The 56759-nt window shown below is 61.2% G+C and carries 55 protein-coding genes and 1 pseudogene (1 of these 56 only partly in view); 22 read left to right on the forward strand and 34 right to left on the reverse strand.

The features are described 5' to 3' along the window. Positions 1 to 63: 63 nt before the first annotated feature. Positions 64 to 648, forward strand: coding sequence for a TetR/AcrR family transcriptional regulator (locus tag C7T36_RS24880; protein WP_045068429.1), 585 nt, complete (start codon positions 64 to 66; stop codon positions 646 to 648). A gap of 11 nt (positions 649 to 659) precedes the next feature. Here C7T36_RS24880 and C7T36_RS24885 read toward each other — a convergent pair whose 3' ends face one another. Beyond that, on the reverse strand, positions 660 to 1229 hold the full coding sequence (locus C7T36_RS24885) for a TetR/AcrR family transcriptional regulator (RefSeq protein ID WP_045068431.1): 570 nt from the start codon (positions 1227 to 1229) through the stop codon (positions 660 to 662). A gap of 87 nt (positions 1230 to 1316) precedes the next feature. Here C7T36_RS24885 and zapE point away from each other — a divergent pair, with 87 nt between their 5' ends. Then, entirely contained in the window at positions 1317 to 2264 is a 948-nt protein-coding gene (gene zapE / locus C7T36_RS24890; protein WP_045068434.1) for a cell division protein ZapE, read from the forward strand. On the opposite strand, the gene C7T36_RS24895 is transcribed toward zapE, so the two are convergent. From C7T36_RS24895 to kstD, 5 genes are all read right to left on the reverse strand, one after another. Continuing rightward, the gene (locus C7T36_RS24895) at positions 2242 to 3066 is read right to left on the reverse strand and encodes a PE-PPE domain-containing protein (RefSeq protein WP_233364017.1); all 825 of its coding nucleotides are present in this window, start codon (positions 3064 to 3066) and stop codon (positions 2242 to 2244) included. The two genes, zapE and C7T36_RS24895, sit on opposite strands and share 23 nt — an antisense overlap. A gap of 174 nt (positions 3067 to 3240) precedes the next feature. Continuing rightward, positions 3241 to 4416 (reverse strand): serine hydrolase, encoded by a 1176-nt coding sequence (locus tag C7T36_RS24900; protein ID WP_045068437.1) that lies wholly within the window; start codon positions 4414 to 4416, stop codon positions 3241 to 3243. Positions 4417 to 4585: 169 nt separating this feature from the next. Next, positions 4586 to 6343 (reverse strand): cholesterol oxidase substrate-binding domain-containing protein, encoded by a 1758-nt coding sequence (locus C7T36_RS24905; protein WP_045068439.1) that lies wholly within the window; start codon positions 6341 to 6343, stop codon positions 4586 to 4588. A 54-nt stretch (positions 6344 to 6397) separates the two neighbouring features. Continuing rightward, positions 6398 to 7255 carry a MaoC/PaaZ C-terminal domain-containing protein gene (locus tag C7T36_RS24910; RefSeq protein WP_045068442.1) on the reverse strand — a complete coding sequence of 286 codons (858 nt, stop codon included), beginning with the start codon at positions 7253 to 7255 and terminating at the stop codon, positions 6398 to 6400. Further along, positions 7245 to 9005 carry a 3-oxosteroid 1-dehydrogenase gene (gene kstD, locus C7T36_RS24915; protein ID WP_181317512.1) on the reverse strand — a complete coding sequence of 587 codons (1761 nt, stop codon included), beginning with the start codon at positions 9003 to 9005 and terminating at the stop codon, positions 7245 to 7247. The genes C7T36_RS24910 and kstD overlap by 11 nt, the downstream gene beginning before the upstream one ends. 115 nt (positions 9006 to 9120) lie before the next feature. Here kstD and C7T36_RS24920 point away from each other — a divergent pair, with 115 nt between their 5' ends. From C7T36_RS24920 to C7T36_RS24940, 5 genes are read left to right on the forward strand one after another with little or no spacing between them, the layout of a single operon-like run. Further along, on the forward strand, positions 9121 to 10752 hold the full coding sequence (locus tag C7T36_RS24920) for an FAD-binding protein (RefSeq protein ID WP_045068446.1): 1632 nt from the start codon (positions 9121 to 9123) through the stop codon (positions 10750 to 10752). A 2-nt stretch (positions 10753 to 10754) separates the two neighbouring features. Further along, on the forward strand, positions 10755 to 11657 hold the full coding sequence (locus tag C7T36_RS24925; RefSeq protein ID WP_045068448.1) for an acetaldehyde dehydrogenase (acetylating): 903 nt from the start codon (positions 10755 to 10757) through the stop codon (positions 11655 to 11657). Further along, complete coding sequence (gene dmpG / locus C7T36_RS24930) at positions 11654 to 12697, forward strand: 4-hydroxy-2-oxovalerate aldolase (RefSeq protein WP_033232497.1); 1044 nt, start codon at positions 11654 to 11656, stop codon at positions 12695 to 12697. The genes C7T36_RS24925 and dmpG overlap by 4 nt, the downstream gene beginning before the upstream one ends. A 9-nt stretch (positions 12698 to 12706) precedes the next feature. Continuing rightward, a complete protein-coding gene (locus tag C7T36_RS24935) occupies positions 12707 to 13459 on the forward strand; it encodes an SDR family NAD(P)-dependent oxidoreductase (protein ID WP_033232495.1) in 753 nt (250 codons plus the stop codon). Next, entirely contained in the window at positions 13456 to 13944 is a 489-nt protein-coding gene (locus tag C7T36_RS24940) for a VOC family protein (protein ID WP_045068453.1), read from the forward strand. Before C7T36_RS24935 ends, C7T36_RS24940 begins: the two co-directional genes overlap by 4 nt. Here C7T36_RS24940 and C7T36_RS24945 read toward each other — a convergent pair. From C7T36_RS24945 to C7T36_RS24960, 4 genes are all read right to left on the reverse strand, one after another. Beyond that, positions 13934 to 15535 (reverse strand): FAD-dependent monooxygenase, encoded by a 1602-nt coding sequence (locus tag C7T36_RS24945; protein WP_045068456.1) that lies wholly within the window; start codon positions 15533 to 15535, stop codon positions 13934 to 13936. The genes C7T36_RS24940 and C7T36_RS24945 overlap by 11 nt on opposite strands. A 119-nt stretch (positions 15536 to 15654) precedes the next feature. Next, complete coding sequence (locus tag C7T36_RS24950) at positions 15655 to 16449, reverse strand: SDR family oxidoreductase (RefSeq protein WP_045068458.1); 795 nt, start codon at positions 16447 to 16449, stop codon at positions 15655 to 15657. Positions 16450 to 16476: 27 nt separating this feature from the next. Then, a complete protein-coding gene (locus C7T36_RS24955) occupies positions 16477 to 17307 on the reverse strand; it encodes a mycofactocin-coupled SDR family oxidoreductase (RefSeq protein WP_045068460.1) in 831 nt (276 codons plus the stop codon). Positions 17308 to 17318: 11 nt separating this feature from the next. Beyond that, positions 17319 to 17750 (reverse strand): nuclear transport factor 2 family protein, encoded by a 432-nt coding sequence (locus tag C7T36_RS24960; protein WP_033232488.1) that lies wholly within the window; start codon positions 17748 to 17750, stop codon positions 17319 to 17321. A 352-nt stretch (positions 17751 to 18102) separates the two neighbouring features. Between C7T36_RS24960 and C7T36_RS24965 the strand changes: the two genes are divergently transcribed. Genes C7T36_RS24965 through C7T36_RS24975 form a run of 3 tightly spaced genes read left to right on the forward strand, consistent with a single transcriptional unit; the run spans position 18103 to position 20009 of the window. Next, on the forward strand, positions 18103 to 18870 hold the full coding sequence (locus tag C7T36_RS24965; protein WP_033232487.1) for an SDR family NAD(P)-dependent oxidoreductase: 768 nt from the start codon (positions 18103 to 18105) through the stop codon (positions 18868 to 18870). 12 nt (positions 18871 to 18882) lie between these two features. Next, positions 18883 to 19644 (forward strand): SDR family oxidoreductase, encoded by a 762-nt coding sequence (locus tag C7T36_RS24970; protein ID WP_045068463.1) that lies wholly within the window; start codon positions 18883 to 18885, stop codon positions 19642 to 19644. A gap of 41 nt (positions 19645 to 19685) precedes the next feature. Next, positions 19686 to 20009, forward strand: coding sequence for a hypothetical protein (locus tag C7T36_RS24975; RefSeq protein WP_045068465.1), 324 nt, complete (start codon positions 19686 to 19688; stop codon positions 20007 to 20009). 71 nt (positions 20010 to 20080) lie between these two features. Here the strand turns inward: C7T36_RS24975 and C7T36_RS24980 are convergent, their stop codons facing one another. The 11 genes and pseudogenes from C7T36_RS24980 to C7T36_RS25030 all read right to left on the reverse strand — a co-directional run. Then, a complete protein-coding gene (locus C7T36_RS24980) occupies positions 20081 to 20863 on the reverse strand; it encodes an enoyl-CoA hydratase/isomerase family protein (RefSeq protein ID WP_045069635.1) in 783 nt (260 codons plus the stop codon). A gap of 103 nt (positions 20864 to 20966) precedes the next feature. Then, positions 20967 to 21941, reverse strand: coding sequence for an NADPH:quinone oxidoreductase family protein (locus tag C7T36_RS24985; RefSeq protein WP_045068468.1), 975 nt, complete (start codon positions 21939 to 21941; stop codon positions 20967 to 20969). 6 nt (positions 21942 to 21947) lie between these two features. Then, the gene (locus tag C7T36_RS24990; RefSeq protein ID WP_045068469.1) at positions 21948 to 22718 is read right to left on the reverse strand and encodes an enoyl-CoA hydratase-related protein; all 771 of its coding nucleotides are present in this window, start codon (positions 22716 to 22718) and stop codon (positions 21948 to 21950) included. Continuing rightward, entirely contained in the window at positions 22715 to 23731 is a 1017-nt protein-coding gene (locus C7T36_RS24995) for a phosphotransferase family protein (protein ID WP_239654760.1), read from the reverse strand. The genes C7T36_RS24990 and C7T36_RS24995 overlap by 4 nt, the downstream gene beginning before the upstream one ends. Then, the gene (locus tag C7T36_RS25000; protein ID WP_045068471.1) at positions 23728 to 25029 is read right to left on the reverse strand and encodes an acyl-CoA dehydrogenase family protein; all 1302 of its coding nucleotides are present in this window, start codon (positions 25027 to 25029) and stop codon (positions 23728 to 23730) included. Before C7T36_RS25000 ends, C7T36_RS24995 begins: the two co-directional genes overlap by 4 nt. A 216-nt stretch (positions 25030 to 25245) precedes the next feature. Beyond that, a complete protein-coding gene (locus C7T36_RS25005; protein ID WP_033232474.1) occupies positions 25246 to 26517 on the reverse strand; it encodes an amidohydrolase family protein in 1272 nt (423 codons plus the stop codon). A gap of 125 nt (positions 26518 to 26642) precedes the next feature. Next, positions 26643 to 27404 carry an SDR family NAD(P)-dependent oxidoreductase gene (locus C7T36_RS25010; protein WP_033232472.1) on the reverse strand — a complete coding sequence of 254 codons (762 nt, stop codon included), beginning with the start codon at positions 27402 to 27404 and terminating at the stop codon, positions 26643 to 26645. Between the two features lie 20 nt (positions 27405 to 27424). Beyond that, the gene (locus C7T36_RS25015; protein WP_084702899.1) at positions 27425 to 28981 is read right to left on the reverse strand and encodes an acyl-CoA synthetase; all 1557 of its coding nucleotides are present in this window, start codon (positions 28979 to 28981) and stop codon (positions 27425 to 27427) included. Between the two features lie 13 nt (positions 28982 to 28994). After that, a complete protein-coding gene (locus C7T36_RS25020; protein ID WP_045068474.1) occupies positions 28995 to 30698 on the reverse strand; it encodes an OB-fold domain-containing protein in 1704 nt (567 codons plus the stop codon). Between the two features lie 14 nt (positions 30699 to 30712). Further along, positions 30713 to 32059 (reverse strand): cytochrome P450, encoded by a 1347-nt coding sequence (locus C7T36_RS25025; RefSeq protein ID WP_033232470.1) that lies wholly within the window; start codon positions 32057 to 32059, stop codon positions 30713 to 30715. Between the two features lie 59 nt (positions 32060 to 32118). Beyond that, positions 32119 to 32304, reverse strand: a pseudogene (locus C7T36_RS25030) (ferredoxin); the annotation flags it as partial. 447 nt (positions 32305 to 32751) lie between these two features. Here C7T36_RS25030 and C7T36_RS25035 point away from each other — a divergent pair. After that, entirely contained in the window at positions 32752 to 34242 is a 1491-nt protein-coding gene (locus C7T36_RS25035; RefSeq protein WP_045068480.1) for an aldehyde dehydrogenase family protein, read from the forward strand. Then, positions 34239 to 35444 (forward strand): CaiB/BaiF CoA-transferase family protein, encoded by a 1206-nt coding sequence (locus tag C7T36_RS25040; RefSeq protein WP_045068482.1) that lies wholly within the window; start codon positions 34239 to 34241, stop codon positions 35442 to 35444. Before C7T36_RS25035 ends, C7T36_RS25040 begins: the two co-directional genes overlap by 4 nt. Before the next feature lie 83 nt (positions 35445 to 35527). Here the strand turns inward: C7T36_RS25040 and C7T36_RS25045 are convergent, their stop codons facing one another. Together C7T36_RS25045 and C7T36_RS25050 are read right to left on the reverse strand one after the other, a co-directional pair. Continuing rightward, positions 35528 to 35887 carry a hypothetical protein gene (locus C7T36_RS25045; protein WP_033232465.1) on the reverse strand — a complete coding sequence of 120 codons (360 nt, stop codon included), beginning with the start codon at positions 35885 to 35887 and terminating at the stop codon, positions 35528 to 35530. Positions 35888 to 35889: 2 nt separating this feature from the next. Continuing rightward, on the reverse strand, positions 35890 to 37041 hold the full coding sequence (locus tag C7T36_RS25050; RefSeq protein ID WP_033232463.1) for a Rieske 2Fe-2S domain-containing protein: 1152 nt from the start codon (positions 37039 to 37041) through the stop codon (positions 35890 to 35892). 195 nt (positions 37042 to 37236) lie between these two features. Here C7T36_RS25050 and hsaA point away from each other — a divergent pair, with 195 nt between their 5' ends. From hsaA to hsaB, 4 genes are read left to right on the forward strand one after another with little or no spacing between them, the layout of a single operon-like run. After that, positions 37237 to 38412, forward strand: coding sequence for a 3-hydroxy-9,10-secoandrosta-1,3,5(10)-triene-9,17-dione monooxygenase oxygenase subunit (gene hsaA / locus C7T36_RS25055; protein ID WP_045069644.1), 1176 nt, complete (start codon positions 37237 to 37239; stop codon positions 38410 to 38412). An 11-nt stretch (positions 38413 to 38423) separates the two neighbouring features. Then, a complete protein-coding gene (gene hsaD / locus C7T36_RS25060; RefSeq protein ID WP_033232461.1) occupies positions 38424 to 39302 on the forward strand; it encodes a 4,5:9,10-diseco-3-hydroxy-5,9,17-trioxoandrosta-1(10),2-diene-4-oate hydrolase in 879 nt (292 codons plus the stop codon). Next, positions 39302 to 40204 (forward strand): iron-dependent extradiol dioxygenase HsaC, encoded by a 903-nt coding sequence (gene hsaC, locus C7T36_RS25065; RefSeq protein ID WP_045068484.1) that lies wholly within the window; start codon positions 39302 to 39304, stop codon positions 40202 to 40204. The genes hsaD and hsaC overlap by 1 nt, the downstream gene beginning before the upstream one ends. Beyond that, the gene (hsaB, locus tag C7T36_RS25070; protein WP_033232457.1) at positions 40201 to 40761 is read left to right on the forward strand and encodes a 3-hydroxy-9,10-secoandrosta-1,3,5(10)-triene-9,17-dione monooxygenase reductase subunit; all 561 of its coding nucleotides are present in this window, start codon (positions 40201 to 40203) and stop codon (positions 40759 to 40761) included. Before hsaC ends, hsaB begins: the two co-directional genes overlap by 4 nt. Before the next feature lie 69 nt (positions 40762 to 40830). Here hsaB and C7T36_RS30670 read toward each other — a convergent pair whose 3' ends face one another. Both C7T36_RS30670 and C7T36_RS25080 read right to left on the reverse strand, forming a co-directional pair. After that, positions 40831 to 41637, reverse strand: a complete 807-nt coding sequence (locus C7T36_RS30670; RefSeq protein WP_045068486.1) for an Abi-alpha family protein — start codon at positions 41635 to 41637, stop codon at positions 40831 to 40833. Between the two features lie 2 nt (positions 41638 to 41639). Further along, a complete protein-coding gene (locus C7T36_RS25080; RefSeq protein ID WP_033232453.1) occupies positions 41640 to 42914 on the reverse strand; it encodes a hypothetical protein in 1275 nt (424 codons plus the stop codon). A gap of 332 nt (positions 42915 to 43246) precedes the next feature. Between C7T36_RS25080 and thrS the strand changes: the two genes are divergently transcribed. Further along, positions 43247 to 44482 (forward strand): threonine--tRNA ligase, encoded by a 1236-nt coding sequence (thrS, locus tag C7T36_RS25085; RefSeq protein ID WP_045068489.1) that lies wholly within the window; start codon positions 43247 to 43249, stop codon positions 44480 to 44482. On the opposite strand, the gene C7T36_RS25090 is transcribed toward thrS, so the two are convergent. Further along, the gene (locus tag C7T36_RS25090; protein WP_003945852.1) at positions 44479 to 44925 is read right to left on the reverse strand and encodes a MarR family winged helix-turn-helix transcriptional regulator; all 447 of its coding nucleotides are present in this window, start codon (positions 44923 to 44925) and stop codon (positions 44479 to 44481) included. The two genes, thrS and C7T36_RS25090, sit on opposite strands and share 4 nt — an antisense overlap. A 143-nt stretch (positions 44926 to 45068) precedes the next feature. On the opposite strand from C7T36_RS25090, the gene C7T36_RS25095 reads away from it, so the two are divergent. Further along, positions 45069 to 46250, forward strand: a complete 1182-nt coding sequence (locus C7T36_RS25095) for an MFS transporter (protein ID WP_045068492.1) — start codon at positions 45069 to 45071, stop codon at positions 46248 to 46250. Positions 46251 to 46373: 123 nt separating this feature from the next. Here C7T36_RS25095 and C7T36_RS30405 read toward each other — a convergent pair whose 3' ends face one another. The 3 genes from C7T36_RS30405 to C7T36_RS25110 form a co-directional block, all read right to left on the reverse strand. After that, positions 46374 to 47420, reverse strand: coding sequence for a transglycosylase family protein (locus C7T36_RS30405; protein ID WP_045068494.1), 1047 nt, complete (start codon positions 47418 to 47420; stop codon positions 46374 to 46376). A 1017-nt stretch (positions 47421 to 48437) separates the two neighbouring features. Beyond that, positions 48438 to 49166, reverse strand: a complete 729-nt coding sequence (locus tag C7T36_RS25105; protein WP_045068498.1) for an acetoacetate decarboxylase family protein — start codon at positions 49164 to 49166, stop codon at positions 48438 to 48440. Then, positions 49163 to 50002, reverse strand: a complete 840-nt coding sequence (locus C7T36_RS25110) for an SDR family oxidoreductase (protein WP_084702952.1) — start codon at positions 50000 to 50002, stop codon at positions 49163 to 49165. The genes C7T36_RS25105 and C7T36_RS25110 overlap by 4 nt, the downstream gene beginning before the upstream one ends. A 135-nt stretch (positions 50003 to 50137) precedes the next feature. Between C7T36_RS25110 and C7T36_RS25115 the strand changes: the two genes are divergently transcribed. Further along, positions 50138 to 51343 carry a cytochrome P450 gene (locus C7T36_RS25115; RefSeq protein ID WP_045068501.1) on the forward strand — a complete coding sequence of 402 codons (1206 nt, stop codon included), beginning with the start codon at positions 50138 to 50140 and terminating at the stop codon, positions 51341 to 51343. On the opposite strand, the gene C7T36_RS25120 is transcribed toward C7T36_RS25115, so the two are convergent. Beyond that, positions 51332 to 51766, reverse strand: coding sequence for a cupin (locus C7T36_RS25120; RefSeq protein ID WP_045068504.1), 435 nt, complete (start codon positions 51764 to 51766; stop codon positions 51332 to 51334). The two genes, C7T36_RS25115 and C7T36_RS25120, sit on opposite strands and share 12 nt — an antisense overlap. Positions 51767 to 51952: 186 nt before the next feature. After that, on the reverse strand, positions 51953 to 52477 hold the full coding sequence (locus C7T36_RS25125) for a hypothetical protein (RefSeq protein WP_045068506.1): 525 nt from the start codon (positions 52475 to 52477) through the stop codon (positions 51953 to 51955). A gap of 273 nt (positions 52478 to 52750) precedes the next feature. Between C7T36_RS25125 and C7T36_RS25130 the strand changes: the two genes are divergently transcribed. The 3 genes from C7T36_RS25130 (at position 52751) to C7T36_RS25145 (ending at position 54328) form a co-directional block, all read left to right on the forward strand. Then, positions 52751 to 53377 carry a hypothetical protein gene (locus tag C7T36_RS25130; RefSeq protein WP_052683572.1) on the forward strand — a complete coding sequence of 209 codons (627 nt, stop codon included), beginning with the start codon at positions 52751 to 52753 and terminating at the stop codon, positions 53375 to 53377. Between the two features lie 132 nt (positions 53378 to 53509). After that, positions 53510 to 53779, forward strand: coding sequence for a DUF4235 domain-containing protein (locus C7T36_RS25140; RefSeq protein WP_045068509.1), 270 nt, complete (start codon positions 53510 to 53512; stop codon positions 53777 to 53779). Positions 53780 to 53824: 45 nt separating this feature from the next. Continuing rightward, on the forward strand, positions 53825 to 54328 hold the full coding sequence (locus C7T36_RS25145) for a TspO/MBR family protein (protein ID WP_084702901.1): 504 nt from the start codon (positions 53825 to 53827) through the stop codon (positions 54326 to 54328). A 334-nt stretch (positions 54329 to 54662) separates the two neighbouring features. Here the strand turns inward: C7T36_RS25145 and C7T36_RS25150 are convergent, their stop codons facing one another. The 3 genes from C7T36_RS25150 to C7T36_RS25160 form a co-directional block, all read right to left on the reverse strand. Beyond that, positions 54663 to 55763 carry a sorbosone dehydrogenase family protein gene (locus C7T36_RS25150; protein ID WP_045068511.1) on the reverse strand — a complete coding sequence of 367 codons (1101 nt, stop codon included), beginning with the start codon at positions 55761 to 55763 and terminating at the stop codon, positions 54663 to 54665. Between the two features lie 204 nt (positions 55764 to 55967). Next, the gene (locus C7T36_RS25155; protein ID WP_045068513.1) at positions 55968 to 56480 is read right to left on the reverse strand and encodes a cyclophilin-like fold protein; all 513 of its coding nucleotides are present in this window, start codon (positions 56478 to 56480) and stop codon (positions 55968 to 55970) included. Between the two features lie 109 nt (positions 56481 to 56589). Further along, on the reverse strand, positions 56590 to 56759 hold the 3' portion of the coding sequence (locus C7T36_RS25160) for an NAD(P)-dependent alcohol dehydrogenase (RefSeq protein WP_045068516.1). 874 nt of this gene lie beyond the right edge of the window; only the last 170 of its 1044 coding nucleotides appear in the window; the start codon falls outside the window, past its right edge; the stop codon is at positions 56590 to 56592.

Here is a 56759-nt window from a genome sequence, read left to right on the forward strand (position 1 = left end):
TAATAGAGCAATATCTCCTGTAAAGGCGCTGCGCACTTGCCGGCGGTCACTACACTCACTGGCATGTCAGAACCTCATCGCCGTCTGGGGCGACCCCGCGACATCAGCATTGACGAGCGAGCTCTCGAGGCGACGCGCGCACTCTTGATCGAACGAGGCTTCGAGGCGACGACGATTCAAGCCGTTGCCAGTCATTCGGGCGTGCATTCGTCGGCGATCTACCGCCGATGGTCGTCGCGGATCGAGTTGATCGAGGAAGCGGCGTTCCCTCGATTCACCTTTGCCGGCATCGTGCCGAGTGGGGATCTTCGACGCGACCTTCGCAGGTTCATCCGTGCGTACGTCGCGGCCTTCAGTGCGCCGGCGGCGCGAGCGGCCGCTGCGGGGCTACTTGCTCATCACCAGAAGCCGGATCGCGATGCGCAATCAGAGGTATACCCGAGGATGTCGGTGCGGCCGCTGTTCGAGGACATTCTGCGCGCCACAGCTCCCGGAAGTGTTGATCCCGCAGTCGATCCCGACGACGCCTTCGACATGCTTCTCGGTGCAATTCTCACTCGCACAGTGGTATTCACGCCGACGTCGAGGCAGCGTCCCATTGAGCGCACGGTCGAGATGATGGTGCGATTGTTACGCCCGGTCGACTGAAGGTCCCTTCGCTAGCGGGCGCCGCGCAGATACGCATCGATCGGGATCCTCAGTTGAAGAACGGATTCCGACGATTCGGCGTGATGGGTCTGGGTTGATCTCGCTCCGATGCATCGATCGAATATCAGTCCTTCCAGCAAGCTGACAAGATCGGCTGCCGCACTCTCCGGATTCTTCACGCCGTGACGTACGAAGATCTCTTGCGCTTTGGCTGTGGAGAACAAGCTTTGCGCCAGGGCGTCATGCAATTCGCGATTGCTTCGAGTCTCCAGGAGGAGCGCGTATCGGGCGATCAACTCGTCGCGGCGACGGGACAGGAGGTCGCCGAGATATCGGGCGATCAGAGTGGCCGGATCGGAATTCGTCTCCAGTAGTTCGTCGAATGTCGATCGTGACCGTTCGACGATGTGCTGGACTGCCGCGGCCAGCAGCGCTTCTCGAGTTCGAAAGTAGTACGAGGTTGAACCCTGCGGGATCCCCAGGGCGGCGTCGACAGCGCGATGAGTCAATGCCCGCGGGCCGTGTTCAGCGATGATCGTGACAGCGCACGCTCCGATGAGGTGTCTGCGATCTCCAGTCATGCCTATCCCGTTCTGCGTAGTGCGGATCACGTTGACTTGGCTCCGAGCCGGTCTCTAGCCTCAACTCTACAGATGTAGAGGAGAGTCATGCGACTGGACGAAGAGCAGTTGTCGGCACGTGCATCACTCGACGCCCTGCGGGCCCGGATTGCGATCGGCGGCATCGGGGGTGGGATCTACCTCTGGGGTGGTGTCGGACGTGGAAAGACCATGCTGATGGACGAGTTCTACGACAGTGTTCCAGTGGCGAAGCGGCGCATTCACTTTCACCAGTTCTTTGCCGATCTGCACACCCGTGCGCACAGTCTCGGGTCGATGGGCGAGGCGCTGGATCAGGTGGTCGCCGGGATTCGGCTGCTGTGCTTCGACGAGTTCCACATCGACGACATCGCTGACGCACAGTTCATGGCGAGAGTTCTGGAGAACATTGTCGCGAAAGATGTGACTGTTGTTGTCACGTCCAATGTTCCGCCGTGCGATCTCCTTCCCAATCCACTTTTTCACGATCAGTTCGTGCCGTCCATCGAGTTGATCGAGAGGGTGTGGGAGGTGATCGAGTTGGGTGGAGCGGTTGACTACCGAATGCTGGGGGAACCGCGTCAGCGGGATCGACGGTTCGCGTCGGGAGTTTTCCACTCGAGTGCAGGCACCGTTGACGGTGAACCGGTCGAATTAACAGTGGGGTCACGCACATTGATGTGCTCTGCGCTTCGCGACGGAGCTGTCTGGTTCGATTTCGATGTGCTGTGCGGTGGTTCGACGTCGGCGGCCGACTACCTCGATCTTGTCACCCGCTTCGATGAATGGGTGATCCACGGTGTGCCGATCCTCAGCACCGCAACGGAATTCGCAGTGCGGCGTTTCGGGAACGTCGTCGATGTTCTCTATGACGCCGACGTGCGGTTGACATTGTTCGCCGAAGGAGGCCTCGAGGACGTAGCCGGCCACCTTCGTGACGCCGCGGGGCTTGCCCGGCTCTTCAGTAGGTTGTCGCTGCTTCAGTCGATGGGGGTCATGGTGCGGTCAGAACAGTAGTCAGCGCGCTCGACAGTGCTGCCTTCACGTATGGCGTGAGATTCTCGACGAGCCGCGACGCGATCGCGGTGGCTACCTCCGCCGGCTGTAGCGGAACAGCCGGTGATTCGGGAAGGCCAGGCTGCGGCGGCGGAGTGCTGTTGGTCATCATCGGCTGATACGTACCGTGTTTCGTGAAGTAGCCGAAAACCGAGTCCACAAACTCTTCCGGTGCATCGCGTGGTTTGGGCATGTTGCAGATGCCGTCTCCTTCGATGCATACCTCCTGGACGGGAATGTCGCCGAAGCCGGCGCGCGTCCCGGACATCGTTGCACCGGGAACAACATTCGGGATCACGGTTTCGATGCCGCCGTGAGAGTTTCGCGGGTCTGAATACAGGACGCCGGTCACCTGGGATTGGGGAATGGACCCGTCGCGGGCGATGTCACCGAGAACGTCGCCTGCAATCCGTGCACCTTGGGAGTACCCGGTGATGACAACGTCGCTCCCGGGGCACTGGTTGTGAAAGGTATCAACTTCAGCATGAAGTGCTTGGACGCCCACAGCCACGCTGGCGTCGTAGGTCTGGTCGCCGAGAGGCCAGAAACTAGCGGGGTAGCTCACGGGTTTTGCGACGTATCCCTGGGCGGCATAGCGATCGGTGACGGGTTGTGTGGTCTGGCCGGTCGGGTCCCAGGTTCCACCAACTGCGAATACCGCGCCGGTCGGGCATGAGTTCGGTGATGCCGTCGCAGCATTGGCGGACAGCAGCGCGGTCCCCAGGGCGAATGTGCACACCACTGACAGCGAGTATTTCCTCATCGGGCCGTCCCAATCCATCTTTTGCTCTCGTAGCTCCACTGGGAAGCTCGCGGTCCGACGCGGGTTGTTCGGTACTGAGCGCAATGGTGACGGTGTGATGAGTCCTGGAGGTATTCCTCAGGTAAATACGACGTTGCCAGTCACAAGAATGGCAGTGACAGAGAAAACTCGATCTTACGGCCCTGGCACCTGCGGCGGGTTGTCCGGAACCATGACAGCACCGATGGTGTTGCTGATGGGGACAGCGTTGTTGCCGTTGGCGTTGGCTGTGGGGCCGAGAGTGGCATAGATGACAATGGTGGTTTCGGACTTCGGTTCGTAGAGTGCAACACCGTTGTATCCGCCGTACGACGGGTTCATGACAAGCCACCCGTCGAGGTGCGCCGTTCCGAACGTGAAGAACTTGTCGTCGGTCAGAGGTCCGAGACCTGCGGTTGTCGGGGCCATCTGTTCGTCGAAGACTGTGTCGGAGAGCAGCTCGCCGGTTCCGAGGGCGCGAACCCATTTCCCGACGTCGGTGACTGTCGAATTCATATTGCCGCTGTGTAGGAAGGCTGTGGGATTCCAGAACGTCGAGTCCTCGAAGACACCGCGTTCAGTGGTGTAGCCGTGCAGGACGGGATCCGGGATTTGCGGGTTGAGCGCAACCCGACTGTCGGTCATGCCGAGTGGGTCGAAAATACGCTGTTGCAGTAGGTCACTCAAAGATTGCCCGGCCGCCTTCTGGACAACTTCACCGAGCAGGGTCAGGTCGCTGTGTGAGTAGGCAAAACTCGTTCCGGGCGCGAACAGCGGTGGACGGGTGTTGGCGAGATCGAGGATTTCCTGTGCGGTCCACCCCAGGATCGGGTTGGCGTAGAAACGCTTCTCGAATTCGGGGTTGGTCACGTAGTCGGAGATTCCGGTGGTGCTGTTGGCGAGCATTCGCGGTGTGATCTGGTCGGAACGCGGAAAGCTCGGTTCCCACTTGGCAATCGGTTCGTCGAGTGGGAGAGTGCCGGACTCGTCGAGTTGGAGGAGGACGGTCGACAGCATCGGTTCCATGGGCTGTCCGACGCGTAGTTGCATATCGGTTGTTGCTGGCACGCCGAGTGGGGATTCGCCGACAGCGCCGGTGACCACGTTGGTGTCACCGCGCCACACCCCGTACACCGCGCCGCTGAGGCCGAGTTCGGTGACCTGGGTGCGGACAATGTCATCGATCTTCTGTGATTCGGGGCTGACGGTGCTGGACGCGGGACTACTCGTGCCAGTGGTGGTGTCCTCGTTGGATCCGCAGGAGGCAAGAGCTGTCACGGCGAGTGCAATCACGGCCAATCGAGTTCGTCGCTGTCGCGAGATGGACTTCATCGGTGGCGATCCCTTCGTGTCCTCAGCGGAAAAGGATGTCGCAATTGACTGAATCTACCGCGACCGAACAGTGCTCGTCGCTGAATTAAACGGGTGGAGTCAACAGAAAAGCCCGGCACCTTCGTAGAAGGTGCCGGGCAGTGCTGATCGAGGGCTTGTCGGCCGAAAATTACGGAAGTAGTTGGTCGAGGAAGGTGTTGCTGAAGACCTTGTGCGGGTCCAGTGCGTTGAAGGCGGCGTTGGCAGTGTCCCAGTTGTCGCTGGTGGGGACGCCGTCGCGGTAGGTCTGGGGGAGGGCGTTTTCGATGATCTGCGTGTCGGTGTACGGCTTGTCGGAGCTGAATGCCCAGCCCTTGGACCATTCAGGGCGGAAGGTGGCGTCGTTGTTGTTGTAGTGGCCGCGCATCCATTGCTCCATTTCGCGGTAGAACGCGAACATGCCGGGTGTTCCGGGGACTCCGAGGACGTTGAGCCAGATGGCGGTGTCCCATTCGGGGTGGTCCGGTCGCGGACGCATAGCGGAGATCGTGGGGGCGCCGGCGGATGCGACTTCGACGTCGGATGACTCGTCGAGGCCGCAGCATCGGATTTCGACGGGTCCGTTGAGAGGGAATTGCCCGATGGAGCGGTAGTACTCCATGCGGCCGTTGAACCACTGCGTGAAGTCGTGGATGACCTGGCCGATGTTGGCGCGGGACGTGATGACGGCGCCACCGCCTTCGGTCAGTCGCAAGGTGGTGGCCCGGATGTAGAACTGAACGTCCTTGGACCATCCCCATAGGTCGTTGGCGAAGGTCGCGGCAAGGCCGGCGACGGTGGTGGCGTACATAATCTGCCCGAATGCGGGTGCGATGCCCGGGTTTCCGGAGTTGATCTGTCCGATCATGTCGGTGATCGGTTCGGGGAGGTTGTCGGAGAAGATGTAGTTGTACGGTCCGGTGACTTCGCGGGAGAAGCGAGGCTTTTCAGGAGCGAGGGACCACACCTTCATCCACGGGCGTTCGGTGAAGGGGTACCAAATTGCCTCTGCGCGACCGTTTTCGCGGACGAACTTCTCGAAGGTACGTCCGGAAGCACCGCGAGCGCCGAAGAGTTCCTGCCAACCGATGTCCGTGTGGCTGACGCAGCGCATGCGGTAGTTGGGCGCAGCCTGCAGTGTGACTGAGGTGAGGAAGGTGCGGCCGAGGTGAGTCAGGAGTGGCTTGATGGCGGTATCGGCCCGCGAGTAGGTCTTCAGTGCGTATTCGTTGCCGTTCCAGACCACTGCGGTCAGGGAGGTGACGAGGTTGGAGAGTGAACCGAAAGTTTGTCCGGGAACGTGTGCTTCGCCTTCCGCGGGAAGGGCTGCGCCGTGGGCGTCGACGGCGAGGCAGCCGGCGATGGACAGGACGCCGGGCGCGGGGAGATTAGCGAAGCCAAGGCCCTGGGCCTGAAGTGCTGTGGTGATGGCGTCGAGGGTGGCACCGGGTCCCGCGGTGACCGTCGCCGGTGACCCGCCGGCGTCGACGTTGACCCAGTTCAGATGAACCATGGTGTCGGCGAGAATGACCTTGTCGATGGAAGCGCCGTTCACCACGGTCAGGGGTGTCCAGCCGTGCATGGCTCCGCGGGGCCGGATGGTGTAACCGTTGGCATGTCCCCAGTTGGCCAGGCGTACTACGTCTTCGGGTGTCTTGGGAGCGCAGGTCCAGATGGTGTCGAGCATGATCTCTTTGGACCAGTTCTGGTATGCCTGCTGGTAGAGCGCGATGCCTTCCGGGAAGGCCGGGGGTGCAGCGAGTGTGGGTACTTGTCCGCCACTGGATCCGAACGGAATTGCGTAGGCGGGGGTCCAGCTGCCGGCAAGGGCGGTGGCGGCGACTGCGCCGGCTCCGGCGGCGAGGAATCCTCGTCGGGACAGTCGGGTTGTTTCGTCTTGGGCCGTCATCTTCGGGCTGCTCCATCGGGGGTTGGGAACTGCAATGAGTTCGACAGGTGAATCTCAGGCAAGAGTGAGAACTACGTCAGCTAGGGCGGGGGCGTCGCGCTCTGCGACAGATGCGGAGATCAAGAGTTGCCCTTCGCCTTTCCAGATTCGGATGCTCAGGTTCTCACCCGGGAATACCACCCCGGCAAAGCGTGCACGGAACCCGGCCACCTGCGTGCTGTCGCCGTCGAGCATTGTGTCCACTGCGGCCTTGCAGACCATTCCGTAAGTACACAGTCCATGCAGGATAGGCGCTGGAAAGCCTGCAGCGGAGGCGAATTGCGGATCCGAGTGCAATGGATTGCGATCGCCGCACATGCGATACAGCAAGGCCTGCTGCGGAAGTACCGGTATCACGACCTCACCGTCGGGCCTGTGATCAGGCAACGGAATCGACTCCGACGGCCCGCGCTGCCCGCCGAATCCACCTTCGCCGCGCGCGAAGATCGACGAACGGGCAGTCCACAACGGGTTGCCCTCCACGTCGACGGTGACTGATTCCTGCACGATGACTGCAGCTTTGCCCTTGTCCCAGATCTCGGCGATCCGAGTTGTGGTTCGTCCGGTGCCGCTGGCCGGAATCGGCTGATGGACCGTGACTTCCTGGCTTCCGTGAACAACTTTCGCGAGATCGATCTCGACACCGGGGAACGAGACCTTCGGTGCTTGGGTGGCGTGAAAGTTGGCCGCGACGGTGGCGAAGGTGGGCAGCACTTGTGGCTTCTCGTCGTCGAGGTATCGCAGTTCGTTCGGATCGAGCGGACGAGCCCCAGCGCCGAGCGCCAGGTGGTAGTGCTGCACGTCCGACGGCGTCCACGAGAACTCCTGTGGCGCAAGCTCTGCGCCAAGTGCGACAGAAGGATCAATTGGCATGATCGACCGCCGTGTTTGCAGCCTCGGAGGCCTCAGGGGTCTCAGGGGTCTCGGCGGCCGTTGCGGTTTCTGTGACCTCGGCGGTCTTCACGCGCTCTGCGATGTCCAGCACTGCCAGGTAGCCGAAAGTCATTGCGGGACCGATGGTCGCGCCTGGTCCGGCGTACGTGTGACCCATGACCGGTGCGCTGGCATTGCCTGCGGCGTAGAGACCCTCGATGACGCTGCCGTCTTCACGCAGTGCTCGGCCGTTGACGTCGGTGCAGATTCCGCCCTTGGTACCGAGGTCGCCCGGAACCATCTTGATGGCGTAGAACGGGGCCTTGCTGATTTCGGCGAGGCTCGGGTTCTTCAGTCTCGGATCGCCGTAGTACGCGTCGTAGCCGCTGTCGCCGCGCCCGAAGTCCTCGTCCTTGCCGTTGCGCGCGAAGCCGTTGAACCGCTCCACCGTTTCGGTCAGGGAAGCGACGGGAAGTCCTGTCTTCTCGGCCAATTCGGCGATCGTTCCCGCCTTGACCACGATGCCGGCCTTGAGCCAGCGGCTGGGGAAGGGGGACCGGGGAGTGATGCCGGCAAACGTGTAGCGGTTGCGGTAGCGCTGATCGAGGATCATCCAGGTCGGGATGTTCTCGCCGGGGCCTTTGCCCTGGCCGTACTCGCCGCCGTACATCGCATGCGTTGCCTCGACGTACGGCGCCGCCTCGTTGCCGAAGCGCTTGCCCGACAGGTTCACCATCATGCAGCCGGGAAGAGTGCGCTCGGACAGGGCGAACCACGGTCCACCGGTGAGTGGGATGGACGGGCCCCACCAGGCGTCGTCCATGAAATCGACTGCGGCGCCGATCTCTTGGCCCGCTCGGATGCCGTCGCCGGTGTTTGCCTTCGCGCCGACGGTCCATTCGGTGCCGATGGGCCCGCGCTGGTACTTCTCACGCATTTCCTTGTTGTGCTCGAATCCGCCGGAGCCCAACACGACTCCGTGGCGAGCACGGATGACCTGAGCTTCGCCGTCGACGAGAACATTGACGCCGCGAACCACGCCGTCTTCGGTGTAGAGGGACGTCAGGGGTGTGTTCAGCAAGATGGGAACACCGGCGGACTGAAGGCCGAGTCGAATGCCGGCGACGAGTGCCTGGCCGCGAACCAGCAGATCCTTCTTGGTGGCCTTGGCTGCGAGGAATCGCATGCCTACCTTCATGGCGCGCAGAGGTCCGCGAGGATTGCGCATCAGCAGGTTGAGCCACTTGTAGTCGGCCTGGGTGATGACAAAGTTCTTGGGTGCCTTGACGTAGTCGGGTTCGAGATTCTTGCGATCGGCACCCAACTTGTTGCCGTCGAAAGGGGTGGGCTCGACACTGCGTCCACCGAGGCGTCCACCGGGAGCTTCCGGGTAGTAGTCGGAGTAGCCGGGTACCCACTGCAGTTGGAGCGGAGTGTTCTTCAGAACGAACGAGAGCATCTCGGGCCCACGCTCGAGGTAGGTGTCGATGCGCTCGGGAGCGACGACGTCGCCGATGATGCTGTGCAGGTAGGAACGTGCGGCATCGGGTGTGTCGGTGACACCGTCTGCCTGCAGTGCCTCGTTGTTGGGGATCCAGACTCCGCCACCGGAACGGGCGGTCGATCCGCCGTAGTGGGCGGCTTTCTCCACGATGACCACACTCAAGCCCTGATGGGCTGCGGTCAAGGCCGCTGTCATACCTGCGGCACCACTGCCGACGACGACGATGTCGTATTCCTGCTTGCTCATGTAGAACACGTTATAGAATGATGGGGGTGTCAGTCCATGCTTTCTGCCAGGAAGTATTTACGAACGTTGCCTTCGATAACGAAACGCGTTGCAGTAAAATTGAGGATGGTGCAGTGTGACCTGGGATACTTCGGTTGATGTCCTCGTTGTCGGATTCGGCGTGGCGGGGGCAAGCGCCGCACTCGAAGCGGTGGCGGCCGGTTCATCGGTGATGGCGATCGACCGGGCATTGGGAGGTGGCGCCAGCACCATTTCCGGTGGAATCTTCTATGCCGGTGGCGGCACCGCGATTCAGAGAGAAGCCGATATCGAGGACACTCCGGAAGCCATGCTCGCGTACCTGAACCGCGAGGTCGGTGATGCGGTGACGCCCCAGACCTTGCGTCGGTTCGTGGAGGAGAGTCCGGCGACAATCGACTGGCTGCGCGGTCACGGTGTGCCGTTCGAGGCGTCGCTGTGCCCGTACAAGACCTCGTATCCGAGCAACAAGCACTACCTGTACTTCTCGGGCAGCGAATCGGCCGGCGGGTTCCGGGACATCGCCAAACCTGCTCCGCGTGGGCACCGTGCCAAAGGCCGAGGAACGTCGGGGAAGATGCTCTACGGCCCGCTTGCGAAGTCGGCCCAGGCCAAAGGTGTGCGGTTTCTCGGTCAGACCCGAGCAGATCGGTTGATCATCGAGGACGGCCGGGTGATCGGCGTCGAGGCGCTGACGCTTCGGGATGCACCCGCCGGGGTCCGGCGGCGTCACGCTGCGCTCAGTTCGATTTCCGCCAAACCGGGTGTGTATGCGCCCCAACTGCGTTCGATTGTCGACGCCCAAATCAGCAAGATCGAGAAGAAGTACGCCAAGAAAATCCGCATAAAGGCGCGTGGCGGCGTGATCCTCAGCGCGGGTGGATTTGTATCCAACCGCGAGATGATGCGCACTCACGCACCCGCGTACAAGGGTGGGATCCCGCTCGGCACGTCGGGCGACGACGGCAAGGGAATCAACCTCGGAATCGAGGCGGGCGGCGCCACCGACAAGCTCGGTAACGTTTCCGCATGGCGGTTCATCGTCCCGCCCAGCGCTTTTCTCGGTTCGATACTGGTGGGCGAATCCGGAGCGCGAATCGTCGACGAATCGCGTTACGGTGCGGCGCTGGGGCAAGCAATGGTCGAGAAGAGCAACGGAATCGGTTGGCTGCTGGCGGATTCCGACCTCGTTCGTGAAGCGAAAGCGCAAATCCCCGATCAGTCCATGTGGTTTCAGCGGGTGCAGACCGCCGGCATGATGCGTACCGCAGTACACGGCAACACGATTGCCGAAGTGGCGCACAAGGCGGGAATCGATGCAGCCGGCCTGTATGAAACGGTCGATGCGCACAATACTGCTGCGGCGAACGGTCAATCCGATCCGATGGGCAAGCCGTCCGACTTCATCAGACCGATACTCAACGCCCCGTTCACGCTGTACGACGTCTCGATCAAGCCCAACATGATGAATCCGTGTCCCATGCTCACACTTGGTGGATTGGTGGTCGACGAATCGACCGGCCTGGTGAAAAATGAAGCCGGGGAATCAATCCTGGGACTCTATGCAGCCGGACGCACAGCCGTCGGTATTTGTTCCAATTCGTATGTGAGTGGCTTGTCGCTCGCTGACTGTGTGTTCTCCGGCCGTCGCGCCGGACTTCATGCGGCCACGGTCACCGCGATGGCCCGTTTCAGTTCACCCCCCAGCTTCAGCTCATCTAGGGAGTAGTCATGACCAAGGCAAGTGTGGCGATTGTCGGGTCGGGAAACATCAGTACCGATCTGCTGTACAAACTGCAACGTTCGCAGTGGCTGGAGCCGCGGTGGATGATCGGAATCGACCCGGAGAGCGAAGGATTGGCGCGCGCCGCCGCGATGGGGCTCGAGACCTCCGCCGAGGGGGTCGACTGGCTGTTGAATCAGGCGGAGAAACCGGACCTGGTATTCGAGGCGACGTCGGCCTACGTTCACCGTGACGCGGCTCCGCGTTACGAGGCCGCGGGAATCCGCGCTGTCGACCTCACCCCGGCTGCTGTCGGCCCGGCGGTAGTTCCTCCGGCCAACCTCCGCGAGCACCTCGACGCGCCGAACGTCAACATGATCACCTGCGGCGGGCAGGCAACTATCCCGATCGTGTACGCGGTATCTCGTGTGGTGGAAGTGGCTTACGCCGAGATCGTCGCCTCCGTTGCATCACTGTCAGCCGGACCGGGAACCCGCGCGAACATCGACGAGTTCACCAAGACCACCAGTCGCGGTATCGAGACGATCGGCGGCGCCCAGCGAGGCAAGGCGATCATCATTCTCAATCCCGCCGACCCGCCGATGATCATGCGAGACACCATCTTCTGCGCCATCCCCGAAGATGCAGACCACGCCGCGATCACCGACTCCATTCATCGCGTCGTCAAGGACATCCAGCAGTACGTGCCGGGCTACCGGTTGCTCAACGAGCCGCAGTTCGACAAGCCGAGCGTCGTGTCCGGCGGATATGCAACGGTCACAACGTTTGTCGAGGTCGAAGGTGCAGGCGACTTCCTGCCGCCGTACGCCGGAAACCTCGACATCATGACGGCGGCAGCCACCAAAGTGGGCGAGGAGATCGCCCAGAAGCTTCTGAGCGTGAAGGCATGAGCGACATGATTCACTTCGATTCGAGCTGGGACATCCGCGTCACCGACACCTCGCTGCGCGACGGTTCCCATCACAAGCGTCATCAGTTCACCCTCGAGGAAGTCCGGGCGATCGTCGGTGCCCTCGACGGAGCCGGTGTGCCGGTCATCGAGGTCACCCACGGTGACGGTCTCGGCGGGTCCTCCTTCAACTACGGCTTCTCGAAAACGCCCGAGCAAGAACTCATCAAAGCTGCTGTGGAGACGGCAAAAAACGCAAAGATCGCCTTCCTGATGCTGCCGGGGCTGGGTATCAAGGACGACATCGTCATCGCTCAGGACAACGGCGCGTCCATCTGCCGTATCGCTACTCACTGCACCGAGGCGGACGTCTCCATTCAGCACTTCGGCCTTGCTCGTGAGCGTGGACTCGAGACCGTCGGATTTCTCATGATGGCTCATTCGATTCCGCCGGAGACGCTCGCCAAGCAGGCGCGCATCATGGCCGACGCCGGTTGCCAGTGTGTATACGTGGTCGATTCTGCGGGTGCTCTTGTTCTCGAGCAGGTGTCCGAACGGGTCGAGGCGCTGGTCCAGGAACTCGGCAGCGACGCTCAGGTCGGCTTCCACGGACACGAGAACCTCGGTTTGGGTGTCGCGAATTCGATTGCCGCCGTTCGCGCTGGGGCCAAGCAGATCGACGGCAGCACCCGCCGTTTCGGTGCCGGTGCTGGTAACGCGCCGGTGGAGGCGTTTGTCGGAGTCTGCGACAAGATCGGCGTCAAGACCGGTATCGACTTCTTCGCGATAGCCGACGCCGCCGAAGATGTTGTGCGACCGGCCATGCCGCAGGAATGTCTACTCGACCGCCAGGCGCTGATGATGGGCTACGCCGGCGTGTACTCCAGCTTCCTCAAGCATGCTGAACGTCAAGCTGAGCGGTACGGCGTGTCCTCTGCCGAGCTACTCGTGCGCGCGGGGAAGCGCAAGTTGGTTGGCGGACAGGAAGATCAGCTGATAGATATCGCGTTGGAGCTTCAGCGGGAGGCCGCCGCGTCGTAGACTCGGTGTGTGGCTGACGTACTGGACGGAAAAATTGCACTGGTGACCGGCGCGTCCTCGGGGTTGGGGCGCGCCGTCGCCGAGATCCTGAACGGCAGAGGCGCCAAGGTTTTCGGAGTTGCCCGGAGCAAGGACACATTGCACCAGGCAATGACCGAACTGACGGGAAGTGACGGTGCGGGCCGTTATTCGGCTTCCGACGTTTCCGACTCCGCTCAGTGCGACGCCGCTGTGCAGGCTTGCGTCGACGCCTTCGGCGGAATCGACATCCTCGTCAATGTGGCTGGTTCACATACCATCCGCCATACCGCAGACATTGCCGATGACGACTGGGCACATGACCTCGCGGTCAACCTGAACGGGCCGTTCTTCCTGTCACGAGCTGCGCTGCCCCATCTTCTCGCGCGGGGCGGCAACATCGTCAACGTTTCCTCGATCGCTGGACTCGAAGGGCAGGCATACTCGGCAGGGTACTGCGCTGCCAAGCACGGGCTGATCGGGCTCACCCGAGCGATGGCTATGGAGTTCACCGGGAAATCTCTGCGCGTCAACGCAATCTGCCCTGGCGGCATGATGACTCCGCAGGTCACGGGATTCACCTTCCCGGACGGCGTCGATTTCGATCTGATCATGAAGGTCGCGTCACCGCGCGGACTGATGGAACCGGAGGACGTGGCGAAGATGGTGGCCTTTCTTGCTTCCGATGATGCCTCTGCGATTCACGGCGCGGTGTATTCGGTGGACAACGGAAAAATGGCATGACCCCGCTGGTTTCGGGACCGATCTTTCAGATCTGTTGGGTAGTAGCCGACATCACCGCAGCGGAAGAGGAGTTCTCCGAGAATTGGGGCGTTCAGCGATGGCTACGGATGCCCGACCTTCACTTCGGTCCGGAGACCACGACTTATCGGGGCCAGCCCGCCGATTACACAGCCCACATTTCCCTTGGTTATGCGGGAACTCAGCAAATTGAACTGATCCAACCGGTTTCGGGGCGCAGTCTTTATTCGGAGTTCCTCGACACCCATGGTGTTGGCGTTCATCACGTGGCATTTGTTCCGGACGATTACGACGAAACCTTGGCGGAGGTAGAGCGTCGGGGAATGTCGGTGTTGCAGCAGGGGCGCATCGAAGACGTGGGAATGGAATTTGCCTACGTCGACGCAGGCCCGACGGGCGGCTACGTGGAACTCATGAAGCTCTCGCCCGAGATCCGCTTGATGTTCGATTCGCTCATCACGTATTGAACGCAAAGACTTTCGACAAGTAGCCGGAGATACCGGCGCAGTCACCTCGGTATCCGAGGTACCCGTCCGGTCGGATTACCAACGCACAGTTCTCTTCCACGCCGTAGGCGGCACACAGCTGGGAATCGGAATCTCGAATGATCGGCAGTGTCGAATAGACGGAATCAGACGACGGTGGTGCGATCACGTACACGTCGAGCTGTCCGTGTGCCGCGTGAACAGCAGCGGCAGAATGCTTTTCGCAGTCACCGATGCTGTCTTCGGATCCGTCCGAGCAGAGAAGAAGCGTGTGGTTGACACCGGCCAGCAATTCGAACAACCGGATGGGGAACTGCACGCAGTCGCGGGTTAGCCCACGTGCGTCCGGTGCCCGTTCGCCGGGGTGAACGTTCGAGACGTTCCCGGTTTCTCCGCCGTTGAGCGGACTGTCGGGATAGGCAACCAGTAGTTGTGCCTGCCGACGCATCGCGGTCTCGATCGAGGACTCTCCAGCGCCGATCCCTTCTCGAGCGTTTCGGACGGTCATTCCGACAACTTCTTCACCAACCGGCCGTCTTTCGGCGTCGTAGGTGTCGAGAAGGCCAGGGGAAGCGAAGTTCTGGGTTGCCAGTGCCAGTTTCCACGCGAGGTTGTGCGCATCCTGGATTCCGGTGTTCATACCTTGTGCGCCGGTGGGCGGATGAATATGCGCGGCGTCACCGGCGATGAAAACCCTTCCGCGACTGTAGGCATCGACAATGCGGTGGCTGATCCGAAAGACCGACGACCACCGCATCGCCGACGCTGTCGTAGGTTCGGGCGACAATCGGTCGAGCACAGCCTGAATGTGGTGGAGTTCGGGCGCCTTTCCGGACGAAAAGCCGTGTGCAATTCCGTCAAGTCCGGCAGGATCCGGGAGAAGCTCGTCGGGAACCAGCATCGACATCCGATATCGTTTGTGACCGGGGAGCGGGATGCACACCAGGAGATCGTCGGTAGTTCCAGCGTCGTCGACATGACTGGCGCGAATCGCGTATCCGCTGGGCATCGACCAGTCAACTTCGACGTCGCCGAGCATGTAGCTTTCGGCAAAAGCTCCACCCTCGAAGGTCAATCCCAAGCCCTTACGGACAACACTGTGCGCACCGTCGCATCCCACCAGATACTTGGCCCGCACGGTACTTCCATCGTTGAGTATGCAACTGACTCCGTCGTCGCTGTCCTCGAAACTGTCGAGTGAGAGCCCGCGTTCGATCGAGGTTCCGAGTTCTCGCAGCCTGGCCGTCAGGATTCTTTCGGTCTCGTACTGGGGGAGTCCGCAAAAGGTGTACGGCACGTCGCCGGGGAGTGTGAGATCCATCCGCCCCACTTCGGAACCGTTGGTGTAGCTGATCTGCCCGCGCAAGATGGTGGCGGCATCGAGAACCTGTCGCAGTACGCCCATGTTCTCGAATACTTCGAGGGTGCGGGGTTGGATGCCAACTGCTTTGGCGTACTGCGGAGGTTCGCCGAGCGGGTCGACGATCCGAACGTTCACCCCGCGACGGCGCAGTTCGATGGCGGCGGTCAGCCCGATCGGGCCGGCGCCTGCGACGAGTACATCGATATCCATGTGCACCTACTGGGTAGGGGGAAGCATCCATTCCAGTATGGCGAGCGAAATTATCGTCCGCGGGAAATCTCGCAAATCCGGCATCATGCCATTCGAGTGAAAACGCGTCGAGGCAGAACTCAGGGAATCGGGGTCGACGCGTCCACACTGGCTCGAATGCTCTCCATTCGCTTCTCGACGTAGTCGAGATAATGCGGGTGCGTGACGATGTACGGGAGATTCTGCGCTATCCCTCGAGCAACGTATGCGCCTGCGGTCGCGGGCTCCATGCCGATGTTTCCCGTTCCTTTGATGTGGCTGACATCCTCGACCTGACCACCCAATTCGGTGGTGTTCCGATCGAGATTCGACATGACCAATCCCGGGCACAGCACGGAAACGCCAACACCGTGTGGCGCCATCTCGCTGCGCAGTGCTTCGGACAGAGCAATGACTGCGCTCTTTGCGGCACTGTATGCGCCCCGCCCGGGAGCGCCTGCGGTCAATCCCATGACGGAAGCGGTGTTGACGATATGCCCGTATCCACGTGCTCGCATATCCCCGCCGAAGGCGGACACGCCGTTGAACACTCCGGTCAGATCGATCGCGACAAGATTGTCGAAGGTCTCCGGATCCATGTCGACCACATCGCGCCCGTTGAAACCGATGCCCGCGTTGTTGACGAGGATATCCACCGGGCCGAAAGTATCTTCGGACGTTGCCTTGGCCGCTGCCCAGGCCTCGCGATCACGGACGTCGAGTGAGACGGCACTAAACCCGACACCTCGGGAAGCGATCACCGAATCCAGCGACTGCCGATTGATATCGGCGACCGTGACGGATAACCCGCGCTCTGCCAGCGCGTCGGCGATGCCGAGGCCGATACCGCTCGCGCCGCCGGTAATGAATGCGTGCCGCGCCGAGGACAACTCCATGCTTTTCCTCCAGTGAATACTGTTCGATCAGAACTCGGTGACACCCGCGTCGGGTGCTAATTCGTGTGCGGTGATGTACTTCGATTCGTCGGATGCCAAGAACAACACCGTGTCTGACACATCTTCGGGTGCGATGATGTCGACGGGCAGCATGTTGATCATCATCGCGCCGATACGACTGTTGCCGGCAATCGCCTTGTCGAGCTGCCCGCCGAGGCCACCGTCGTTGACCATGGGCGTGTTCACTCCGGTGGGATGGACGCTGTTCACCCGAATGCTGTGTTGAGCGAGTTCCGCGGCGAACGCTTTTGCCATTCCGCGTACTGCCCACTTGCTCGTGGTGTACGGCATGGTGAACGGCTGAGCCTTCAATCCCGCTGCGGAACTGATCAAGATGATCGATCCGCTACCGCGCTCGACGAGATGTGGGGCCGAGACCATGACGGTGTTCCAGACACCGGTCACGTTGGTACCTATTGTGTCCTCGAAGGATTCGGGGGTTACCTCATGCCAGGGAGCGGCAGAGCAGATCGCCGCGTTCGCGACGACGACATCCAGACGGCCGAGACGAATGACGGCATCGTCGACGATCCCACGAAGCTTCTCGAGGTCCCGCACGTCGACGATCGCTGAAATTGCCTGCTGTCCAGTCTTTTCCACCAGTCGAACGGTCTCCTGTAGATCCTCGGGGGTGGCCGGTGCATACGGGACACCTCGGATGGGTGCGCACAGATCGACGACAATGACGTCTGCGCCCTCGGCCGCCAAGCGAACGGCGTGCGCTCGTCCTTGTCCGCGGGCGGCACCGGTGATCAGGGCGACTTTGCCGGATACACGCCCGTTTACGCGCTCGGTCATAGGTTTACCTTTCAGGCCGGCGACTTGGCGGGGTGGTTCGAGAACCACAGGTTCTCCTCGGTCACCCGAGCGCTCTTCCAGCCGTCGGCGGTGCGAACGACCTCATGGTGGTAGTTGCCGCCGCAGTAGGTCATCTCCGCAGCGCCCGGGAGTTGCATCGGGTTGTAGAACATCGCCCGTACGTTGGCGGTGTCACCGTCGAGTTCGACCTCGACGTTGGTGACAAAATGCTGAGTCATCGGAACCTGGCCGAGTGCTTGTGTGAGCAGCGTCAGCACTTGGTCCCGGGATCCGGCCGGGTAGCCGACGGCGCTGTAGTCGAGATGCGCATCCTCGGTGAACACGGTAGTCAGCAATTCCCAATTCTTGGTGTCCACGGCGCGGGCGTATCGGTAGATCAGTTCGGCGATCTCGATCTTGTCCTGAACAGTCTGCAGATCCACGAAGTTCCTTTGCTGACGGTGGGTTCCTGGCCCTCGTTTGCTCGATGAACTCTCGGCGAGGCGTCACGTTCATGAGAACGCAATTCTCATAAAGTAGAACATGAAGTGTGAAAAATCCATCGCCGCCGGATCTGGTGACGGGTTGCGGCTTCTGTCGACCTATGTGACCTCGTGCGAATTGCGATTGGATGTACCGATTCGACTGTCGAACAGCGTTGTGTTCCAGTACTCTACGCTGCTCATTTCGACGTAGCCGCACTTGGTGAATGTGTTCGGTGTTGCAACCAGAAGGATATTCTTGAGATAGAGAATTGCCTTTTCAAAGTGTGGTCGAATCAGGCATGATTCACCTATGAGTACCTTGGAACATCTCCACGACCTGACCGGCAAAGTTGCGATAGTCACGGGTGGATCCCGCGGGATCGGCCGAGCGATTGTCCAGATTCTTGCCGAAGCGGGAGCTGACGTTGTCATCGCGTCCCGCAAACTCGACTCGTGTGAACGCGCCGCCGACGAGGTCATGGCGTCGACCGGGCGAAAGGTTCTGCCGGTTGCGTGTCATGTCGGACGTTGGGACGATTGTGAGCAGTTGATCGACCGGACGCTCGAACACTTCGGCCGACTCGACGTGCTGGTGAACAACGCGGGTATGTCACCCCCGTACAAGAACCTCGACGATATTACCGAGGACCTGTACGACAAGACTCTCGGCGTTAATCTCAAGGGGCCCTTTCGTCTTGCCGTGCGCGCCGGAACGTACATGGCCGAGAACGACGGCGGTTCGATCATCAACGTCGGCACCGCGGGCTCCCTCGTCGCCAGCGTTCGAGAGTTGCCATACGCGTGCGCCAAGGCGGGCCTCAATGCCCTCACTGTCGGACTGGCTGAGGCCTTTGCGCCGACGGTGCGCGTCAACGCAATTCTTCCCGGGCCCTTCCTGACGGATATCTCCAAGTCCTGGGCTCCGGCCGAGGGCGAAGATGCGCCATTCGTGCCGCTCCGTCGGATGGGCCGTCCCGAGGAGATCGGTCCACTTGCACTCCATCTCGCAAGTGCGGCTTCCAGTTACACCACCGGGGCGATCATCCGCGTCGACGGTGGAGTTACCCGCAAGGTCTGACGAAAGGGAAACATGACCGACAACCTCCTACTCGAGGGCAAGGTGGCCATCGTTACCGGTGCCGGCGGCGGGATCGGCCGCACCTACTCTCAGGGACTCGCCGAGGCCGGCGCCGCCGTGGTGCTCGCTGACGTCAACCTCGAGGCCGCCGCTGCAGCAGCAGGCGAACTAACGGCGGCCGGTCACCGCGCCCTTGCGGTGCATGTCGATGTCCGGGACGAATCGAGTACGACCGAGATGGCGGCTACCGCGGCCCGGCACTTCGGGTCCGTCGACATTCTCGTGAACAACGCCGGATTGATGGCCGAAGTGGTGGGCGAGGGATCCCTGACCACTATGGATCTCGAACTCTGGAACCGCACGCTGGCAGTCAATCTCACCGGTCCGCTCTTGTGCGCCCGCGCGGTAGTGCCCTATATGAAGGAACGCGGATACGGCAAGATCGTGAATCAGTCGTCGAGCGGTGCATTCATGGCTGCGCAGGCGTACGGCATCACCAAACTCGGCCTGGTGAGCATGACTGTGTCGTTGGCGCGAGAGTTGGCGCCGTTCGGTATTCGTGTCAATGCGATCGCTCCGGGAATGGTCAACACCGAAGCGGGTTCGATCGCGTCACCGCCGGAACTCAAGGAAATGGTCAAGCACGCCATTCCGTTTCCGTTCGGCGAGCCGGAAGAGCTGATTCCCGGTCTCTTGTACCTCGTCTCGTCGGGTAGTGACTGGGTGACCGGCCACACGCTCAACATCGATGGCGGTTGGGTTGTTCGAGTCTGAATCTGCACTGCCACCAGTACTTCTCACAGTGAGGATCCACATTGAAGCATTATCTGGTTGTCGAATCGCATCCCTCTCATCCGGATCGGCTGGACGAGTTCAATCGGTGGTACGACGAGATCCACATACCTGAAGTAGTGGCTCTTGACGGATTTGTCGGCGGCACCAGACTGGCAGCCGCCGACGCAGATGGCGGTCCTTCCGTGACGCTCTACGAGCTCGAGGGTGATCCCCATGAGGCAAAGCGAAACGTTCATATCGCCGCTGCGGCAAAGAAGTTGAATATGTCGGACTCGCTGAGCTATGGCCCGATTCCGAAAATGCGGATCATGGCCGTGCAATCGGAGTATTCCAAGCCGCGTTGATCGTGCAAGGCACAGAAAAAGATCCGAGGCCGCCGCCGCACTGCGACGGCGGCCTCGGATGGTGCGGGCGGTCAGCTCGGCAGATTTGCTGGGATCCAGTTGGGGTCGCGCTTTTCCATGAAAGCGCGCATTCCCTCACGGGGCTCCGGTGACGTTTCGAGCGCGCCGAACATGGTTTCGTAGTCGAACAGTCCGTAACGCTCGTTGAGCATTCGCTTGACCTGGGCACGGGCCAGTGGCGCGCTCTGCAATACCTCGCGTGCGGCCTGGAGCGCGGCAGTTCGGAGATCCTCGTGCGGCACGACGCGGGAGATCACTCCGAGCCGAAGTGCCTCTGCGGCATCGAATTTACGTGCGGAGAGCATCAGATCGCGCGCAGCTGCAATGCCGACGTGAGCGGGCAGTACGGCGGCATAGGTCGCGTCAGGGATTCCTCGCAGAAGTTCGGGAACGCGGAATGTGGCCCGATCGCTGGCGACGGCGATGTCGGACATCATCGCAACAAGGAGGCCGCCGGCCTGACAGATTCCGTTGACCGCGGAAATCACAGGCGCGCGGCTGTCACGGATGGTCATGAACGGGACGACGTCGTTGCCCGAAAGCCCCTCCGGCATATTGTCTCCCGGATCGGAGCGTCCACCGAGATCGCCGCCGGGCGCAAATACGTCGTCGACGCCGGTGATGATCAGTGCTCCCAGATCAGGATCGGAGTTCACGAGGCGAACTGCTCGTTTCAGTCCGTAATACATTGCGGGGGTGAATGCGTTTCTCGCCGTTGGTCGGTCGATGGTGCACCACCCGATCGCGCCTTCGCGCTCGAACCGTAAACCGTCTGCTCCCAAGTCGTCTCCCATACGAAGAGCATACGTCATTCTCTGATGTAAGAATCACAATCTCGTCAAAAAGTAGGGCCCAGGAACACTGCTGTTCCCGGACCCCACTGATGACTTCTGCCTGTCAGGACGTCAGGTCGATGAGGACCTTCCCGACCGCCTGGCCGTCGGCGACCATCCGAAGAGCATCAGATGCCTTGTCCAGCGGGAACTCGGCACCGATGTGGGGAACTGTGCGGCCGGCGACCAGTAGATCGGTGAGTTCGGCTTCATTCCGACGGTATTCTTCCGGCGGTATGTCCTTGAACTGGAATCCGTTGACCTGCACACCCTTTACCAAGATCAGATTGAGCGGAATCTTGGGGATGACACCGGACGCGTACCCGATGGTGACAAAGCGGCCGCCCGGACGCAAAGCACGAAGCGCAGATTCGGAGAGGTCGCCGCCGACTGGATCGGCAACAACGTCTGCTCCATGCGGGAGAGCCTTTTTCAGTGCCGTGCGCAGGTCCTCGGTGCGATGGTTGACGAGGTGCCCGGCGCCGTACGACGCCGCGACGTCAAGCTTGTTCGTGCTCGACGCGACCGCAGTGACCGACGCCCCGAGCGCAACACCGAGCTGAACGGCGGCAAGGCCGACACCGCCGCCGGCGCCGAGAACGATCAACTCGTCCCCGGGTTTGATATGAGCTACGGATCGGAGCGTGTGGTACGCCGTGCGGTGAGCCACACCGAATGCGGCGGCAATGCGTGTCTCGACACCGTCCGGGATGCGGCCCAGCGTGAGTTTGTCGGAAGCTATGACAATTTCTTCCGCAAACGCACCGACAAAACCGGTGCCGGTGACGCGGTCACCCACGGAGACAGCTGTGACGCCTTCCGCAATCTCGGACACGACTCCGGCGAACTCACTGCCGGGCGTGAATGGCGGTGGGACACTGACCTGATACTTGTTGGCAATCAACAACACATCGGAGAAGTTGACGGCTGCGGATTCGATACGGATCCGAATCTGCCCGGCCTCGAGCGGAGCCGAGGGGAGTGCTTCGACGGTGACAACCTCGGGAGGTCCGTACGCCCCGCACACAGCAGCGCGCATCGCAGGTTACCTACCCTGCCAGATCGGGGTGCGCTTCTCGATGAAAGCAGCAGCGCCCTCCTTGGCGTCACCACTGCTGAACACCGTTGACTGCCATTGCCCGAGTTTCTGTGCAGCGCTGGTTGAATCGGTTACCGCGAGGCGGACGAGTTCCTTGCATGCAGCCAAGCCGAGTGGAGCGTTTGCGGCGACGCGTTCGGCATATCCCACTGCGGCCTCCAGAACCTGGTCCGGATCTACGACGGCGTTGATCAGTCCGAGTTGGTAGCCCCGGTCAGCCGTGATGAGATCGCCGGTGAGGGTCAACTCCAGGGCGACGTGCATCGGGATTCGGGTTCCGATGTCGGTGCCGCCGCCGCCGGGGAACAATCCCCGTTTCACCTCGGGGAAGCCGAATTTCGCGGCCGATGACGCGATGATGATGTCGGAACCGAGGAGGAGTTCAAGCCCGCCGCCGATGGCGGTGCCGTTGGCGGCACCGATCACCGGGGTCGAGAGTTTGCCCGCTGCGAGTCGAGCGAAACCTTCGGAGGTGAAGGCTCCTTCGCCTTCCGTGGCAAACGCCTTCAGGTCCATGCCTGAGCAGAATGCGCGGTCACCGGTGGCGGTGATGACGATTGCGCGGACGTCCGGATCGGTGTCGGCGGCCAGTACTGTGTCGCCGAGTTCGCGATACAGGCTGCCGGTGAGCGCATTTCGTGCGTCCGGACGGTTGAGACGCAGGATCAGGATCTGTCCGCGTCGTTCCTGGATCAGTTCGGGGGTTGCGTCGGTCATGACTTGTACTCCGTTGTCTCGGCGAGTTCGGCAGCAGCGATCATCGATTGGGCGACAATGGGACCGAACGCGAGGAGCTTCTCGTTGTCACCGGCGCGCTGGAACCCCTGCTCGAGGATGATCGCGAGTTTCCACTTGGCGAGGATGCGGTAGTAGTCCAGGTCGTCGACCTGGCGACCCGAGATCTCGGAGTAGTGCCCGGCCAACTGTTCCATCGACGGCATGCCCTGCAGGTTGACGTAGCTGCTGGTTGCTGCCTCTGGAGCGCTGGTGTCCTTGGGCCAGCCCTCTAGCATCCAGGCGAGGTCCAGTTTGGGGTCGCCGACCGTTCCCATCTCCCAATCGACGATGGCGGAAAGCCGGGCCGGTGCGCCGTTTTCGAACATCACGTTCGCGAACTGGTAGTCGCCGTGCATGATTCCGGGGATGAAGTCGAGCGGCTTGTGGTTCCGCAGCCACTCGGTGGCGACTTCGATTCCTTCGAGTTCGCGGCCCTTGATCTTCTCGAACAGGCTGGTCCAGCGATCGACCTGACGCTCGTGGAAACCGTCGGGTCGACCAAGATCCTGGAGGCCCTTGGCTTTCCAATCGACCTTCGACAGAAGTGCGATGCCTTCGGCCAGCTGGTAGCCCAGTCCGTTCCGTGCTTCGAGGTCGCTCTTGAAGGGCTCCGGCCAATTCCGGTCGTCCATGGGGGACCAACCGTCGACAAATCCCATGAGATAAAACGGTCGGCCGAGTACGGAGGCGTCCTCGCACACGGCGATTGCTTCGGTGTGGGGCACATCGGTGCCGTCGAGTGCCGAGATGATCTGCCACTCGCGGAGGATTCCCTTGTCGCGGTTTGCGGGAGCCTCCGGCGGTGGTATCCGGATCACGCAGCGCAAGTCGTCACGGGTGAGTTCGTAGATTTCGTTCTGGGTACCGCCGGAGAGGTATCGGTGCTCGAGCGGCGCGCCCTTGCCGAGGCCCTCGCCGTCCATCCAGTCCGAAAGCCGTTGAAAATCGATCACAGGTTCCCCACTTCCAGTTCGATGTAGTCGGCGTACTTTGCCTTAGCGGCTTCTTGCTTGCGCGGGATCCATTCCGTAGGCCAGAGGTCGTCACTGGGGCTGTAATCCCGCAGTACCTGCTTGGCGACGGTGGTCTTGTGTACCTCGGTCGGGCCGTCGGCGAGGCCCATCACTGCGGCACCGTGAATCATCTGGAAGAGCGGAAGCTCGTTGGTCACACCGAGCGCACCGTGTATTTGCATTGCCCGCCAAGCGATGTCGTGCAGCACAGTCGGCATGATGACCTTGGCGGCGGCGATGTCCTTGCGGACCTTCTTGTAGTCGTTGTACTTGTCGATCTTCCATGCCGTGTGCAATACGAAGAGCCTGAACTGAGCCAGTTGGGCGTAGGAGTCCGCGATGTAGCCCTGCACGAACTGCTTGTCGGCGAGCCGGCTGCCCGCGGTTTCGCGGCTCAGTGCGCGCTCGCACATCATGTCGATTGCCTTCTGTGCAAGGCCGATCGTCCTCATGGCGTGGTGGATTCGTCCGCCGCCGAGGCGCGTCTGTGCCACGGCAAATGCCTGACCTTCGCCGCCGAGGAGTGCATCCTCGTGTACCCGGACACCCTCGTAGTGGATGAGGGCGTGGGTGCCGTCGTTGAGGGGCTCACCGTACAAACCCACGTTGCGGACGATGTTGATTCCCGGTGTGTCCGACGGTACGAGGAACATCGACATGCCCTTGTACACACTGACATCGGAGTTCGTGACGGCCATGACGATCAGGAACGACGCGGTTCTCGCGTTGGAGGAGAAGTACTTCATTCCGTCGATGACCCAGTGGTCGCCGTCCTTGACTGCGCGCGTCGTGAACTGCGCGGGGTCGGCACCGGCCTGTGGTTCGGTCATGGAGTAGGTCGAGAACATCTCGCCGTCGAGTAGTGGCTGCAGGTAACGCCGCTTCTGCTCTTCGGTGCCGTAGTGGGCAATGATCTCGGCATTGCCGGTATCCGGTGCCTGGCATCCGAATACGATTGGTGCCCAGGATGATCGACCGAGAATCTCGTTCAGCAGAGCCAGCTTGAGTGCGCCGTATCCCTGGCCGCCCATGTCGGGTCCGAGATGCGTGGCCCACAGTCCTTGCTTCCGAACCTGCTCCTTGAGCGGGTCGATCGCTTTACGCCTGGCTCCGTCCAACGGCACGAACTGCTCGTGCGGCCAGACCAGGTCGAGCGGCTCGACCTCTTCACGTACGAACTTGTCCGCCCAGTCCAGTTTCGCCTGGTACTCGGGGTCGGTCTCGAAATCCCACGCCATGTGTGCCTCCTTGGTTACTTGGAGAATAGCGTTCTTATTGATAAAAATGCAATTCTTTTCGGGCAAATTTCTCATTCTTGATCGCCCCGACGGTCGGTGTGTGATCCAGTCAAACCTGTTGGGCTGGTGAGGTTCTCCAGCGGGCGCACCGCCCGCGTGTGGGTACGACAAATGCCGCCGACACGGGTGTCGGCGGCATTTGTCCAAGCGTGGAGGCTACGAGTTGGCGAGCTCGTAGCGTCGACGGTATTCGGCCTTGGATGTCTCGCTGATGTCGACATCGGTTGCCCGTGCACGCAGGGCGCCCACGGTGGCGTCCTCGCGCTTGATGTGCTTGAAGGGATCCCAGTCGAAGAACCGGGCGACGTTTCCGAAGGTGATCTTGTCGATCTCCTCGTCGGTGAGCTTGGCGTCGACGAGTTCTTCCATCAGCATCTCCGGCGAAATAGGCCAAGTGGAGTCGGAATGGGGGTAGTCGCATTCCCAGGCGATGGTGTCGATGCCGAGGCGGTCACGGTTGTTCAGTCCGCTCGGCTCGGTGATGTAGCACGCCAGGAAGTTCTTGCGCCACACGTCGGTTGCCGTCATTCCCTTGGGTAGGAAGCTGGTTCCGGTCCAGGACTGGTTGACGACGTGGCGTTCGACGCGGTCGAGCCACGGTGCAACCCAGCCGACGCCACCCTCGCTCATGGCGACCTTGAGATCCGGGAACTTCTGGAAGGCTCCGCTGAGCATCATGTCGTTTGCCGCGATAGTCGAAATGAGCGGTGTCAGAACCATCATGTCGTCGATGTTGAAGCCCTCGGGGCGCTTGACCAAGCTGAAGCCGCCACCGATGTGCAGGCTCAGGACGATGTTGGTCTCGACGCATGCCTTGAAGATCGGATCCCAGTAGCCGGACTTGAAGTCGGGGTAGCCCTCACCCACGCCGTACGGAGTCTCAGGGATGCTGATGGATCGGCAACCCATCGCGGCGAGACGGTGGATCTCCTTGACGGATTCCTCCACGTCGAAGAACGGGATGATGCCGAGGGGGATGAAGCGCCCGGGGTGAGCATTCGGTACCTCACCGACGACCCAGTCATTGAAGGCCCGAGATGCCGCTAGGGACAACTTCTTGTCCGGCAGGCTCGCAAGGTGGGTTCCGGCGAATCCGGGGAAGGTAGCAAAAAGTGTTGCGGCCAAGGTGCCGTTGGCATCCATGTCGCGTACACGCAGGTCCATGTCGTAGACGCCGGGACGCATCTCGGCGTAGCCCGTGGGATCCATGCCCCACTCTTCCTTCGGCCAGGAGACGACGGCGTTCAGGCCGGAACTGCCGACCACCGTGTCCTGGAAAAGCCAGGCCTGCACGTTGGGGTTGCGGGGGTGGGCCGTCAGCTTGGGGGCCTGGTCCATGAGGCTTTTCGGGAAGTGCTTTTCGAAGATGTCAGCCGGTTCGACCACGTGGTCGTCGATGCTGACCATCACCATGTCGTCAATGTTCATTGAGAATCCTCTCCTGCGCTGCGCAGAGATGCCCGGCAGCGGCGCCTACTGCAATGAGAATATTGTTTTCGCTATTGAGAATCAATAGCTGGACGAGTGGAGAATCACATATTCGTAGTGTCCGGTCACCGCAACACCGTGCCGCCGTCGACGTTGACGACCTGCCCGTTGATCCACTCGCCGTCATCCGACATCAGGTAGGCGACCATGCTCGAGATGTCGCTGGGTCTGCCTCCCCGTGTACTGCGAGAACGCGCGATCAACGACTGCAGCAGTTCGGGCGACGCGCCCTCCTCGATCTCTTTGGTGAGGATCAGGCCGGGAGTGATGGCGTTGGCGCGGATGCCGTCGCGGCCCCAGCGCGACGCGACGTGCCGGGCCAGGGAGTTGATAGCGGCTTTGGTTGCCGAATAGGCAGGACGCTGCGGATCACCCGTGAACGAAGCGATCGACGATGTATAGACGATCGTGCCGCCACCGCGTGCGAGGAGTTCGGGAATGGCGTGCCGGGTCACGAGCATGTGGCCGCGGAGGTTGACGGCGATGGTGCGGTCCCAGACCTCGAGGTCGATGTCGACGATATCGGTGTCCTTGGACACCGAACCCATATCTCCGGCATTGATATGGACGGCGTCAAGGCCGCCGTAGGTCCGGACGCTGAATGCCACCAATTTCTTGACTGACGTGTCGTCGGAAATGTCGAATTGTGCTGCAACGGAACGCCCACCGGCTTCGTTTATTGCCGCAGCGGTCTTTTCGGCACCTTCGAGGTTGAGATCACCGATCACGATCTGTGCGCCCTCGTTTGCCAGTCGCTGCGCGGAGGCGGCGCCGAGGCCGGTGGCGCCGCCGGCAATCAGAATGACCTTGTCTGTCAAACCCTGCACGAGGGTCTCCTGTTCTGTCGTCAAGCGATAGGGGTGACGTTGCTCGCCCGATAACGGTCACGCAACAGGCGCTTGTACAACTTGCCGTTGGGATCTCGGGGGAGGGCGTCGACAAAATCGATACTTCGGGGGCATTTGTACGACGCGAGCGCTTTGTGGCAGTACTCGATGAGCTCGGCGGCGAGGGTAGCGTGGGCTGCCGCTGGATCGACCAGTTGCACAACAGCCTTCACCGACTCGCCCATCTCGTCGTCGGGTACGCCGATGACTGCGACATCGGCGACGGCAGGATGCCCGGCGAGTTCGTTCTCCGCTTCTTGCGGATAGATGTTCACTCCACCCGAGATGATCGTGTGCGCCTCGCGGTCGGTCAGATAGAGGTATCCGTCCTCGTCCAGACGCCCGATGTCGCCGAGTGTGCGCCACCCGCGGTCGTTGGTGACGGACGCGGTCTTCTCGGGATCGTTGTGATATTCGAACGGCCTGCCGCCGGAGAAATACACCGAGCCGACCTGTCCGACAGGAAGTTCCGCCCCGTCCTCGCCGAGGATGTGGCATTGCTGCATCGGTCGCCCGACGGATCCGGGGTGCGTCAGCCACTCCTCGGGTGTGATGGTCGAAGCGCCGACATCCTCGGTGCCCGAATAGTATTCGTGGATTATCGGCCCCCACCAGTCGAGCATCTGCTGCTTCACGAGGATCGGGCACGGCGCCGCTCCGTGTATTGCGTTGCGCAGGCTCGACAGGTCGTATCGCGCTCGCTCCTGCGGTGACAACCGAAGCATGCGCACGAACATGGTCGGCACGAACTGCGCGCTTGTCACTCGGTGACGCTCGATCAGTTCAAGGCATTGGAGTGGGTCGAAGTTCTCCATCACCACGACCGTGGCGCCGAGACGGTGCCATGACATCGAAAAGACCAGGGGCGACGCGTGATACAGCGGTGCGGGCGACAGGTACACCGCATCGGTGACGGTGTTGCCGGCCATCAGGCCCCTGGCGATCAAGACGGGTGCGGCACTCGGATCTCCGAACGCCGTTCCTGGCAACGGTTTACGCACACCTTTGGGACGTCCGGTGGTCCCGGACGAATACAGCATTTCGCGGCCCTCGCACTCGTCGTCGAGTGGTGTGGCCGTCTCGCCGGCCAGCACGTCGTCGTACCGATCGAATCCGGAGATGTCACCGAGCGCCGATATCCGGATGGAAATACGCGAGACGTCGAGGCCGGCCACGACGTCGGCAAGTGCTTCGCTCGAGATCAAGGCGCGGGCACCACAATCGTCGAGAACGTACTGCACCTCGAGCGGGCGTAAGTGGCGGTTGATCGCGGTGTAGTGAATGCCGGATCGCTGCGCTGCCCAGGCAATTTCGAGAAAGGGGCGGTTGTTCTCCATCAGGATCGCGATGTGGTCGCCGACGCCCAGCCCGCGTGCCCGCAATGCCCGCGCAAATCGCGTCGAGCGTTCGTCGAGTTGGGCGTATGTCGTGACCTCACCGCTCGAAGCCATCACGATGGCCGGGGTGTCCGGGCTCCGGCGAGCGTGGTAGCTGGGTGTCATCGTCGCGGTCGTCATTGACGCGCCTCCACTATCGATCCGTTCGAAGGAGCATTGCGCCGCCGGGGGACAGGCCACCCGTGGCCGCGACGGCGACCTTGGCGCCGACGACCTGACGTTCACCGGCCTCGCCGCGCAACTGTGTGACCGCTTCGTGAATCAGCCCCATGCCGTGGGTGCGGCCGTGTGAGAGTTGTCCACCGTGCGTGTTGAGTGGGATCACGCCGTCGCGGGCAATGTTGTGGCCGCCGTCGAGGAAGTCCTTTGCTTCGCCGATGCCGCAGAAGCCCAGCGCTTCGATCCAGGACAGGCAGTTGAACGAGAATCCGTCGTAGAGTTGCGCGACGTCGACATCACTGGGGCGCATCGTGGTTCGTGTCCACAGGTGAGCAGCTGGGCCGAGAACCTGAGGCTCGTGTGTCAGTGTGCTCTGATCCCATTCGATACGTTCGACAATCTGCGTTCCGACAGCTTCGACGAGTACCGGCGGCTTGGCAAGATCGTGTGCTGCATCGATGGCGGACACGATCACGGCGACCGAAGCGTCGCACGGTACGTCGCAGTCGTAGAGACCGAATGGCGTGGTGATGGTGCGGGCCGAGAGGTAGTCGTCCATCGTCATCGGGTCGCGATAGATCGCGCTCGGATTGAGTGCGGCATTGGCTCGTTGGTTCAGCGCAATCCAGCCCAAGCTTTCGCGAGTTGTGCCGTACTTGTGGAAGTGGCGCTGCGCATTCTGCGCGAGAGTGTGTGCTGCGGAGGTCGCTCCGAACGGGAACATCCAGCTCGGGGTGCGACTCGGCGCGGGTGGGCTGATTTCGCCCAGACGCATCAATTCGTTGTGGGTGGCTTCCCAGACGGTTCGGTAGCACAGCACGTGGCGGGCAAGGCCGCTGGCGACGGCGATCATCGCCGCGATCACCGAACCGCTGGGGCCGAAGGTTTCAATGCCGCCGTTATGCCAGGTCGGCCGGATGCCGAGAGCCGCCTCGACGCCGGTCACCCCGCCGCCCTCGCCGAACCCCCCTACCGGTCCGGCGCCGGGATAGCTTGCGAGACCGTCGATGTCGTCCATCGTGAGGCCGGCATCGGCGACAGCGCGTTCGCACGCCTGCACCGTCAGCTCCATGGGGGAGAGCATCAAGCGTCGGCCGATCTCGGACATGCCGATGCCGGTGAGCGCCGCCTTGTCCTCGAACTTCACGGTGGTGGACATCGGTCGCACGCGTCGCCGGATCTCTTCCGGATCACCCTCGGCCTGTGGCAGCGGCGCAGGTTCTGGTTGCTCGGCCGTCGGCCGGAACAACGGGAGCCACACATCCCCGTCCTGGTGGAAGACAACTTCCATGCGCATGCCCAAGTGCAGCTGCGCAGGATCGCACTCGATGACGTTGGTAGTCAGCCGAACCCGAGGATCGTCTTCGATCGCGACCTGAGCCACCACGTAGGGTGCCGGAAGCCCAGGCATGCTGAAGCGTTCGTTGACCGTGAATCCGATGAGGGTGGCGTAGCCGGAAACCACGCGCACGCCCATCTGATGTGAACGGCAGTACCTGCAGACCGGCTGCGGCGGATGGATGAGAGCCGTACAGGACTCGCACTCCTGTACGCGCAGCCGGCCATCCGCGCCGGACGTCCAGTAGAACCGGTTTTGCCGGGTCACAAGGGGAAGAGGACGCCCCGACTCGGCTACCTTGTTCTCGTTTACCGGATCGACTACCGCGGAATCAGTCACTTACTTCAGTTTCCTTACTTCTGCGCAGTGATCGGTGCGGCGAGTCCCTGCTCGTCGACGATCAGTTGGATTTTCTCGAGGGTCTCGTCGAGGCCGGCACCGAGACGCGGGCCGGGGGTGAAGGTCGCCGGGAGGTGACGCATGCCCTGGATGACGCCGATGGAGTCGTAGTGCACGGTGCCTTCGGGGTCGCACGTGAAGTCGGGCATCCGGTCGAACACTGCGACGAGCATGCGCTTGAAGACCGTTCGGGCCAGGTTCGAGCCGATGCATCGGTGTACTCCCAGACCGAAACTGAAGTGTCGGTTGGCCGTTCGTTCGAGGTCGACGGTATTCGGGTCCTCGAAGAGTTCGGGGTCGCGGTTGGCCATTGCCCAGGAGAGCCAGAGTCGATCGCCCTCTTTGAACTGCACGCCGCCCAATTCGCCGTCGGCGGAGAAGGTGCGGCCGTCGCCCGGTGTCGGGCAGAAGAAGCGGAGAAATTCTTCCGTTGCCGAGTCCAGCATGGTGTCGCGTTCCCGGCTGAGAATCTCGCGCTGATCCGGGTTCTGTGACAGCCACTCGAGTGCGTGTGACGTGAGCGCCGTTGTCGTGTCGAACCCGCCGCCGATGAGCAGGCTGAGGACTCCGAGAAGTTCGAGATCGTCTGGCTTCTCGCCGTTGACGGTGGCTCGGGCGATCGCGTCGACCATGCCGGGCCTGGGGTTCTCGCGGATCTGGTGGAGATTGGTGAGGAGGTCCAATCCCATGGCGCGGTGGAGTTCACCGATCCGGGCGATGTCAGGTGAATCCGGCGGGGTGTACATAGCCGCGTGTACCGGCTCGCAGTAAACGGACCATTTGACGACGGGGATACCGAGCATTGCCAGCGTGATGACGGCCGGGACGATGTTTGCCAGATCGTCGATGAAGTCGATCTTGCCGGACTCGATCTTCTCGTCGAGGCTGGCGCGGATCACCTCGTCGATCAGCGGAACCCACTTCTTGATAGCAGCAGGAGACAGGTAGGGGTTGAGAACCGCACGGAACTCGCGATGCTCGGGGTCGTCCATTTCCAGGATGCCGCCACGGACACCGGACGCGCGTTCCGCGGTCGGAATCATGATTCCCTTGTAACCACGACGAACTCCCTTGAGGTCGTGATCATTCGAGATGTCAGCGGACCGAGCGAGAGCGAAGACCTCGTCGCCGCCCGACGCAACCCAGTGCCCGCCGTGGGTATCGGACCAGGCCATCGGACACTTCGAGTGCATCTCCTGGGTGATGTCCAGGAAGTTGTCGCGATAGTCCGCTGCGTGCCGGTCGAACTGGAATACGGGCTTCTCGTGGTTGTCTTGCGCTGGCGCATTGTCGATGCTCATGGAGCTGTCCTCTCTGGCGTCTTGGCGTCGGCGTTCTCGGAGGCGGAGTTGCTCGCAAAGATGGTGATGGCCTGCTCCGGGCAGGAATGGGCAGCTTCCCGCACCTTGTCCTCGAGATCGGCAGGAACATCGCCTTCGATGGCCGTAGCGTGGCCGTCGATGTCGCTCAGTTCGAACACATCCGGTGCAGCCATAGCGCACAGTGTGTGCCCTTGGCACAGTGCTGGGTCGACCTTCACCTTCACAATATTCCTCCTGTTTGCACGTGAATCTTTTTGTTATTCAGGCTGTTTCGACTAGCTGATCGGGGATGGCCGGCAATGACGATGTTGATCGAACTTGCGTCGTAGACGGACGGAAGGTGGGCACAGAACGTGTCCATGCCGCGAGATGGGCTGGGCTGGGAAATGGCTCGGGCCTGAGTGCGTGACTCACCGGCGACGGGGCTGCCGTCGTTACAGGTGAGCGTTCGAGTGTCGCATTCCGGTTCACAAGAATCTCCAATTCAATTTTGGAGAATCCTACTCTCGCTCTGACGTGGCCGCAAGATCCCGAGTAGAGACTGCTCAGGTGCAATGCAACCTTTCGGTGGGGGGTATGCGTACGACTTCACAGTTGCTACATTCACACCACCAGGATGCAATATTCTCGAATATGAGAACTCTATTTTCATACTTTAGTGAGGAGAACGGATGTCATCTCAGGAAACGGTGTCGGGCAACGAGGGCACCGCCGTGCTGGATGTCGATCGGCGTTTGCTCATCGACGGAAAGCTCGTGACAACGGAGCAGACGTTTGCATCGATCAATCCCGCTACCGGTGAGATCCTCGGTTACGCACCGAATGCGGGTGTCGCGGAGGCAGAAGCCGCTATCGCAGCAGCGCGCAAGGCGTTCGACACCACCAGCTGGGCAACCGATGTGGAATTCCGCATCAAGTGCCTCGACCAGCTGCACCAGGCAATGCTCGACAATCTCGAAGAGTTTCGTGCGCTGACGATCGCCGAAGTCGGAGCCACCTACATCAATACGCAGGGTAACCAGCTCGAGGCGCCCATCGGCATCATCCGCTACTACGCCGATCTGCTGCGCACCTACCCGCTGACCGAACAGCTCGGCGAGGTAGACATCAAGGGGCAGAAGCACAATCGCTGGATCGAGAAGGAAGCCGCCGGAGTCGTTTCCGCGATCATTGCGTACAACTACCCGAATCAGCTGGCGTTTGCCAAGCTGATTCCGTCGCTCGCCGCCGGTTGTACGATCGTCCTCAAGGGCGCTCCGGACACACCACTCATCACATTGGCGCTGGGCGAACTGATTGCCAATCACACCGATATTCCGGCCGGCGTGGTCAACGTACTGTCTTCGTCCGACGTGGAGACCGGCAAGATCATGACCACCCATCCCGACGTGGACGTGGTCACCTTTACCGGATCCACGCCCGTCGGCGCGTCGATCATGGCTGCGGCAAGTGCGAGCCTCAAGAAGGTCTTCCTCGAACTCGGTGGCAAGTCGGCATTGATCGTGCTCGAGGACGCGGACTTCGGCACCGTTGCACAGTTCGCGGCATTCTCCATCTGCTCCAACACAGGTCAGGGCTGTGCGCTCACCACCCGGCTGCTCGTGCCGCGGGCACATCACGACGAGATCGTCGCGAAGGTGGCCGGAATGATGGCGCACGTGCCGGTCGGAGACCCGACCAACCCGAAGATCTACATGGGCCCGCTCATCAGCGAGAAGCAGCGAGACAAGGTCGACGGTTTGGTTCAGCGGGCCGTCGAGGCGGGCGCGACGCTCGTGACCGGTGGCACGCGGATCGATCCCGGCTACTTCTACACGCCGACCCTGCTGGCAAATGTCCACCCGGACAGCGAAATTGCGCAGGAAGAGGTCTTCGGACCCGTGCTCGCAGTCATCCCGTTCGATGACGACGATCATGCCGTGGAGATCGCCAACAACTCGAAGTACGGACTCTCCGGTGGCGTGCTTGGTGCCGACGACGATCGCGCGATCGCCATCGGCCGCCGTATCCGCACCGGAACCTTCAGCGTCAACGGTGGCAACTACTTCACCCCCGATGTTCCGTTCGGTGGGTACAAGCAGTCGGGCATCGGCCGTGAGATGGGTACCGCCGGACTGGAGGAGTTCCTCCAGACCAAGGCTTTTGCGACGGTGGTCAAGTGAAGCCACTCGAGGGGATCCGCGTTCTCGAGGTCGCGATGTACGGCTTCGTTCCGTCGGCGGGCGCAGTGCTCGCCGACTGGGGCGCCGAGGTCGTCAAGGTGGAACACGCCGTCACCGGTGACCCACAGCGCGGCCTTCGTCAGGTCGGTGCGTTGAAGGTCGAGGGGGATCCCAACCCCAACGTCGAGCACGCCAACCGAGGCAAGCGCAGTATCGGCATCGACATGGGAACCGCCGAGGGTAAAGAGGTGTTGGATGCACTGATCCGCACAGCGGACGTGTTCCTCACAAGCTTCCTGCCCCAGGCTCGGACCAAGTTCGGAATCGACGTGGACGACGTCCGCGCCGTGAACCCGAAGATCGTCTACGCCCGCGGCAGTGCACTCGGGCCGCGCGGTGTCGAGTCCGACAAGGGTGGGTACGACATGACGGCCTTCTGGGCCAGGGCCGGAATTGCCGCTACTCTCACGCCTCCTGGAGTGGACGGCATGATCACCCCGCCGGGGCCGGCGTTCGGTGACACGATCTCCGGCACGAACCTTGCCGGCGGTGTTGCGGCAGCGCTGCTCAAGAGAGAACGTACGGGCGAGACCTCGGTAGTCGACGTCTCCCTCCTGGGCAGCGGCGTGTGGGCCATGGGACACGGGATTGCGTTGTCGGCGCATCTCGACCAGGCCATGGTGGCGCCGGTGCCGGGTGGTCATGGTGCACTGACCAATCCGTTGTCCGGGTTGTACCGCACATCGGACGGGCGCTTCCTTTCGTTCGTGATGCTCCAGGCCGGCAAGTACTGGGCCGATGTGTGTCGCCACATCGATCGCCTCGACCTCATCGACGACCCTCGTTTTGCCGATTCCAAGCAGATTGCCGCCAATACCGAAGCCGCAGTGGCTATTCTGCGTGAGGTACTGGGCAGCCGCACACTCGCGGAATGGTCGGAGAAGTTTGCCACTCTTGCCGGTCCGTGGGCGCCTGTGCAGGACTCGTTGCAAGTGTCGAGCGACGCGCAGGTTCTGGCCAACGAATATCTGCTCAAGGCAGGGGAACTCGAACTGGCCGCAAACCCGGTGCAGTTCGACGTCACTGCACCCGAACTGCGTGCAGGACCGGAATTCGCCGCTCACACAGACGAAATTCTGACAGAGTTGGGATTCGACTGGGAACGTGTCATCGCTTTCAAGATCGCGGGAGCAGTTACCTAGGAACTGTGACCACACCTGACAAATGAGGGCCGACCCGTTGGGGTCGGCCCTCATTTCAGTTCTCGTGCAACTGTTCGCGGTGCTCAGCTGTTTTCGGCGTCGCGAACCGTAATTGTGCCGTCCCTGACGGCGTCGGCGATGCTCTCATGGAGCATCGGGCAGCCGTCCTTGAGTGCAGATTTCTGCCCCGACGCGATGGCGTCCTTGAACGTGTGACACCGACGTGCCGGGTCGGAGGTCCACTGAATGCTGGTGTGCTTGTACGTGTTCTTGCGAACCAGTACGCACGCGCCGCATGTCTTGCAATCGACTTCCTGCATCCCCGAGTCGAGGTATTCCTGCTTGTCCTCGACGGTCTGGGCTTCGATTGCGCCCCGCCGTTCCGGTTGCCCGGCAAAGTCCGGAGCCTTGGCCCAACGGAGGTCACGGATCGAGGCGCTCACGACTAGACCTCTGCTTCCTTCTTTGCAGCGGCTTCCTTCTCGGCCTTCTGACGGGCGAGGTTTTCCTCGACCTCAGCGTGCCAGGCTTCGTTGGCCTTGGTGGTGTCCACTTCGAACTCGAAGCGCTGCGTCATCTTCTCGGTGACGTCGGCCTTGTCGACGTAGAACTGCTCGTACCAGCGTCGTAGCTGGTAGACGGGGCCGTCCTCCTCGCAGAGGAGTGGATTTTCGATCTTGGTCTTGTTCTTCCAGATCGCGACGTCCTGAAGGAATCCTTCGCTGATGCCCTCGGTGAACTTGCCGGCCAACTTGTCGGCCATTTCGTCGGAGACGCCCGTCGGCTTCTTGACCGTCACGCCCCACTGCAGCACGAATGAATCCGGGCTGATCGGGTAGTGGCAGTTGATCAGGACGCTTTCGACCTCGTATCCGCTGTAGCTGTTCCACAGAGGATTGACCATGTACGACGGTCCGTAATACGCAGCCTCGGAGCGAAGTAGCGTATCGCCGCCGTACTGGGATGCCATTCCGATGTCGGGACGGCCCGTGGTGTTGAGGTACTGAGTGGCGATCTCACCTTCGAAGACGTTCTTGAAGTACGTCGGGAAGGCGTAGTGGATGTAGTAGAAGTGCGCCATGTCCACGACGTTGTCGATTATCTCGCGGCAGTTGGAACCCTCGATGACCATGGAGTTCCAGGTCCAGTCTGTCCACTCGTCGCTGTACGCGCCCTCGATGCGAGGGATCACGATTTCCTCGGGCGGAGGATTGCCCTCTGGGTCGTTCCAGACGAAGAGCTGAGCGTTCTGTTCGAGTGTGTGCCACGCCCGGGTGCGGGCGAGCGGGGGCACGCGGCGGGCGTAGGGAATGCCGGTGCACTTTCCGTTTCCACCCCAGCGCCAGTCATGGAACGGGCACGCGATGGAATCGCCTTTGACCTCGCCTTGGGTGAGGTCACCGCCCATATGTCGGCAGTACCCGTCGAGGACTTTGATATCGCCCTTGCTGTCGGCGAACACCACGAGCTTGGTACCGAAAGCCTCGATCGCGTGCGGTTTGCCGTCCTTGAAGGTCTTCAGAAGACCCAGGCAATGCCATCCACGCGCGAACCGCGTCTGCACCGTTCCCACGTCGATCTCGCGAATCTGCGCCATAGTGACCTCACATCCCTTCTAGCTGTTAATAGAACACGTTATAGAATGAACTCTGATTTCGCTAGATTTCGGATGCACTTGTTACAGCATTGCGGCCCTCAATGACGCGATTTGCGACATCTCGACAGAAAAGAGAACGTGTTCTAGTCTCAAAGGTAAGTGAACTATCCGAGCGAGACAGACGGGAGCGTCGAAGTGGGTAACCATGACAGCCACGAGGTGATGCAGAAGCTCGACGCATTGTTGCCGGCACTACGTGAGCGGGCGCAGGAGACCGAGGATCTTCGTCGTATCCCTGACGAGTCCGTCAAGGCATTGCAGGAGACCGGTTTCTTCCGTCTACTGCAGCCGAAGCAGTGGGGCGGATACGAAGCCGATCCGGTCCTGTTCTACTCGGCGGTCAAAAAGATCGCGAGCGCCTGCGGATCGACGGGGTGGGTCTCCTCGATCATCGGCGTTCACAACTGGCACCTGGCTCTGTTCTCGCAGCAGGCCCAGGAAGACGTGTGGGGCAAGGACTCTGACGTTCGCATCTCGTCCTCTTACGCGCCCATGGGTATGGGTGAGGTAGTCGAGGGCGGATACAAGGTCAACGGCGCGTGGGCGTGGTCATCGGGTTGCGACCATGCAACGTGGGCAGTTCTCGGCGGGCCGGTCTTCAAGGACGGTCGCGCCGTCGATTTTGTCAGCTACCTGATTCCCCGCGAGGACTACCAGATCGACGACGTCTGGAATGTGGTCGGACTGCGCGGAACCGGCTCCAATACCGTTGTGGTCAAGGATGTATTTGTTCCGACCCATCGCGTGCTGAGCTTCCGGGCGATGAGCGAACTGACTGCTCCCGGACTCGAGAACAACACCGCTCCCGTCTACCGGATGCCGTGGGGCACCATTCATCCCACTACGATTTCGGCCCCGATCGTCGGAATGGCTTACGGCGCTTACGAAGCGCACGTCGAGCATCAGGGCAAGCGGGTTCGCGCAGCCTTTGCCGGCGAGAAGTCCAAGGACGATCCGTTTGCGAAGGTACGTATCGCCGAGGCATCCAGCGACATCGATGCAGCCTGGCGTCAACTGTCCGGCAATGTCGCCGACGAGTACGCGTTGATCCTTGCGGGCGAAGAGGTTCCGATGGAACTGCGTCTGCGAGCGCGACGCGATCAGGTCCGGGCCACCGGTCGCGCGATCGCGTCCATCGACAAGCTCTTCGAGAACTCCGGAGCAACAGCACTGCAGAACGGCACGCCGATTCAGCGATTCTGGCGCGACGCTCACGCCGGACGCGTCCACGCGGCCAACGATCCAGAACGCGCATACGTCATGTTCGGAACAGGCGAGTTCGGTCTGCCGATCACCGACACGATGGTCTAGGGGAGACGTCCGTGACAACCACCGAAGAAGTGTTCACCTACGAATCCACGTCGCGTTTTGCGCAGGTGCGCCCCGACCTGAAACTGCATTTCCACGAAGCCGGGGTAGGGAACGATCGCACCATCGTGCTGCTGCACGGAGGCGGTCCGGGAGCGTCGTCGTGGTCGAACTTTGCCCGCAACATTCCGGTGTTGGCGAAGAACTTTCACGTCATCGCGGTCGATCAGCCCGGCTACGGACAGTCGGACAAGCCGACCGAGCATCCGCAGTACTTCGTGCACAGTGCGTCGGCGCTCAACGACCTCCTGGACACGCTCGAGATCACCGGTCGCGTTGATCTTCTGGGCAATTCGCTCGGTGGTGGCGCTGCTGTTCGCTTTGCGCTCGACTACCCGGACCGTGCCGGCCGGCTGGTCCTCATGGGGCCAGGCGGTCTGAGTGTCAATCTCTTTGCACCCGACCCCACCGAAGGCGTCAAGAACCTCGGGAAGTTCAGCTACCAGCCCACACGTGAGAACCTCGAAGCATTCCTGCGGATCATGGTCTTCGATCAGAAGCTGATCACGCCGGAACTCGTCGACGAACGTTTTGCCGCAGCCAGTACTCCCGAGTCCCTGGCTGCGGCCAAGGCGATGGGTAAGTCCTTCTCCAGCGGAGACTTCGAGCTCGGCATGCTCTGGCGCGAGGCGTACAAACTGCGCCAACGGGTGCTGTTGATCTGGGGCCGTGAAGACCGCGTCAACCCGCTCGACGGCGCACTGGTGGCGCTCAAGATGATTCCGCGCGCGCAACTGCATGTCTTCGGTGGTTGTGGGCACTGGGCGCAACTCGAGAAGTTCGACGAATTCAACCGGCTCGCAACCGACTTCTTGCTCGACGGAGGTAAGTGATGGGTATTCGATCTCTGGCATACATGCGTATCGGGGCCACCGATATGGGCGCATGGCGCGAGTACGGGCTCAAGGTTCTCGGCATGAGCGAGGGCAAGGGCGTCGACCCCGATTCGCTGTACCTTCGCATGGACGATTTCCCGGCACGTCTGGTCATCGTTCCGAACGAGTCGGATCGTCTGCTCGTCTCCGGGTGGGAGACAGCGAATGCGGCTGAGCTGCAGGATATCCGTGACAGGTTGTCGGCAGCCGGGGTTCCCTTCAAGGAGGGCACGTCGGAGCAGTTGAAGGACCGTCGCGTGGTCGAGCTGATTGCGTTCGAGGACACCTCGGGGAACTTGCTCGAGGTGTTTCACGGTGTAGCGCTCGAACATCGACGCGTCGTGAGCCCGTATGGACACAAGTTCGTCACGGGGGAGCAGGGGCTCGGACACGTCGTGCTCACCACCGATGACGACGACGCGTCGTTGCGCTTCTACCGCGACGTCCTCGGATTCAAACTGCGGGACTCGATGCGTCTGCCACCGCAAATGGTCGGCCGACCCGCTGACGGCGATCCGGCGTGGCTGAGGTTCCTCGGCTGCAACCCACGTCACCACAGCCTGGCGTTCCTGCCGTTCCCCAATCCGACGGGCATCGTGCACCTGATGCTCGAGGTGGAGAACTCAGACGACGTCGGACTGTGCCTTGACCGTGCGCTGCGCAAGAAGGTCAAGATGTCGGCGACCCTCGGGCGCCACGTCAACGACGAAATGCTCTCGTTCTACATGAAGACTCCCGGCGGCTTCGACATCGAATTCGGTTGTGAGGGACGCGAGGTCGAAGACGAGAGTTGGATCGCGCGGGAAAGTACGGCAGTGAGTCTGTGGGGTCACGACTTCACGGTCGGACTGAAGCCGTGAGTGCCCCTGCACTCGACCCGCGGCAGTTCCGTACCGTCCTGGGCCAGTTCTGTACCGGTGTCACCATCATCACGACCGTCGACGACGGCGTGCCGGTGGGTTTTGCGTGTCAGTCGTTTGCCGCGCTCTCCCTCGACCCGCCCCTGGTGTTGTTCTGCCCCACCAAGGGTTCTCGGTCGTGGGCGGCAATCGAGAAGACCGGAAAGTTTGCCGTCAACGTGTTGGCGGAGGAACAACAGTCGGTATGCGCGCGCTTCGGTTCGCGTGAGCCGGACAAGTTCGCCGGTATCGACTGGACACCGTCGCCGTTGGGTTCACCGATCATCGACAAATCGCTCGCGCACATCGACTGCACCGTCGAAACCGTCCATGACGGCGGCGATCACTTCGTGGTCTTCGGTCGGGTCTCGTCGATGAGTGAGGTCAAGACCGAGCGTCCACTGCTGTTCTATCGCGGGCAGTACACCGGGATCGAACCGGACAAGACCGTCCCCGCGCATTGGCGGGACGATCTCGAGGCGTTCCTGACAACAACGACGGAAGACACCTGGCTGTAGGGGCCTGCGGCCCCTGTGCGCCTTTTTGGTAGTGGGGACTGCCGGAAAGGCGCACAGGGGGCGGAGCCCCTACAAGGAAAAACACGTCTGGCAGAAGTCCTCACCGAACGGCGTGAGCAGGATGCTACGACGCACTATCTTGTTGGACCGGCCCGCGCGGCGAACGGCGTCGATCACCGCGGGCTGGACTTCGACGACCTGATATCGATCCGCTTCGACAGGTTCTCGAGAGAATGACACCAGCCCGAGTCGGTGCAGGTTGTTGAGGTAGGCATTCGTGCGATCCAGGTGCCGGCACCCGGCGAGATCGCCGATCATCGACAGGCCTTCGTCGATCATTTCCGACCCGACGCCGAAGGGCCGGGCTGTCCGGACGTCGACGCTCGGTTGTGCGCCCGACAATGCGAGCAGGCGCAGGATGCGTGCTTCGTCCGGTGCAATCTCGTCGAGGATTCGGTCGTAGGCGGGGTGAAGATCGTCGCGGTCGGTGACGTCGGCGGAACGGTCGAGCAGGTTGTCGCCGCGCTGGCGAAGGGCCGCGAGCATGGCCTCGGTGCTCTGTTTACCGGTGGGGCGAGCGCGCATGGCCGATCGCAGGTTTTCGGATCGGGAGGGCCCGGCACTTGCCGTTCGCTTTGTCGAAGGTTGAACGTTGGCGGCTTCGGCGGCCTCTGCTGCCGCGTCGGCGGCGGCTGCAACGATCTGCCGCGTCGCCTCGCGCGCTGTGCCCAACGCCCACCCCGTTATTTTCAGGGAAGTGAGTGTGGTGGTGGCGGTCAAGCCGACCAGGCTACGGATCAACCGCTTTTCGACGGATTCTTCGGTGCCCGTGTCGATATCCCAGTCATACGTGGGTTCTTCGCGCTGCTCACTCATTCTCATACTCCGAATATCGCGAGGTGCAGGAAACCGGCCAACGAGCCGAGTACCGCTCCGTGGACGAACAACAACCATTCATCTTGTTTGACGGCAGATCTCAGCAGTTCGCTGAAGTCTTCCGGTGACAGTTTGTTCATTTGCGCCGTGACGAATATCCGGATTTTCTCGGACTGACTTTCGGCAAAAGCCGCGTCCTCGAATACTCGTGGAACGAGGTCGAGCACTTCGGTTGTCGCGAGGCTCGGCAGACGCTTGTAGCTTTGCGAGCCGACCGTCATTTTCACGACGGATCGTGCCCATCCGACGGCGTCGTCGACGGATTCACGAAGTACCTGATCGAGCATTCGGCGGGTTCGGTCCGAGCGTGGTCCTTCGAGAAGTTCTGTGCCGATGTTCTCGAGTGTGATGACGTGATCGGCGAGCGTTTTTGCGTACCCCTCGATGATCTCGGTGCGTCGTTTGAGGAAAAGACCTTGCCGCCACGGCACCCATCGGCTGGGCGCGATGGGCTCGAAGATCATTGTGATTCCGAGGTAGTTGACGATGTAGCCGATGATGACGCCGCCGATGGGCAGGATCCACCAGTACGGCAGGAAGTGCAGTACGGCCACCAGGACAAACCCCATCGGAAACCCGAAGTAGAAACCGAAGTTCTGCATGAATCGCAGTTCTTTGTTTCCCATGGTCCGGAAAATGTCGTTGAGTAGTTTCGGGTGCGACGACAGGTACCGGATCACCATGAGTTTGGCGTCGATGAATTCGTCGATGTTCTCTTCGATGCGGTCCGTGATGGTGCGGACGCTGGCCGGCAGATCTTCCTCGACCTTCCGGAAAACAGCTTCTTTCACCGGGTTCGGAAGGTTGTGCCAGAGCTGAGGATTCTCGGCGGTCATGATTCTGGTGACCACACCGCGGACTTCGCTTCGCGAGATGGTGACCAGATGTTCGGCGATGCTGTCCGGATCGAGTTCACGGTAGAAGTCGGCGATGCTGCCCACTTTTGCCAACGATTTGTCCACTGCGATCGACGCCATTTTCTCGGCCCGGGAGGGCACAATTCCTTGCCAACCGAAGCGGCCGTCGCTGGTGATCGCCGGGATTACCTGGACCCGGCGCGGGAGCAGTGGGAACAGGATCTTGAGGCCCGGAATTCTGACTCCGTGGAATTCGAGTGGGGCGAAGAGCATCAGAACGCCCGACCAATTGGTGATGTACCCGATGATTCCTGTGAACAAAGGAATGGTGATCAACTGTTCGAGCAAGTGGTCCGGCACCGTCGCCCATCCTCCTCATATCCGAGAACCTCACGTTCGGACATGATTGCCGAAACTTCGCTCTTCGTGGGTGTTTCCTTCGCTACTACTGCGCCTTCCCAGTTGCGTCAGCATAGATCCCCGGTAATCCGGGCCGTCGATGGGTCGGAAGTTAATGTAACCTGACGTACATGGTCAGCTTTGCGCACAACACGACGACGCCGGTTTCCTTCCGGCGCATCGATTAGCACCTGCTGACCGAACCCTTTTCCGCCCCGGGAGTTATCGCCCCGGGGTTGTTCTGTTTCTTCGCTCCGATGCGCGACTCCCCTTGAACGATTTGGAGAGCTCTCATGAGCGTTGACCACCGCGAACTCGGACGCGAGCTGGAACTTTTCACCACCACCCCCATCGTCGGAGCGGGCCTTCCGCTCTGGTTGCCGGACGGCGCGATCATCAGGAGCGAACTCGAGAAGTTCGCGGCCGAGCAAGCTGCTCGGTCCGGATGTCGCAGTGTCTACACCCCGGTGATGGCGAAGAAGGAGTTGTACGAGAGATCGGGACATTGGTCCAAGTTCTCGGAAGACATGTTCCCCGAAATGCAGATAGGTGGGGAATCGTTTCTTCTTCGTCCTGCTAACTGTCCTCATCACGCACAGGTATTCGCCGCGCGCGGCCGTAGTTATCGCGAACTCCCTTTCCGCCTTCGCGAACTCGGCTCGATGTTCCGTAGCGAACTCTCCGGTGTTCTCAGCGGACTGAGCCGCGTCAGGCAGATCAATCTCGACGACGCACACGTCTTCTGCACTCGTGACCAAGTTCGAGCCGAAGTGATCGTTGCGATCGACGCGATCGAGCACTGCTACTCGACTCTCGGGATTGCCGAACGGGAATATCGGCTTTCGATCAGAGGGGCAGTGAGCGGAGGGGCAGCGGGGCAGTACCTCGGAACCGACGAACAGTGGGCCACCGCCGAGGATCAACTTCGCAGCGCACTGAATGCGCGCTCGATCGACTACGTGGAAGCCAAGGGAGAGGCTGCGTTCTACGGGCCCAAGATCGACGTCCAAGTGCGAGATGCGAACGGCCGCGAAGAAACACTCTCGACCGTCCAACTCGACTTCAACCAACCGGAGCGGTTCGGGCTCGAGTACACAGCGGAGGACGGAACCAAGGATCGTCCGGTGATGATCCATCGAGGCCTGCTGGGTTCGATGGAACGTATGACCGCGCTCTTGATCGAAAGGTTCGAAGGTCGGATGCCGCCGTGGCTGGCGCCCAACCAGGTCTCGATCCTGCCCGTCGGCGATCGGCATCAGGATGCGGCCGAGCGTCTACGGGCAGATCTCGAGGCTCGCGATGTCCGCGTGGCCGTTGCGTCCGAAGGGTCGTTGGGACGCCGCATCCGCGAGGCTCGTACTCACCGGGATTCGTACGTCGCCGTGATCGGGGACAACGAAGTGCGGGGCGGCACCGTCGACACTCTGATCCCGGCGCGGGATGAGCGGGCCGTCGTCGACGCGGGAGTGTTTGTCGATCAGGTGGTCGCGGACATCAACGAGCGTGCCCTGCTTCCGGCAGGGTTCTAGCCGACGGGAAGTTCGTGGAGCGCCCGCACCAACGGCGCGAGTTCGGGTGTCTTGCATGCCTCGTCGAGTGCGGCTTCGAGGGTGGCGTCGTGCGTCGGCCGTGCGCTTTCGAGAAGCTCGCGGCCGGCCGGCGTCAACTCGGTGTAGATGCCTCGACGGTCGTCGGCGCACAGGATTCGGGTCAGTAGTCCACGATCTTCGAGACGGTTGACCAATCGCGTCGTGGCACTGCTGCTCAGCGCGGCAGCGCGAGCCAGCTGGGCCATGCGCATGTGCCAGCCGTCTTGGCGGCTCAACGCGTCGAGGACTGTGTATTCGACGACGGACAGTTTGTGCTCACGCTGGAGAGCGCGTTCCAATTCGGTGTCGAGGGCGCCGTGCAGCGCTGCGAGCGTGCGCCACCCTTGCGAACGGATTTCGACGGCGTCGTCGGCGATCCCCATGTGATTCTCCTTGTCCGATTCCTGCCGCTCCAGGTTACCAGCTTGCGCATGTAGCGCGCGCATGCAACTATTTATAGCGCGCGTGCAACTACTGCACACGCCCGCTAACGGCTTACGCGTAAATCTGTGAAAGGAACATCGAGATGCCATTGGGTCTCATTGCCCTCGCTATGGGCGGGTTCGGGATCGGCCTCACCGAATTTGTCATCATGGGCCTGCTGCCCGAGGTCTCCGCCGATTTCGAGGTCACCGAAGCCGTAGCGGGCTACCTGATCTCCGGCTACGCACTGTCCGTCGCGATCGGTGCAATTCTGGTGACCGCGGCCGTCATCCGGTTCGAGCGCAAGAAGGTCCTACTCTCGCTGATGGTGCTGTTCATCATCGGCAACCTGATGTCCGCGCTGGCCCCGTCGTACGAGGTGATGATGGGTGGGCGCATCGTTGCGGCCCTGTGCCATGGCGCGTTCTTCGGCATCGGATCGGTGGTCGCCGCCGGAATGGTCGCACCGGACAAGCGTGCAGGTGCCATCGCAATGATGTTCTCCGGGTTGACCATTGCCAATGTTCTCGGCGTTCCGTTCGGCACGATGCTCGGCCAACAGTTCGGATGGCGCTCGACATTCTGGGCGATCACCGTCATCGGCATTGTCGCGCTGATCGGGATCGCGGTTCTGGTGCCTACGACGCCGGCACCAACGGCGGGCGGCGGGCTGCGCGGCGAACTCGGAGCCTTCCGCAACAAACAGGTGTGGCTCTCGATCGCGATCACGATTCTCGGCTACGGCGGAATGTTCGGCGCGTTCACGTACATCGCGTTCACTCTCACCGAGGTGAGTGGCTTTGCAGCGTCCAGTGTTCCGTGGTTGCTGATCCTTTTCGGTTCCGGTCTGTTTGTCGGCAACGTCCTCGGTGGGAAGGCTGCCGACCGTTCGCTGACGAAGGCGCTGGTCTGGATTCTCGCGATCTTGACCATCGTTCTGATCGTGTTCGCGGCGACTGCAGAGAGCAAGGTCATGACCGTGATCTCACTGTTCTTCATGGGCGCCTTCGGTTTTGCGACGGTACCCGGGCTGCAGATGCGGATCATGAACTACGCGTCGGAGGCGCCGACTATGGCATCGGGCGCCAATATCGCCGCGTTCAATGTCGGAAATGCATTGGGCGCGTGGCTCGGTGGTCTCACCATTGCCGCTGGGCTCGGCTTCACCTCCCCGATCTGGATGGGAGCCGCCGTCACCGTAGTCGGTTTGGTGGTGCTGCTCCTCGCGTCGTCGATGGACAGGTCGGAGAAGGCTCCCGAGCGGGACGGCGTACTGGTCGGGTAGTGCCGGGGTTGTCCGGGTCTGTACCCCACTTCACCTGAGCGAACGTACCTTTCGGCGCATCCAAGGCGACGAAAGGTACGTTCGCTCAGTCGGGCATGAGCCCGCAGCAGCCGACTTCCGGCATCAGAACTTGATCAGATCGCCCACGAAGATCTGGTCGGGATTGGTGATCCACGCATTCATGGCCCACACCTCTTGCCAATTCTTCCCTCGCGTTGAAGCAAGGTCGAACAGCGTATCGCCTTCGGACACAGTCACCGTGTCGCCGACTGCCGACGTGGCAGGCTCTGGTGCCGGAGCATTCAACGCGGGTGCGAACGTCGGTCCGGGCGTGACGCTAGCCCCGGTATCGCACGCGCCTGTCGACTTCAGGAAGGCGAGGGGATCGACGGCGCCGCCGCTGTGAATGCGCAGATGCAGATGCGGGCCGGTCGAGCTGCCGGTATTACCCGTGGCACCGATTTGGTCGCCGGCCTCGACGTGAGCGCCTTCACCGACCCACGTTTCGGAGAGGTGGCCCATCTGGATCTGCTCGCCGGTATCGGCTTCGAGCTGGATGTAGGTTCCGTATCCGCCGGGGTCGTATGGTCCGGCAACCGAGATCGTGCCCGACGTCGGGGCATGGAGGACCGTTCCGACGTTGACCGCGAAGTCCGCTCCATCATGTCCGGCGTGGAACCCCTGCGAGAGCACCCCATCTACCGGCCACTCCCAACTGCAGCTGTTACCAGCATGAAGAGGGGCCACGTGGATGGCTTCTTCGGCAGAAGGCAGTGTCGATGAAATCACGTTGTCCGAACCAGGGGTGACTCCACCCCAACCGAGGTGTGTGCCACACACCGGCCACGCACCAATGCCCTGAGCGTCGAGTGTTGCCTCCGCTGCTGCGACTTGATCCGCGACCGACGCCATGTCAGCACGGGCCGGTGCACCGGCTGGTTTGTAGGCATCCCACGTCGACTGCGTGAACTGCAGTCCGCCGTAGAACCCGTTGCCCGTGTTGATGCTCCAGTTTCCCGAACTCTCGCACATGGCCACTTGCGACCAGTCGTGTGCGCTGGCTACACCCGTGTTGGCGAAGGTGGCGATGGCTGTCAGAGCGCCTGCTCCGGCAGCGAGTGTGATGAATCGTGTGGCGTGAGAACGATGGTGTTTCTTGTGTTTTCCCATGATCTTTTCCTTGATCGGTGTCGGCAATCTCGCGGCACGCAGCGGTGATCAACTGCTGAGCAGCGTGGTGTACGAGATCGCCCATGCTGGAAGGCGATTGAAGATGAGTTGACAACAAGTGCGCCAACAGTTCTCGCTATCCGTGGACAATTATTTGCATTGACCGAATTGGTCAGGCCAATTTCTTTGTTACAGAGCGCCTCTCGAGTGAAGAGAGAGCGTGCCGATAGTTCCTTCCGGTTTCATGGTCACGATTTGTGAGTCACGCCTAGGTTGTTGCCTCGCCCACATGCGTACAACGGCCCAATTACCCGGTGGCATACCTATTTCGCGGATTACGCCAATTTTTGACAAGTCGAACCAAGCCGACCGGTACCACGTTTTTCAGGGCAACTGGTCGATGAACTCCACGATGGCCGATTGGGTGGCCTTGCTGGTATTGCCGGGTATTCAACTGTGCCAGAAGGATTCTGGGTGGACCATCATGTCCTGGGAAAGTTAGCAGCGGGTCTGACGCGATCGGGCTGAGGAAACGGACTGACCGAGTTGCCACTGGTTCATGGCGCAGAAACTATTGATCTCTCACGCGGCATTATTGTCTTCGGCCAGTTCAGGGGCGGGTGAGAAATCATTTTCGTAGTGCGAGCGGCGTCGCTTGGCGGGGTAGGTCTACGGCAAAGCTACACGTCAAACAGGTTGAACCCTCGGCATTGATTGCGAAGGTAGTGACGCGCGACGACCCGAAAACAGGTACCCGAATGGGTCATTCGACCCGTGTGAGGAGAAAGGCCGGATGCCAGAGTGGAGCACACGGATTCACCCGAAGCTGTTCCACAATAGAAAACTTGCGACACGCCTTGCGCTCCCAGTGATCGATTGGCGCAACCCTTGTGAGGGATCTGTGTCGCACCCTGAGGGTCGCAGTCTGCGCCCGGGGATGAGCCCTCCTGCGGAGCCCCGACAAAGGGGCACCGCAGGAGGGCATTCAAACGCGTTCGCGCAATGAGGCAGACGCCGTCAGATGGTTGTCGCCTCACCGAATGTCATGGCGAGGTTGGTGATCGTGGTTGTCATCAAAGCTCGTTTCGGCAGGCCGAGGCGTCGTAGTTCGGCGGCCATAGGGTGGGTGCCAAGCTGGAGCTCCGCACCACCAGGGCGAGATTTGACGCCGGTGGGAGCCATGTCCCACGACGTACAGCGGGTGATGCCGTCGAGATGTGAATATGCGGCAAGTGACATGTTTGCTCCCGAGCCGGGAACGCTCACTCCCGATTTCACGCTCAACTGCGCGATGAGTTTGCCGTCGTGAGATACCGAACCGCGTTTGACGGAACCGACATGCTCGGTATCGAACTCCGCCATCACCTTCGGGAATCCCCAGATCTCACGGCCGGCGGCCTTGGTGAACTCGCCGTCGACGGGCAGTTCATGGATGAGGGCGCCCGCTGTGCCGGACGTGAGCGCACGAAGGTCGCCCAGCACCGAAATTTCCGGTGGGGCGGTATGGCTTCGCACCATGTATGTCACGCCGAATTCGTTGTACGGTCCCAGATCTCCGTCCACGTAGTCGACAAATACCAGTCCGCACAGTGCGCGCCCCGGGCGGAATTGCAGAACGGTCAGTCCGGTGTGGTTGATGATCGACTGGGCAGTAACACTCGGAACGGAGAACATCGCCATGAACGCGGAGGCGGTACGGACTTCTACGGGCATCTCGACGGTCTTGCCCAGGATGGTATAGCTCATGCCACCACCCCGCGGAGTCCGTCGGCGCCGTACACGGATTCGAGCATCGAGCGGAAATCCGGTCCGCGACGCAGCATTTGACCGCCGTCGACGTTGATGATCTGTCCGGTGATCCACGTGGAGTCCGGTCCGAGGAGGAATGTCGCGAGTGCTGCGATGTCCTCCACTTCGCCGACACGTGCGAGGGGAGTGTTGGCCATGTAGTCGTCGAGAATCGGTCCACCGTCGGTGATGAGCGCGACCAGATCGGTCCGGGTGAGGCCGGGACGAATCGCATTGACTCGAATATTGCTGGCACCCAGTTCATCTGCCGCCAACTGTACGAGATGGTCGACGCCGGATTTCGACACGCCGTACGCTCCGAACCATCGATGTGTGTTGCTGCTCGCGATCGACGAGATCGCCACGATGGAACCACCGCCTCCGGAGACGAGGGCACGTGCGCCGTGCTTGATCGTCAGCATCGTGCCGGTCACGTTGAGGTCTACCGTGCGGCGCCACGCATCGACGTCGAGTTGGGTCACCGGGGCGATGGTTTCGTTGCCACCGGCGCAGGCAACAACGCCGTCGAGTGTTCCCGTTGCCTCGACCGCGGATGCGACTGCAGCGATGACCTCGGCTTCGACGGTTATGTCGGTGGGTACAGCAGTGACGGAGCCGGACCCGTTGCGGGCACGAATCGAGTTGGCCGCAACATCGAGTTTGTCCTTGTTTCGTCCGCAGATCGTGACGTGGGCACCGGCTCCGGCGAGCGCACCGGCAATGCCGAATCCGATGCCGCTTCCGCCTCCGGTCACAAGTACCGATCTGCCTGCAAAGGCGGTGTTGTCGCCCATGTCCATCTCCCGGTTGTCGTCTGCGCGGTGTACACGGATCGAGGTGGGCCGAAGAACTTCGGCAATAACGCCCCGAGCTCTATAGGAACAGGTTCTACTTGTTGAGGCAAGGGTTTCTCGAGAGAGGACGGCGAGATGGCGAATCGGCCGAACTTCGACCTGATCGACGGGCGCTTCTATTCCGGTGATCTCGGCGATGTGCGCGACGCATACGCGTGGATGCGTGAGCACGAACCCGTGTACCGAGACAGCGCGAACGGCATCACCGCCGCTGCAAGCTACGCCGCCGTCATCGCGGCCGAGCGAGACCCTGCGTTGTTCTCCAATGCCGGCGGCATCAGACCCGAAACCGGTCCGCTTCCGCAGATGATCGACATGGACGATCCAGAGCACCTCACGCGTCGACGCCTCGTCAATGCCGGATTCACCAAAAGGAAAGTCGAAGCAAAACGCGATCGGATTCGACAGATCTGTGACCAGTTGATCGATGCTGTCTGTGAGAGCGGGGAAGCGGACTTCGTGGCCGATCTTGCCGCGCCGTTGCCGATGGCGGTCATCGGCGACATGCTCGGTGTGCGTCCGCAAGAACGCGCGGTGTTCCTGCGGTGGTCGGACGATTTGGTGAAAGCGCTGGGTAGTAACGCTTCCCCAGAGCAACTTCAGGCGATGATGGCGGCGTACGTCGATTTCACCGAGTACATGACCCGGACGATCAGGGAGCGTCGGTCAGCCCCAGCAGACGACTTGATCAGCACGTTGATTCACAGCGAGATCGACGGAGAGGCGCTGTCGGACCAGGAAATTGTCAACGAGTCGTTGTTGATTCTGATCGGCGGCGACGAAACAACGCGCCACGTGCTCAGCGGAGGGATGGAACAACTCCTGCGCCACCCCGATCAGTACCGAACGCTGGCCGCCGACCCGGAGATGATTCCGTTGGCGATGGAAGAGATGCTGCGATGGTCGTCGCCGATCAAGAACATGGCCCGCACACTTACCCGCGACACGGATTTCTTCGGTGCGCGTCTGAAAGCGGGAGAGAAGATGCTGCTGCTCTTCGAGTCGGCGAACTTCGACGACGCTGTGTTCGTGGATGCGCCGCAGTTCGATATCGGTCGGACACCGAACCCACACGTCGCGTTCGGGTTCGGCACGCATTTCTGCTTGGGTAATCAGCTGGCGAGGCTGGAAGGAACGATCATGTTCGAGCAGCTTTTCCAGCGTTTACCGGGAATGGAACTGGCGACGGACGCACCACTACCGCGTCGCGCCGCCAACTTCGTGTCCGGCATCGAATCGATGCCGATACGATTCTCGCTCGCCAATCCGCTACCCGGGTAGTTGGCAGTTGGGCGCTGCCGCGTCCTCGGACAAGGGACTGCCCGTGGGGTTGACGTAAACGACAAGGAGAACCAGGGGAGTGGTCTGCGAATTGTTGCCGATGTGAACGTGATCCGATCCGCTCGGTTCGATGAGGGTGTTACCGGTCTGATAGATGCCGTCGACCGAGCAATCGGATCGGTAGTGGCTCAAGGTGCCGCCGGCAACGGCGGCGTACAGAACACCGTCGTGGAAGTGCCAGCCGGTGGATCCACCCGGGTCGACAGTGATTTTGCGCAGCACATAGTCCTTGTCGCCGAACGTCACCTGCCCGAGGATTTCGCCGTGCACCCCGGTGCTCGGTGTCGCCGACGCGACGGTGGGAGTCACCGCAAGACCGCAAGCTGCAGTCAGAGCAAGTAGAACTCGATGTCGTATACGCATGAGCAGGCCTCTCGAATGGGTGTGCTCATGAGTGTCCCCCGGCAATGCTTGAATTGTCGGATATTAGGGACTGTGGTTGTAAACAGTCAGGAGTATTACGCGGACAACGCAGTTGGTACGTGAAGTTCTGTTTCGGCAAACCCGTTCCTCGTCCGGAACGTTGCCTCCGAGGTGATGTCCGTGGTGTTACCCGTGCTCGGTGTGGGACTTTCCCGAGTCGGGACGATTGAACGCATCAGTTGCGGCACGGTGGTGTAGATCCGTCACCGTAGAAATCTGCTTGGATACCAGTGCATTGAGTTCGCGATGCTGGTCCTCGGTCTCGCCGGCCGGGATATCGCGCAGAATTTCCCACATCGCACTTTTTCCGCAGAGCGCGGTTCGCATGACTTCCAGGGCAGCTAGTTTGACGAGACGGGACTGCCACAGTGCATCGATGTGAACAAGTTTTCTCATCCGATTCAATCCCGCATCGATCACCGGATAGCGAGGTAGCGAAATTTCCTGAGTGTCTTCGATCAGTTGCAATAACTGTCCGATTTCGTACTCCAATTCGTTCGGCAGCGAATCCAGCCGTCCCTCCGCCCACGATCCGTAGGAGTCGACGAGCGACCTCGCGAGCTGTAGACCCAACATTGCACCACAGAGGTGTGTGACCAGGTAGGCCGTGGCGATGTGTTCCTCGGATGATCGAGATCGATTTCCGAACATGTTCGCCCTTCCTTGATGCTGTGTGCAGTGTTTTCCTTCGCGAGATGCTCGCGATCAGCTGAACGCGGTGGCGCCGATTTATGCGTGGAGCACTGCATATGTGGGATTGTGCTTGCTGATTCTTCGTTTGCCGACAGTGGCTTCAGGGTATTCCGAGAGTGGTGATCGCGGTAGAGCAACTAGCCGTGTGTATCCGTCGATACTACAGTCGCGCGCGACTTGTCGGGACTTGATCGAGCGGCCCCTGGTTCGCGCACGACAAGGAGTGGAATCATGTTTCGTCAGAATGCATCTCGGCACGAGAGGCATGAATCGTCTGCAGGCGATGCAGCCCCGGCAAATGACTACGCAGCCTCTGATCGCGCGGCGGTGCCGGTTCGAGAAACAACGCCTGGTCGGATGTGGGTGCCTCGCACCCGTGGTGCTGTCAGTGGCCTGGCCCTGATTCTGCTTGGACTCTGGGGAGCGTTGATACCGTTTGTGGGTCCGTACTTCTCGTTTTCTTTCACGCCGGATGAGGCGTGGACCTGGACTTCCGCCCGGGGTTGGCTCGAAGTGTTGCCGGGTGCAGTGACCGTGGTTGGCGGGATACTGCTCTTGTTCAGCGCCAACCGCGCCGTCGCCGGCTTCGGCGCGTGGCTCGGTGTTGCCGGCGGCGCATGGTTCATCGTCGGACCGGTGCTGGCGCCCGTGCTGCACATGGGAGACCCTGGAAGCCCGACCGCAACCCGACCCGGGATCCAGGCTTTGCAACAGTTGGCGTTCTTCGAAGGCCTCGGTGCGGTGATCCTGTTTTTCGGCGCGGTCGCTGTCGGGCGTCTTTCCCTGCGAAGTCATCGAGACGTGCGACGCGCGCAGCGACTCGCAGATACGCACGTTGCAGATACACCAGCCCCATGACGGCAAACTTCGACGGCATCATCAAGGCATGATGCCGTCCACCCATTTCTTGCCGTTTGCCTGTCCCAGGCGAAGCTGAATCTGCTTGTCGAACAACATAGTCATCAGTGGAAGTGGATCGATCATCCCGCCATGGAGCCCGCTCAGCGAATTGCTGCCACTCCACTTTCGCTCGCAACGAGTGTTCTCGGCGGAATCGCTGCCGGTGCTGTGTTTCAACAAGTTTGGAAGCGTGTCGCGCACGAGGGCGAAGCGCCCGACCCGCACGATCTGACCAGGTCAAGCAAGGAGGTTCTCATTTCCGCAGCACTGCAGGGAGCAATTTTTGCAGTGGTCAAAGCGGCAGTGGATCGCATGGGTGCGAAAGGCTACCGCGCACTCGCACATGAGAATCCGGTCTGACTTCGGCTTCACCGCGACCACACCGACGACGGTAGGGATAGATTGATGAGCGAACAGCTACTGAACCGGCTTCCGAAGAATTTGGCGAGGACCGGAGCGTTTACCACCCTCACGGCTCTCGTCGGGTCTGCGGCCGGCCGTAGCCCCGAAAAAACATCGTGGTTCAGGAACTTGCGCAAGCCGCCATTTCAACCGCCGGCCGTTGTTTTTCCGGTCGTATGGACCGCCTTGTATGCCGATATTGCTGTCAGTTCCGCCATTGCACTTGATCGACTCCAAGAGGAGGGAGACCGTGCCGATGAACGAAGGTTGGCACTGGCACTACTGGCTAACCTCGCCGTCAATGCAGGCTGGAGTTGGGTCTTCTTTCGCTCACATCGACTCGCTGCTGCACCCGTCATCGCGGCAGTCCTAGCTGTCAGTAGTTCTGATCTGGCGATGCGAGTTGGGCGCGTCGACCGCTCTGCAGGCCTTGCACTGGTTCCGTATCCGCTGTGGTGCTCGTTCGCCACAGTCCTCTCTGCTGCAATCTGGAGAAACAATCGCTAAAAGTAGGATTGCGAGATGCACAAAGTTGCGAGTCGACGCCGGAGTGGAGCGAAATCGACTGCAACAGTTGTGGAATCGTAATGTGTCTCAGAAACCCGTCTCACCTTCTTCGGTGCCACCAGAGCGCCAGGAACACGTTTTCTACGTTGATCGGGACGGTGACGGCGCAGATGGTTGGGGATGCTTCTGATTCGCGGCGACAAGTCGTATGAAACACGAAGCGATTGCGCCGTACGACAGTGCTGATGCTCAAGATTTCAATCCAGATCCGTTGCTACGGAATCATTCTCGAACCGGTTGCGGGTGGGGTCAGGTTGCCGGCTGACGATGCCTCTTACCGCATGCTTGGATGCACACGGAGGATGCGGTCGTCCTCGGGACCCGGTTCGCCGCGGCCATCGGTGTTGTTGGTGATGAGCCACAGGTCCCCGTCCGGGGACTCGGCGACATCGCGGATGCGGCCGTACTCGCCGCTGAAATAGTCGGTCGAAGTGGCAGGCTGGGCGCTCGGGACAGCTCGCAGGACCTGACCGCGGAGATTGGCGATGAACAGTGTCCCTTCAATGTTGACCATGCCACTGGGGCTGGCCTCGCTGGGCTCCCACTGCTGTACGGGGTCGGTGAAACCGTCGGTGTCGGCGATGCCTTCGACAGTAGGCCACCCGTAGTTGCCGCCGGGGGTGATGATGTTCAGTTCGTCCCAGGTGTCTTGTCCGAATTCGGTGGCGAACATCGTTCCGTCGTCAGACCAGGCCAGACCCTGAGGGTTGCGGTGCCCGTAGCTGTAGGTGAGTGAGTCCGGGAACGGGTTGTCTTCGGGGACATCACCGTCGGGGGTCATCCGTAAAATCTTCCCGGCAAGGGAGGCTGGGTCCTGCGCGGTGCCGCGCTGTCCGGCATCACCTGTTGCGGCGTACAGCATTCCGTCGGGGCCGAACGCGATCCGTCCGCCGTCGTGCCATCCGGCGGCCGGGATCTGATCGATGATGGTCTGTGGTTCGCCGAGCGAGAGTGATCCGGCTGTTCCGGTCACGGAATACCGCTGGATGCGGTTTCCACTCGATGCTGTGGAATACACGTACAGCCGACTCTGATCGTCGACCGCCATACCCAGGAGACCACCTTCGCCGCTGCCGGTGACGCCTGTGACCGTTCCGATTTCGCGTGCGGTGCCGTCCTCTGCGAGTTCGAGGATTCGCGCGCTGTCGCGTTCGCTGACCAGGGGTGTGCCGTCGAGGAACACCACCGACCACGGGGCTTGCAGGTTTGTCGTGACGTGGGAGGGCACGGATGTCCCGAGAGACGGGTGCGCCGTTGAGTGAGAGGAAGTAGAGGTCGTCGCGGAGGGTATGGGCTGCGCGGTGCACGAGGCCAGGAGAGCGCCCACAGTGAGTCCTGCGGCGATAAATGTGTACCGGGATGATGTGCGGGTCATAGCTCTCCATGTTTGCCGCGGATTCGCGGTCGGTGTGGATGGTCAGGATGGGTGTCGCCGTCACGTTGTCGCCTCGAGGCGGGGGCCGTTGTTGCGGCAGAGTTGTTCGGATTCGTTTTCGAAATCAATAGTGGCGAAGTATCTCTCGGGGTTCAGCACATCTGGCAGCCTGTGCCCGTGGGCAGAAGTTTGTTGGCTCGGTATCTACTGCTGGTGGACCACTTCGGCGGTGACGTCTCCGCCCTCGAGGCGGCTCAGCTGCTCGACGGATCCGTCGTAGGTGCCCAGGTGAATGGTCTGATCCGAGTAGCCGATGCCGTCGGTGTCGTAGTAGAAGCCGATATTCCCCCACGGTGCGTAATAGATGAGATCACCGTCCTCGGGGTCGGATCCAGGCGAGCGGTCTGTGTCCAGTTTTCGGGGCAGTTGGCTGATCTTTTCCCTTCCCGCGAATTCTTCGACTGACAATGTGAGTGGAAGCATCGAGAGGAAATCACGGGTTGTGGGATTGTCCGATTCGATCGTGACGTCGACTGCAGTTTCACCCGAGGTGAAGCGCACTACGGTTCCTTCGGCAGAACTGCTAGCAGAAGCGATGCCAGGTGGGAAGGTGGCGGAAATTGCCGACGTCGAGGAGGCGGGCCCCGCAGGGGTCGTGCATCCGGCGGCGGCGAACACGATTGCCGCTGATCCTGTGATGAGGAGCTTTCGTCGCATCGTTTTCCTTCTTCTCGGTTGCAGTTCACAGGTTCGGCCCGCAGTGAACGGGACCATCGCCTAGGTGTGGCCGAAGTTCTGCCCTCCGGCCACACCGGAAACGTGGGGTCTAGACGAGGGTCGCAGTATCGATGACGAACCGGTACCGAACATCGGAGGCAAGGACGCGTTCGTAGGCATCGTTGATCTGATCGGCGGCGATGAGTTCAGTTTCGGGAGCGATGCCGTGCTCGGCGCAGAAGTCGAGCATTTCCTGGGTCTCGCGGATGCCGCCGATCG

The sequence above is a fragment of the Rhodococcus sp. AD45-ID genome (genome assembly GCF_003023755.1).
GTDB lineage: Bacteria > Actinomycetota > Actinomycetes > Mycobacteriales > Mycobacteriaceae > Rhodococcus_F > Rhodococcus_F globerula.

Excerpts from the sequence above, each read along its gene's own strand:
- C7T36_RS30670 (WP_045068486.1), bottom strand. The coding sequence starts at position 41,637 with ATGAGTGAGCAGCGCGAAGAACCCACGTATGACTGGGATATCGACACG.
- C7T36_RS25150 (WP_045068511.1), bottom strand. The coding sequence starts at position 55,763 with ATGACCCGCACATCATCCCGGTACACATTTATCGCCGCAGGACTCACT.
- C7T36_RS24965 (WP_033232487.1), top strand. The coding sequence starts at position 18,103 with ATGAGTACCTTGGAACATCTCCACGACCTGACCGGCAAAGTTGCGATA.
- C7T36_RS25015 (WP_084702899.1), bottom strand. The coding sequence starts at position 28,981 with ATGACGACCGCGACGATGACACCCAGCTACCACGCTCGCCGGAGCCCG.
- thrS (WP_045068489.1), top strand. The coding sequence starts at position 43,247 with ATGAGCGTTGACCACCGCGAACTCGGACGCGAGCTGGAACTTTTCACC.
- C7T36_RS24940 (WP_045068453.1), top strand. The coding sequence starts at position 13,456 with ATGACCCCGCTGGTTTCGGGACCGATCTTTCAGATCTGTTGGGTAGTA.
- C7T36_RS24980 (WP_045069635.1), bottom strand. The coding sequence starts at position 20,863 with ATGGGAGACGACTTGGGAGCAGACGGTTTACGGTTCGAGCGCGAAGGC.
- C7T36_RS25095 (WP_045068492.1), top strand. The coding sequence starts at position 45,069 with ATGCCATTGGGTCTCATTGCCCTCGCTATGGGCGGGTTCGGGATCGGC.
- C7T36_RS25125 (WP_045068506.1), bottom strand. The coding sequence starts at position 52,477 with ATGTTCGGAAATCGATCTCGATCATCCGAGGAACACATCGCCACGGCC.
- C7T36_RS24905 (WP_045068439.1), bottom strand. The coding sequence starts at position 6,343 with ATGACGGCCCAAGACGAAACAACCCGACTGTCCCGACGAGGATTCCTC.
- C7T36_RS24900 (WP_045068437.1), bottom strand. The coding sequence starts at position 4,416 with ATGAAGTCCATCTCGCGACAGCGACGAACTCGATTGGCCGTGATTGCA.
- C7T36_RS25115 (WP_045068501.1), top strand. The coding sequence starts at position 50,138 with ATGGCGAATCGGCCGAACTTCGACCTGATCGACGGGCGCTTCTATTCC.
- C7T36_RS24910 (WP_045068442.1), bottom strand. The coding sequence starts at position 7,255 with ATGCCAATTGATCCTTCTGTCGCACTTGGCGCAGAGCTTGCGCCACAG.
- C7T36_RS25120 (WP_045068504.1), bottom strand. The coding sequence starts at position 51,766 with ATGCGTATACGACATCGAGTTCTACTTGCTCTGACTGCAGCTTGCGGT.
- C7T36_RS24985 (WP_045068468.1), bottom strand. The coding sequence starts at position 21,941 with ATGCGCGCTGCTGTGTGCGGGGCGTACGGACCTCCCGAGGTTGTCACC.
- C7T36_RS25155 (WP_045068513.1), bottom strand. The coding sequence starts at position 56,480 with ATGCGACGAAAGCTCCTCATCACAGGATCAGCGGCAATCGTGTTCGCC.
- C7T36_RS25025 (WP_033232470.1), bottom strand. The coding sequence starts at position 32,059 with ATGAGCATCGACAATGCGCCAGCGCAAGACAACCACGAGAAGCCCGTA.
- C7T36_RS24925 (WP_045068448.1), top strand. The coding sequence starts at position 10,755 with ATGACCAAGGCAAGTGTGGCGATTGTCGGGTCGGGAAACATCAGTACC.
- C7T36_RS24950 (WP_045068458.1), bottom strand. The coding sequence starts at position 16,449 with ATGGAGTTGTCCTCGGCGCGGCACGCATTCATTACCGGCGGCGCGAGC.
- C7T36_RS25035 (WP_045068480.1), top strand. The coding sequence starts at position 32,752 with ATGTCATCTCAGGAAACGGTGTCGGGCAACGAGGGCACCGCCGTGCTG.
- kstD (WP_181317512.1), bottom strand. The coding sequence starts at position 9,005 with ATGAGCAAGCAGGAATACGACATCGTCGTCGTCGGCAGTGGTGCCGCA.
- C7T36_RS24885 (WP_045068431.1), bottom strand. The coding sequence starts at position 1,229 with ATGACTGGAGATCGCAGACACCTCATCGGAGCGTGCGCTGTCACGATC.
- C7T36_RS25140 (WP_045068509.1), top strand. The coding sequence starts at position 53,510 with ATGGAGCCCGCTCAGCGAATTGCTGCCACTCCACTTTCGCTCGCAACG.
- C7T36_RS25000 (WP_045068471.1), bottom strand. The coding sequence starts at position 25,029 with ATGGCGTGGGATTTCGAGACCGACCCCGAGTACCAGGCGAAACTGGAC.
- C7T36_RS24945 (WP_045068456.1), bottom strand. The coding sequence starts at position 15,535 with ATGGATATCGATGTACTCGTCGCAGGCGCCGGCCCGATCGGGCTGACC.
- C7T36_RS25130 (WP_052683572.1), top strand. The coding sequence starts at position 52,751 with ATGTTTCGTCAGAATGCATCTCGGCACGAGAGGCATGAATCGTCTGCA.
- C7T36_RS24970 (WP_045068463.1), top strand. The coding sequence starts at position 18,883 with ATGACCGACAACCTCCTACTCGAGGGCAAGGTGGCCATCGTTACCGGT.
- C7T36_RS24955 (WP_045068460.1), bottom strand. The coding sequence starts at position 17,307 with ATGACCGAGCGCGTAAACGGGCGTGTATCCGGCAAAGTCGCCCTGATC.
- C7T36_RS25005 (WP_033232474.1), bottom strand. The coding sequence starts at position 26,517 with ATGAACATTGACGACATGGTGATGGTCAGCATCGACGACCACGTGGTC.
- C7T36_RS25145 (WP_084702901.1), top strand. The coding sequence starts at position 53,825 with ATGAGCGAACAGCTACTGAACCGGCTTCCGAAGAATTTGGCGAGGACC.
- hsaC (WP_045068484.1), top strand. The coding sequence starts at position 39,302 with ATGGGTATTCGATCTCTGGCATACATGCGTATCGGGGCCACCGATATG.
- C7T36_RS25050 (WP_033232463.1), bottom strand. The coding sequence starts at position 37,041 with ATGGCGCAGATTCGCGAGATCGACGTGGGAACGGTGCAGACGCGGTTC.
- C7T36_RS24990 (WP_045068469.1), bottom strand. The coding sequence starts at position 22,718 with ATGACCGACGCAACCCCCGAACTGATCCAGGAACGACGCGGACAGATC.
- zapE (WP_045068434.1), top strand. The coding sequence starts at position 1,317 with ATGCGACTGGACGAAGAGCAGTTGTCGGCACGTGCATCACTCGACGCC.
- C7T36_RS25110 (WP_084702952.1), bottom strand. The coding sequence starts at position 50,002 with ATGGGCGACAACACCGCCTTTGCAGGCAGATCGGTACTTGTGACCGGA.
- C7T36_RS24895 (WP_233364017.1), bottom strand. The coding sequence starts at position 3,066 with ATGAGGAAATACTCGCTGTCAGTGGTGTGCACATTCGCCCTGGGGACC.
- dmpG (WP_033232497.1), top strand. The coding sequence starts at position 11,654 with ATGAGCGACATGATTCACTTCGATTCGAGCTGGGACATCCGCGTCACC.
- C7T36_RS25105 (WP_045068498.1), bottom strand. The coding sequence starts at position 49,166 with ATGAGCTATACCATCCTGGGCAAGACCGTCGAGATGCCCGTAGAAGTC.
- C7T36_RS24880 (WP_045068429.1), top strand. The coding sequence starts at position 64 with ATGTCAGAACCTCATCGCCGTCTGGGGCGACCCCGCGACATCAGCATT.
- C7T36_RS25090 (WP_003945852.1), bottom strand. The coding sequence starts at position 44,925 with ATGGGGATCGCCGACGACGCCGTCGAAATCCGTTCGCAAGGGTGGCGC.
- C7T36_RS30405 (WP_045068494.1), bottom strand. The coding sequence starts at position 47,420 with ATGGGAAAACACAAGAAACACCATCGTTCTCACGCCACACGATTCATC.